Below are 52,182 nucleotides of genomic sequence, written 5' to 3' on the forward strand. Positions count from 1 at the left end.
GCTGGTCTCGATGTTCCAGCTGTCGGTCTGGATCAGCACGTAGCCCTGATGGCCTGCCAGCAGCGGGCCAAGCACAACGCCTGCCAGCAACAGCAGGAACAGCAATAATACTTTGAGCATCCTTATTCTCCCTGCTGCGGCTGGGGCGCCTGAGAATGCGCGGGCACGCCGGGTTGAGCGAGCAGATTACGCACCCGGGTCTCCATCAGCTTGTCCAGCAGCGGCTGGCTTTGCAGAGTATCGGGGACATCCACCGAAATATTTTCCTGGCTGAGCTCATCAAGCTGCGTCAGAAACGCCTTCACCGCCGGGTTTTTGACGTCATACCAGGCGCGTACCCAGCTCGACACGGTGTCGAGGGATTGCTTATATATTTCATCCTGATGACGCGGCACCGCCTGGGCTGCGATCAGCAGGCGAGAACGAATGTTTTCACGCAGGTAAATCTCCTGGTCCGGCGCCAGAAGCGGCTGCGCCGTATTGTCGCGGCGGCGGATGGTAATAAAATCATCCATAAAGTTATGCCAGCTTTTCACCAGATTCTGGCGCCACTGATGAATAGACGAGGAGAGCTCGCTGCTGTCTGCATCCATTGGCTCATCGTTGTCATTATTATCAGCCAGCGGCAGATTATCGATGTTATTGGAAAGCTGGTTCAGCTTCAGAATGATGCCATCGTAGTCAACCTGACTGACGGCGGATAGGTTGCTGATATCCTGAGTTATCGCCCGGCGCACGTCTATTACGCTGGGATCGTTCATATCAGCCAGCGTCTCATCGGCGCTCTTAAGCAGGGCCGCAGCGGTGGTGACATCCTGATCGCTCCACAGCTTGCGTCCGGCCAGTTTGACCAGATAATCGGCCTGAGAAATCATCCAGGTCCGGGCATCGCTGCCGGTAATGCTGGCCACTTTCTGCCGTAATTCATCAAGCTCTTTCGCGCTGGTGGTTTGCTGCTGGCGAACGTTTTGTAATGCGCCGTCAGCGCTGGTTAGCTGCTGAGTTAGCGTTTGTTTTTCGCTTTGCGTTTGCTGTTGCAGGCTGTCGAGTCTGTCACGCAGCGCCTGGTTTTCCGCAGCCTGCTGCTGTGCAAGCTGGTGCTGGTAAAAATAAAGTCCGCCGCTTAACGCCAGGGCGATAACGATCGCCAGCGCTCCGAGGGCCGTGCCTTTACCGCTTTTTTCTTTACCCGTTTTACCCGTTGCTGATGGGACCTCTTGCGCGGAGGTTGTTTCATCAACGATGGCGGAGTTTTCTTTTTGTTCCGTCATTGTGGCTTATCCCATTGTAAAGTTTATTGTAACGCCCGCAATAACGCGTCGTTATCGGCTCCATCGGCTACTGTAATATCGCTCCAGCCTGATTCCCTGGCCAGAGTAGCCAAACGCGCACTGGCGACAATCAACCGACAGTGCAGCAGCCATTCATCCCGATCCACATCGGGAAACAGCTGATAAAGCTGTTGCAGCATTTCTCCGCTGGTCACCACCAGGGTCGTTACCTGCCGGTCCCGCCAGCGCTTACCCTCAATCGCGCCGTTATAAATCTTTGCGCAGCGTTGATAACATTCAACAATTTTTACCGTGGCCCCACGTTCGGCAAGCGTGGTCGCCAACAGCTCGCGCCCGCCGTTGCCGCGTAGAATCAATGCCTGCTTGCCCGCAACACTCTTTAGCGCCGGCAGCTGGATCAAAATCTCACTGGTCGAACGTTCTTCAGGCCAGACTACAGGGCGGGCGCTGACGGTGTGAAGCGCCAGCGCCGTTTTGCGCCCTATAGCATAATAGTCTACCGAAGCCGGCCAGCGTACGTTTGTTTCGTCTAAAACCGGCTGGGCATAGCTGACCGCGTGCTGCGACAGGGCAAATACCAGATCGCCGGCGTGTAGATCGGCGACCAGGCGAGGCAGTCTGGCAAGGTCATGTCCGGGGGTAAATTCAATCAGTGGCAGCGCCCAGGCGGCTTTACCCATGGAACGCAGGCGGGTAACCAGTTCGTCACCCGCAGGCGAGGGTCGGGTCACCAGGATGGTCATTCGGGCTTACTCTGCTGATAAACTTCCGCCAGGATTGCACGCGCGCCGCGCGCCAGCAGCTCGTCGGCCAGTGAAATGCCCATCTGTTCTGCCTGTTCGCGCGGGCCGCGACGCTCGCCATAGACCATTTCCCGGCCGTCGGGCGAACCCACTAACGCCCGTAGCCAGAGCTCATTGCCCTGCAGCACGGCATAGCTGCCAATCGGCACCTGGCAGCCGCCCTCCAGTCGGATATTCATCGCGCGTTCAGCACGCACCCGCACTTCCGTGTCGTCATGATTCAGCGCACGGAGTAACCGACGGGTATTATCATCGTCCAGTCGGCACTCAATGCCGACGGCGCCCTGGCCCACGGCGGGCAGCGATATTTCCGCCGGTATAATCTGGCGGATGCGCGAATCCAGCTCGAGTCGTTTTAAACCGGCTACCGCCAGAATAATGGCGTCATATTCGCCGGCATCAAGCTTACTCAGGCGCGTGCCGACGTTACCCCGCAGCGAGCGAATAACCAGGTCCGGACGTCGGGCGCTTAGCTGGCACTGACGGCGCAGGCTGGAGGTGCCGACTATCGCGCCCTGCGGCAGGGCGTCAATATCGTCATAATGTGGCGAAACAAAGGCATCATGCGGATCTTCGCGCTCACAAATAGCCACTAATCCCAGCCCTTCAGGAAATGCCACCGGCACGTCTTTCATTGAGTGAACGGCAATATCGGCGCGATCCTCAAACAGCGCCAGCTCAAGCTCTTTAACAAACAGCCCCTTGCCGCCGACCTTCGACAGCGGTGAATCCAGCAGGACGTCGCCCCGCGTCACCATCGGCACCAGCTCGACCTGCAAGCCCGGATGACAGGCCATCAGCCCTTGCTGAACATAACGTGCCTGCCAGAGAGCAAGTGGACTTTGTCTTGTAGCAATTCTTAAAATTTTGTCTAACATGCTTGTAACCGTTTTGATCGTTCATTGATTATCCTATCATTGATATGGGAATCCTGTCAGTTTCCCACGGTCTGCTGGAATGGATTTACGGCTACGTTATCAGGGAACAGATATCCATCTGCGAACAGATCGTAAATTCATGCTAGACTGTTAGCTAGCTTAACTTTCTTTACGGTCAACCTGTCAGGTGTTAGATTGATCACGTTTCCAGCAATAATCTGTCCATTTTTTTTAAAATTAAGTGATGGATTTCGGAAGCACGGCTTTTTACAGCACTGGGACAAATCAGGCGAAACGTCTTGTACCTCTATATAGAGACATTGAAACAGAGACTGGATGCCATAAACCAGCTGCGCGTTGACCGCGCACTGGCTGCTATGGGACCTGCTTTCAGGCAGGTGTACAGTTTGCTGCCAATCTTATTACATCATCATCATCCGCAGCTGCCGGGCTACCTCGACGGTAACGTCCCCCATGGCATCAGCTTCTTTGCGCCTGATGAAACCCAGAAATCCTGGCTTAAACGTCTGGGCGGTGAAGTTCCGCCGGTTGACGGGCCGGGTGAAATGCCGATCACCGGCGTTTACTCAATGGGTAGCACTTCTTCTGTTGGTCAGAATATCACCTCCGATCTTGATATCTGGGTTTGCCATCAATCCTGGCTGGACAACGCCGAGCGCCTTTGCTTACAGAAGAAGTGCCATCTATTACAAAAATGGTGCCTGTCGCTGGGTGTCGAGGTCAGCTTTTTCCTGATCGACGAAAACCGTTTCCGCCACAATGAAAGCGGTAGCCTGGGCGGTGAGGACTGCGGTTCAACCCAACATATTTTGCTGCTTGACGAGTTCTACCGCACCGCGGTGCGCCTGGCCGGTAAGCGTATTCTGTGGAATATGGTGCCGGGCGAAGAAGAAGAGCACTACGACGACTATGTGATGTCACTCTATGCGCGTGGTGTACTGACGCCGAACGAGTGGCTTGACCTGGGCGGATTAGGCACGCTTTCCGCCGAAGAGTACTTTGGCGCCAGCCTCTGGCAGCTGTATAAAAGCATCGACTCCCCCTATAAAGCGGTATTGAAAACTCTGCTGCTGGAAGCGTACTCGTGGGAATATCCTAACAGCCGCTTGCTGGCAATGGACATCAAGCAGCGCCTGCATGACGGGGAAATCGTCTCTTTTGGCCTCGATCCCTACTGCATGATGCTGGAGCGCGTCACGCGCTACCTGATTAGCATTGACGATCACGCCCGCCTTGATTTAGTACGCCGATGTTTTTATTTGAAGGTATGTGAACGCCTGTCCGTCGAAGAGGAAAAATCGGGCTGGCGGCGTGAGATCCTCAGCCAGCTAGTCAAAGAGTGGGGCTGGGATGAAGCCCGCATTGCGATGCTCGATAGCCGGGCCGAATGGAAAATTGGCCGGGTACGCGAAGCCCATAACGAACTCCTTGATGCGATGATGCAAAGCTATCGTAACCTGATTCGCTTTGCTCGCCGTAATAATCTGAGCGTCAGCGCCAGTCCGCAGGATATCGGCGTTTTGACCCGCAAGCTGTATGCCGCGTTTGAAGCGCTGCCTGGTAAGGTGACGCTGCTTAACCCGCAGATTTCGCCCGACCTGTCTGAAACTAACCTGACCTTTATTCACGTGCCCGATGGCCGCGCTAATCGCGCAGGCTGGTATTTGTATAATCAGGCGCCGGATATGCAGTCGATAGTCAGCCATCAACCGCTGGAATATAACCGCTACCTTAATAAGCTGGTGGCATGGGCGTGGTTTAACGGCCTGCTGACTGAAAAAACCCGGCTGCATATTAAAGGCAACGGCGTATGCGATCTGGCTAAGCTTCAGGAGATGGTCGCCGACGTTTCGCGCCACTTCCCGCTGCGCCTGCCTGCGCCAACGCCGCGTGCGCTCTACAGCCCTTGTGAAATCCGCCATATGGCGATTATCGTTAATTTTGAGCACGACCCCACCGCGGCCTTCCGCAACCAGGTGGTGCATTTTGATTTCCGCAAGCTGGATGTCTTTAGCTTTGGCCAGCAGCAACAGTGCCTGATCGGCAGTATCGATCTGTTATATCGCAACTCATGGAACGAAGTGCGTACGCTGCATTTCAACGGCGAGCAGTCGATGATCGAGGCATTAAAAACCATTCTTGGTAAAATGCACCAGGACGCCTCGCCGCCGGATAACGTTGAGGTTTTCTGCTACAGCCAGCATCTGCGCGGATTGATTCGGACCCGCGTACAGCAGCTGGTTTCTGAATGCATTGAGCTGCGGCTTTCCAGTACGCGCCAGGAGCCAGGCCGTTTCAAAGCGGTTCGCGTGGCGGGCCAAACCTGGGGGCTGTTCTTTGAACGCATGAGCGTGTCGGTGCAGAAGCTGGAAAATGCCGTTGAGTTTTACGGCGCCATCTCCAATAACAAACTGCACGGCCTGTCGATTAAAGTAGAGGCAAACCATACGCCGCTGCCGACGGTGGTGAACGGCTATGCCAGTGAAGGGATTATTCAGTTCTTTTTCGAAGAAACCACCAACGATCGCGGTTTTAATATCTATATTCTTGATGAGACCAATCGCGTTGAGGTTTATCACCATTGCGAAGGCAGCAAAGAGGAGCTGGTGCGCGACGTTAGCCGCTTTTATTCGTCTTCACACGACCGGTTCACCTTCGGCTCCAGCTTTATCAATTTTAACCTGCCGCAGTTCTATCAGATAACCCAGGTCGACGGGCGGGCGCAGGTTATTCCCTTCAGAAGCCAGACGCTGACGCAGCTATGTGCCGTCGATCTGGCAAATAGCAACCTGGAGCAGGGCTCGCAGGCTGCGCGCTATCAGATACATTAAAAGGAAGTGGCGGGCCACTTCCTTCATGCACTGGCGCTTAGCGTAATTTCAGGGTATCGCCGGCCTGCTCGCTGCACGCCTGCGACAGCATCTGCCAGAACTCTCCGCCGCTGCGGTTGCAAATCCAGCGATCGCCTTGTAGATCATAATGATAGCCACCCGCTTTGGTCGCTAGCCACACCTGATGCAGCGGTTCCTGCTTGTTAATGATAATTTTGCTGCCGTTGGCGAAGCTTAGCGTCATCACCCCGGCGTGAATTTGATAGTCGATGTCGGCATCACCCTGATAGCTATCTAACTGTTCCTCAACCGAAAGCATCAGGTCATCGGCGCGCTGGTGAAACTCGCTGTCATTCATTTTCTGTGTCCGCCCAATTTTTTCCTCAGTATATCGCGCAGTAGCGCTTTGCCCAAGCGTGCTGGCCTGCGCTGTGATGGATTACCGCAGCGGCAGATTGCCTTTAACTATTGCTTTTCAACGTTCACCTGCGATGATAGATAACCAGTATGGATTAACCACGAGCAAAACCTGCATGAAGACGATAATTTGCCGGGCGGCAATGGCGGCAGCGCTGCTTAGCCTGGTGGGCTGTGGATTGAAAGGCCCGCTCTATTTCCCGCCGGAAAAACAGCCAGCGCAGCCTCAGCCGCAAGCGGAACAAAAACCAGCGCAGCAGCATAATGCCACCACCACGACTCGCAGTGGGGCGGGGGTCCAGACCAGCCAGTAATACGGTCACGGACCGACGGAGCAGAACATGCAGTTTTCGAAAATGCACGGCCTTGGCAATGATTTTATGGTCGTTGATGCCGTTACTCAGAACGTTTATTTTTCGCCGGAGCTGATTCGTCGTCTGGCCGATCGCCATTGCGGGGTCGGTTTTGATCAATTACTGATCGTCGAACCCCCTTACGATCCTGAGCTGGACTTTCATTACCGCATATTTAATGCTGACGGCAGTGAAGTCGCCCAGTGCGGTAACGGCGCGCGCTGTTTTGCCCGTTTCGTTCGCCTGAAGGGGCTGACCAATAAAAGCGATATTCGCGTTAGTACCCAGACCGGTCGCATGGTGCTGAGCGTCACGGAAAACGAGCTGGTAAAGGTTAATATGGGGGAACCTAACTTTGAACCGCAGCAGATACCGTTTCGCGCCAACAAAGCGGAAAGCCTTTATTTGATGCGGGCTCTGGAGCAAACGGTGATGGCGGGTGCCGTTTCCATGGGTAATCCCCATTGCGTTATTCAGGTTGATAGCGTGAAAACGGCGCAAGTTGAAACCCTTGGGCCGGTTCTGGAGAGCCACGAGCGGTTTCCGGAACGGGTTAACGTCGGCTTTATGGAAGTGGTGAACCGCGAATTTATCCGGCTGCGGGTATACGAACGCGGCGCGGGTGAGACCCAGGCCTGCGGCAGTGGAGCCTGTGCGGCCGTAGCGGTGGGTATCCAGCAGACGCTGCTGGCGGAAAAAGTACGTGTCGATTTGCCTGGCGGTACGCTGCATATCGCCTGGAAAGGGCCCGGCCATCCGTTATATATGACCGGGCCAGCCACTCACGTTTATGACGGATTTATTCATCTATGAAAAACCCCGGAGAACAGACGGCCAGCGAACTTCAGCCTGACGACCAGGCTGTGAGCGACTATCTGCTACGCAACCCGGATTTCTTTATTCGCAATGCACGTCAGACTGAGCAGATGAGGGTGCCTCATCCGGTGCGGGGCACGGTATCGCTGGTTGAATGGCAGTTGAGCCGCCAGCGCAAGCATATTGCCGAGCTGGAGGAAGAGATCACTTTGCTGATGGAACAGGCCCATGCCAACCAGCAGCTGTTTGATCGTCTCCTGTCGCTGCAAGGGCGTCTGGCTTCCGCTCCCAGCCTGCAGGAAATGCTTAACCGGCTGCACCGCTGGGCGCGGGAACTGGGACTGGCGGGAGCGAATGTCCGCCTGTTCAGCGATCGCTGGCGGATAGGCGCACCGTCGGATTTCACTCAGCTGGCGCTGTCGCCCCAGGCCTTTGAGCCAGTGCGTATTCAGCGCTTTGGCAAGCAGCCGCACTATCTGGGCAGCCTTAATGGCCCGGAACTGCTGCAGCTGCTGCCGCAGGCCAAAGCTATCGGCTCGGTGGCGATGTCTCTGATGGGCGATCGCGGTGAACTGGGCGTGCTGATTTTTAGCAGCCGTGACGCGCAGCATTACCAGACCGGCATGGGAACGGTGCTGTTGCAGCACCTGAGCGCCATGATGCCAGATTTGCTGCAGCGCTGGGTTGAGCGTGCATGAACAGCGATTCGCCGCTGTTGCCCGCCGTTGAGGGATTTCTGCGCTACCTTAAGGTTGAGCGTCAGCTTAGCCCTCTGACGCAGAAAAACTACCGGCGCCAGCTGCTGACGGTCATCGCCATTGCTGCAGAGATGGGCGTTGCAAAATGGGTGGATCTTGATGCCGCTCGCGTGCGCGCGCTGGCCGCGCGCAGCCGGCGCGATGGCTTACAGGCCTCCAGCCTGGCATTGCGTCTTTCAGCGCTGCGCAGCTTCCTCGACTGGTTAGTGCGGCAGGGCGAACTAAAAGCGAATCCGGCGAAAAGCGTTTCGACACCGAAAACGGCGCGCCATCTACCGAAGAATATGGATGTTGATGAGGTTAATCAGCTACTGAATATCGATCTTAACGATCCGCTTTCAGTGCGTGACCGGACGATGCTGGAGGTGATGTACGGCGCGGGATTGCGTCTCTCCGAGCTGGTGGGTCTTGACACCCGCCACCTCGACCTCGACAGCGGTGAAGTCTGGGTTATGGGTAAAGGCAGCAAAGAGCGCCGCCTGCCCGTTGGCGCCACGGCCGTAAGCTGGCTGCAGCGCTGGCTGGAAATGCGCGAGCTGCTGGAGCCGGAAGATAACGCGCTGTTTATATCAAAAAACGGCGGACGCCTTTCCGCGCGCAGCGTACAGAAGCGCTTTGCGCAATGGGGCGTCAGGCAGCAAGTTAGCAGTCATATTCATCCCCACAAACTACGCCACTCATTTGCTACCCATATGCTGGAATCGAGCGGAGATTTGCGCGCCGTTCAGGAGCTGCTGGGGCATGCAAATCTTACCACCACCCAGATATACACTCACTTAGACTTTCAACACCTGGCATCGGTGTATGATGCTGCCCATCCGAGGGCAAAACGAGGGAAATCCTGATGCACTTCTATCGCCCACTGCGTCCCGTAGCCGCTATCACTTTCGACCTTGACGATACGCTGTACGACAATGGGCCGGTGATCCGCAAAACCACGGCGGAATCACACGCTGCGCTGCAGGCCTGGCATCCAAATATGCAGGATTTCAGCGTTGCGGCTTATCAGGAGATACGTGACCAGCTGCTGACGGAGGAGCCGGAGATCTACCACGACGTGACCGAATGGCGTCGGCGCGCGGTGGCGCGTGCAATGGAGACGATGGGCTTGACGCCGGCGCAGGCGCAGTCCGGGGCGGCGGAAGTGATGTCAGTATTTGCCCGCTGGCGCAGCGAAGTTCAGGTGCCGGCGGAAACCCATACCACGCTGGCGGCCCTGTCGCAGCGCTTTCCTCTGGTGGCGATCACCAACGGCAACGCCGAGCCTGCGCGCTTTGGCCTTGAATCATATTTCCAGTTTGTACTGCGTGCCGGCCCGGATGGGCGGGCTAAACCTTATGAAGATATGTACCGCATTGCGGCGCAGCGTCTCGGGCTGGAAGCGCAGCAGATCCTGCACGTTGGCGACGATCTGACCACTGACGTTGCGGGCGCGGTGCGCTTTGGCATGCAGGCCTGCTGGATCAATCTGCGCGACGGCAATCTGATGAAGATCGCCGATTCACGCCTGCTTCCCACGCTGGAAATCACCCAGTTGGCATCGCTGACTGCGTTGATATAATTCAGGCCACATCACGTAATTGACGTGACACGAGCGCGCTTGCGGGATAAAGTTTAGTGGATAAATATCCAGTAATGCAGCTGGCGCTGCACAACTCTGATGGTGCTTATGGACGTTTCTGACCTGCTCAACAGCCTTAACGATAAACAACGTGAAGCCGTCGCGGCGCCGCGCGGCAATATGCTGGTACTGGCCGGAGCAGGCAGTGGTAAGACCCGCGTGCTGGTGCATCGTATTGCCTGGCTGCTGGGCGTGGAGAATTGCTCACCTTATTCGGTTATGGCGGTGACGTTCACCAATAAAGCCGCGGCGGAGATGCGCCATCGTATCGAACAGCTGATCGGCACCAGCCAGGGCGGGATGTGGATCGGCACCTTCCACGGCCTTGCGCATCGTCTTCTGCGCGCCCACCATCTTGATGCCCGGCTGCCGCAGGATTTTCAGATCCTGGACAGTGAAGACCAGTTGCGCTTATTAAAGCGCCTGATTAAGGCGATGAATCTTGATGAGAAACAGTGGCCGGCACGTCAGGCGATGTGGTACATCAACGGTAAGAAAGACGAAGGCCTGCGTCCAAACCATATTGAATCCTACGGCAATCCGATCGAGCAAACCTGGCTGCGCATCTACCAGGCGTATCAGGAGGCGTGCGATCGCGCCGGGCTGGTGGATTTTGCCGAGCTGCTGCTGCGCGCCCACGAGCTATGGCTGACAAAGCCCCATATTCTTAACCATTACCGTGAACGCTTTACCAACGTGTTGGTGGATGAATTTCAGGATACCAACAGTATTCAGTACGCCTGGATTCGGCTGCTGGCTGGCGATAGCGGTAAAGTCACTATCGTTGGCGATGATGACCAGTCAATTTATGGCTGGCGCGGCGCACAGGTGGAAAATATTCAGCGCTTTCTCAGCGATTTCCCCGGCGCGCAAACTATTCGTCTTGAGCAAAACTATCGCTCAACCAGCAATATCCTTACCGCCGCTAACGCGCTGATTGCCAATAATAATGGTCGGCTTGGTAAGGAGCTGTGGACCGACGGCAGCGATGGCGAGCCAATATCCCTTTACTGTGCCTTTAACGAATTGGATGAAGCTCGCTTTGTAGTGAATCGCATCAAGGTGTGGATGGAAAACGGCGGCGCGCTCAGCGACTGCGCCATTCTTTATCGCAGCAACGCCCAGTCGCGCGTGCTGGAAGAGGCGCTGCTGCAGACCAGCATGCCTTACCGTATCTATGGCGGCATGCGCTTCTTCGAGCGTCAGGAAATTAAAGACGCGCTGGCGTATCTGCGCCTGATTTCTAACCGTAATGACGACGCGGCTTTCGAACGCGTGGTCAACACGCCGACGCGAGGTATCGGCGATCGCACGCTGGATGTTGTGCGTCAGACTTCGCGCGATCGCGGCGTGACGCTGTGGCAGGCTACTCGCGCTTTACTGCAAGAGAAAGCGCTGGCCGGTCGTGCCGCATCGGCGCTGCAGCGCTTTACCGAGCTGGTGGACGCGCTGGCCCATGACACCGCAGAGCTGCCGCTGTACGTACAAACCGATCGGGTGATTAAAGACTCCGGGCTGTGGTTGATGTATGAAGAGGAAAAGGGCGAAAAGGGCCAGGCGCGCATCGAAAACTTAGAAGAACTGGTCAACGCCACGCGCCAGTTCAGCTATCAGGATGAAGATCAGGATCTGATGCCGCTGCAGGCGTTTCTCTCTCATGCCGCACTTGAGGCGGGGGAAGGCCAGGCTGACAAATGGCAGGACTCCGTGCAATTGATGACCATGCATGCAGCCAAAGGGCTGGAGTTTCAGCAGGTATTTATCGTCGGTATGGAAGAGGGAATGTTCCCCAGCCAGATGTCGCTGGAAGAGGGCGGGCGTCTGGAAGAGGAGCGCCGCCTTGCCTACGTCGGCGTTACCCGCGCGATGCAGAAGCTCACGCTTACCTACGCGGAAACCCGTCGCCTGTATGGCAAAGAGGTTTATCATCGTCCCTCGCGGTTTATCGGCGAGCTGCCGGAAACCTGCGTTGAAGAGGTACGCCTGCGCGCCAGCGTCAGCCGTCCGGTCAGCCACCAGCGCATGGGAACGCCAGTAGCGAAAAATGACAGTGGCTTTGCGCTCGGTCAGCGGGTGCGCCACGCCAAGTTCGGCGAGGGCACCATTATCAACCTGGAAGGCAGCGGCGATCACAGCCGATTACAGGTGGCATTCCAGGGGCAGGGCATTAAATGGCTGGTCGCCGCCTACGCCCGGCTGGAAACGATGTGAGCAGCGTCAGGCGTTCGGTTGTTGGCTGAATTGCTCGCCGACGCCGGCGCTACGGTACCAGGCCATCACCTGGCCGCATTCCGCCTCGCCTTCGCGTGGGGCCCATTGCTGGCAATGCTCTTCGCTTAGCGCCAGGTAAGGCCCCTGTTTTACTTCAAAAATAACGCCGCCGTTATCCAGTGAAAGCACTGCGTGCCAGGCCCCGGCGGGAATTTCAATCAGCGTTGTCTCTTCGCCGAGTAGCGTGCGTTGCAAAACGCTGCCAGCGTCATTAAACAGTAGCACCACGAAGCGTCCTGTAAGCGGCGTAAGCACTTCCCAGGTTTGCAGATGACGATGCGGGCGGATGTAGGTTCCCGGCTCCATGGCGATAGCCAGTCGTTGTACCGGATCGCTCAGCTCGGCATGCAGGTTGAGATTGCTGCGCAAACGCGCGGCGCCGGCGGCCTGCTGGCTCAGCGTGGCTAAATCATTAGGGGTAATCTGTTTCATGTCTGGTTCCCTGGTATAATCATCGTCAGAAAGAGCGTTAACATAGCAGAATTTTGCCAGCGGCGGATCGCTGCGCACGGAGTAAACGCCAGCCCGCGTCCGGCCTGAATGGGATATGCTAAACTGTAAAAAGTTCGGGAATACGGCAGGTTAATGAATAATCAGCCTTTCTCCGCCGCCGCGGTTGACGATGATTTCATCCCGGCGTAACATGCGCGCACCATTATCCTGAGAGGACAATTGCCTTGGACACACCCAGTAGATGCTGGCTCAACCACCTGGCCAACAGGTGCAACTTCTAAGGCTATCCCTCTGCGCTGATAGCCTTAGTGGTTGTTGGCGACCACATATCCGTCGCTCTGAGTCAGTACCGCAAGCTGACCGAAACGTAAGTTTCCACCGTGTTCAAGCGTAATGTCCCGTCTGTGACCATGAGCTGGGAGTACTGCTATGCTGAGCGCTTTTAAACTGGATGACAACCGTCTGACGCGCCTGGAACTTGATGAACAGCCAGGCGATCTGCAACTTTCTCTCTGGGTCGATTTGATTGAACCTCAGGAAGACGAACGAAATCTGGTGCAAAGCCAGCTGGGTCAGAGCCTGGCAACCCGTATTGAACTGGAAGACATTGAGGCCTCCGCCCGCTTCTTTGAAGATGAAGACGGTCTGCACATCCACTCCTTTTTCTTTTATGAAGATGCCGAAGACCACGCGGGCAACAGCACCGTGGCGTTTACCCTGCGCGAAGGGCGACTGTACACCCTGCGCGAGCGCGAGCTGCCGGCCTTCCGCCTTTACCGCATGCGCGCGCGCGGCCAGACGCTGATTGACGGCAATGCTTTTGAGCTGCTGCTGGATCTGTTTGAAACCAAAATTGAACAGCTGGCAGATGAAATAGAGAGCATTTACACCTCGCTGGAGAAACTCAGTCGGGTGCTGATGGAAGGCCATCAGGGCGATGAGTTTGATGAAGCGCTGGCCCGCCTTGCCGGACTGGAAGATATTGGCTGGAAAGTACGCCTCTGCCTGATGGATACCCAGCGCGCGCTTAACTTTCTGATACGTAAGGCGCGATTGCCGACCAATCAGCTGGAACAAGCGCGTGAAGTGCTGCGCGATATCGAATCGCTGCTGCCGCACAATGAATCACTGTTCCAGAAGGTAAACTTCCTGATGCAGGCGGCGATGGGGTTCATCAGCATTGAACAGAACCGCATCATTAAAATCTTCTCGGTGGTCTCGGTGGTTTTCCTGCCGCCAACCTTAGTCGCATCCAGCTATGGGATGAACTTCGACTTTATGCCGGAGCTGCACTGGAGCTTTGGCTACCCCGGCGCCATCTCGCTGATGATCCTGGCCGGTCTGGCTCCCTATCTGTATTTTAAACGGCGCAACTGGCTGTAAGGCGTTACGCGCTGCTTATACCGCCGCCGGGACTTAACCTGCTTATCATTTAATAAAACCAGCGGCCGTCTGGCCGCTGGTTTATTGCTGATATATCGGTACTTAAATGCGGGTGTCAGGCGGTTTTCTGCGCCGCATTACGCCGCATTGCCAGCAGGGCATCAAAGATAAACAGTGCCAGAGCGCCCCAGATAAAGGCGAAGGTTACGGCTTTGTCCCGGCTTAGCGTCTCACCATAAAACATCACCGCCAGCAGAAACATTAGCGTCGGGCCGAGGTACTGAAAAAAGCCGACGGTGGATAGACGCAAGCGGGCGCAGGCGGCGGTAAACAGGAGCAGGGGGATAGTGGTCACAATGCCAGCCGCGATGAGCAGCAGATTCAGCGACAGCGTATTGTTAGCCAGGTGGCTGGTTGGGCTGTCGGCGATACAGAACAGATAAATCGCGGAGGGGATCAGCAGCCAGCTGGTTTCCAGCAGCATTCCCGTCTGGGCATCGACCGCCAGTTTTTTTCTGATTAAACCGTAGCAGGAGAAGCTTAGCGCGAGGCCGAGGGAGATCCAGGGGACGGAACCAAACCTCCACAGCTGAATAAACACACCGCAGGCCGCCAGCGCCACGGCAAGCCATTGTAAACGCCGGAAGCGCTCTCCCAAAAACAGCATCCCCATTAGCACGTTGACCAGTGGGTTGATAAAGTAGCCGAGGCTGGATTCAAGCATATGGTGGTTGTTCACTGCCCAGATAAATAGCAGCCAGTTGCCGCCGATGGTGACGGCGGTTACTGCCAGCAGCAGCACTTTACGCGGATGACGCAGGGTGGCGCGGACGTTAGGCCAGCTGCGGCTGATGCTCAGCAGGATCAGCATAAAGAAAAACGACCAGATAACCCGGTGCGTCATAATTTCATCGGGAGCGACCTGCTGAATGGTTTTAAAATAAGCTGGAGCGATACCCCAGATAAAATAGGCGCCGAGAGCAAACAGAATGCCCTGACGCGTTTGTTGAGTGTCCATGAGAAAAGCTCTTTTAAATCAGTCCTGAAGTCTAACCATAGTTGGCGTTTTCAAACAATAGTTAAACGGATAATACGCATCAATTGCCCGGCCTGGTGGTGCTGGCAGGTTAGCCAACCATGTAAGTCGCGGTTGCGCTGGCGATGTGCACGCCGGCGTCGTTGTGAAGCTCCACCCGTGCGACCGATATTTTATTTCCGGCGCGCAGCAGGCTGCTGCTGGCGGTGAAATGCTCGCCGCGTCCGGGACGCAGATAGTCGACGCGCAGGTCGATGGTGCCCATGCGCGCCAGGCGCTGTTTTAACTCATTTTCTTCGATATGTTCGTGGCGGGTCAGTGCCGCAGTGACGCAAACCAGCCCGGCAGCAACGTCAAGTACCGCAGCAATGGCGCCGCCGTGTAAAATTTTTTGCGCAACGTTGCCGACCAGCATCTGCTGATTAGTGATTTGCAGTTCGGCGAAATGAGATTCGAGGCGCAGTAACTTCATGCCAAGCGCCTGATTAAAGGGCATGTGATAAACAAATATATCGCCAATCAGCTGGCGGGCTTGCTGAGAACTGAGCAGATTGCCTGACATTGCAGCCTTTCCTTGCAGGATTAAATGTAATCAGTATGTTAATGACTAAAGCATTTTAAGCTTGTGATGGCGTGCTTTCCACTTTCAGAAATCAGCGCTGATGAAACGTGCAGTTTCTGTGTAGAATAGCCTGCCTTTTTACGGCCCTTATTTATTATTTTTGCGCTCATCATATTACTCTGGAGAGATCTATGCGGATGTTCAAAGGATTGCTGATGGCAGCCCTCCTGCTGCCCGTAATAGCCAATGCCGAAGAAGCAACGCTCAAAGACGTGCATGATAAACCGGCAGTGAAGGGGAGTATCATCGCTAACTTGCTGGAAAAGCACGATAATCCATTTTTGCTTTACCCTTACGAAAGCAACTACGTGCTTTATACCTACTCCAGTAATATGAATAAAGAAGCGATAAGCTCTTATAACTGGTCGGATAAAGCGAAAAACGATGAAGTTAAGTTCCAGCTAAGTCTGGCGTTTCCGCTGTGGCGCGGCATTCTTGGCGATAATTCGGTGCTGGCAGCGTCATATACTCAGCGCTCATGGTGGCAATTCTCTAACCGCAGCGCCTCTTCACCGTTCAGAGAAACCGACTATGAGCCGCAAATTTTTCTCGGCTGGGCCACCGATTATAGCTTTGCCGGGTGGACGCTACGCGATGTTGAAGTCGGGCTTAACCATCAGTCCAACGGGCGTTCAGAGCCTACTTCACGCAGCTGGAACCGGGTTTATGCGCGTTTGATGGCGCAAAACGGTAACTGGCTGGCGGAAGTGAAGCCCTGGTACCGTATTCCGGAAAGTGAAAATAACGACGATAACCGGGATATCACCAAATACATGGGGTATTATCGCCTGAAGCTGGGTTATCAGTGGGGCGAAAGTATTTTCAGCGTTCAGGGTAACTACAACTGGAACAGCGGCTATGGTGGTGCGGAGCTGGGCTGGAGCTATCCTGTCAGCGAGCATGTTCGTTTCTATACCCAGCTGTTCAGCGGCTACGGTGAATCACTTATCGATTATAATCATCGCCAGACGCGCGTTGGCGTTGGCGTGATGCTAAACGATCTGTTTTAATTGTCAGGCGGGCGTTCCGACGCTCGCCTGTTAGGTTTTATACACGTCATATTGGGGAGCATGTGTCTACGGCTGCCGTTCTAAGTCAGGAAATGCTGGCACAACAGGTATTACGCGATACCTTCGGCTATCAGCATTTTCGTCCAGGTCAGGAAACGATCATTCAGGCGGCGCTGAGCGGCCGCGATTGCCTGGTCGTTATGCCAACTGGCGGAGGAAAATCTCTCTGCTATCAGATACCGGCGCTAGTGCGCGATGGGTTGACGCTGGTGGTATCGCCGCTTATCTCTCTGATGAAAGATCAGGTCGATCAGCTGCTGGCTAACGGCGTGGCAGCCGCCTGCCTTAACTCCACGCAGAGCCGCGAGCAGCAGCAGGACGTTATGTCTGGCTGCCGCAGCGGACAGATAAAGCTACTGTATATCGCCCCTGAACGACTGATGATGGATAACTTTGTTGACCATCTCTCTCACTGGAACCCCGGCATGCTGGCGGTTGATGAGGCCCATTGCATTTCACAATGGGGACATGACTTCCGCCCTGAATACGGCGCACTTGGCCAGCTGCGCCAGCACTTCCCGGCGCTGCCGGTGATGGCGCTGACCGCTACCGCCGATGAAACCACGCGCCAGGATATCGCTCGCCTGCTGAAGCTGCAGGATCCGCTGATTCAGATCAGCAGCTTCGACCGACCGAACATTCGCTATACGCTGGTGGAGAAGTTTAAACCTACCGATCAGCTGATGCGTTATGTACAGGAACAGCGCGGCAAGTGCGGCATCATCTATTGCAACAGTCGGGCGAAGGTGGAGGACACCGCCGCACGCCTGCAAAGCCGCGGGCTAAGCGTCGGCGCTTATCATGCCGGGCTGGATAACGATCACCGTGCCAGGGTGCAGGAAGCATTCCAGCGCGATAATTTGCAAATCGTTGTAGCCACGGTGGCATTTGGCATGGGAATTAATAAGCCAAACGTACGTTTCGTGGTGCACTTCGATATTCCGCGCAATATTGAGTCTTATTATCAGGAAACCGGCCGTGCCGGACGCGATGGTCTGCCTGCCGAAGCGCTGCTGTTTTACGATCCTGCCGATATGGCCTGGCTGCGTCGCTGCCTCGAAGAGAAAGCGCCCGGTCCGCTGCTGGACATTGAGCGTCACAAGCTGAATGCCATGGGGGCTTTCGCCGAAGCGCAAACCTGCCGACGACTGGTCTTGTTAAACTATTTCGGTGAAAATCGACAAAAATCCTGTGAAAACTGCGATATCTGCCTCGATCCGCCTCGGCGCTACGATGGCTTAGTTGAAGCGCAAAAAGCCCTGTCGACTATCTATCGCGTCGGGCAGCGTTTTGGTCTTGGCTATGTGGTCGAGGTCTTGCGTGGGGCCAATAATCAGCGGATTCGCGACCTTCAGCATGACAAACTGCCGGTTTATGGTATCGGGCGCGAATGTAGCCAGGAGCACTGGACCAGCGTGATCCGCCAGCTGATTCATCTGGGGCTGGTAATGCAAAACATTACTCAGCATTCAGCGTTACAGCTGACCGAGGCCGCCCGTCCGGTGCTGCGAGGCGAATCCCCGCTGCTGCTGGCGGTGCCGCGAATTAGCAGTGTTCGCCCACGCAGTAGCCAGGCGCGCAGCTATGGCGGCAGCTACGATCGCAAGCTGTTTGCCAAGCTACGCAAACTGCGTAAGGCCATCGCTGATGAAGAGAATATTCCGCCTTACGTGGTCTTTAATGATGCGACGCTGATTGAAATGTCTGAACAGATGCCGCTCACCGCCTCCGAGATGCTCAGCGTCAATGGCGTCGGGCAGCGCAAGCTGGAGCGCTTTGGCAAGCCATTTATGATTATGATCCGCGAGCACGTGGATGGTGATGAATAAAAGCGCCGTCGCCGCTTGCCATTTTTTGCTGGCAGGCACAAAGTGAATGACTTGTTAGCAGAACAACCGGAAATAACGCCATGCTTACCCTGTTTTTAACCGTTGCTACCGTCCATTTATTTGCGCTGATGAGCCCCGGCCCGGACTTTTTCTTTGTGTCGCAGACTGCCGCCAGTCGTTCGCGCAAAGAAGCCATGCTGGGGGTGCTGGGCATTACGCTTGGCGTGTTGGTATGGGCGGCAGTGGCACTATTGGGGCTAAACCTCGTGCTGCAACGTATGGCATGGCTGCATCAGATAATCATGGTCGCCGGCGGTCTTTATTTACTGTGGATGGGTTGGCAACTGCTGTGCGCGGCGCGCCAGCAGCATAAACAGGGCGTTCAGCAAAGTACCGCGCCGGTAGTTAAGCCCCAGGGCCGCAGCTTTCTCAAAGGGTTGCTGACTAACCTCTCTAATCCCAAAGCGGTAATCTATTTTGGTAGCGTGTTTTCTCTGTTCGTCGGCAACGATGTCGGCGCCAGCGCGCGCTGGGGGTTGTTTGCGCTGATTGGCTGTGAAACCTTTGCCTGGTTTACCCTGGTGGCGCTAATTTTTGCTCTGCCAAAAATGCGCCAGGGCTATCAGCGCATCGCTAAATGGATTGACGGATTTGCCGGTGCCCTGTTCGCCGGCTTTGGTATTCATCTTATCCTGTCCCGTTGATTGCGGCACCCGCCCCGTCTCAGCGGGCGGATTTCTGGCGTTGGCTCAGACGATGCGCCTGGCCGATGCCAGCAGCAGGCCGACGGCCATAAATAAACTGCCGAAAATTCGATTCAGTAACCGCATCTGATGTGGCCCCTTAATCCAGCGCGCAATGCGGCTCGCAAGGATCGCATAACCAATCATGACGACGATATCAATGCCAATGGTCGTGATGCCTAATACCAGGTACTGCAGCGACTGCGGCCTGTCAGGCTGGATAAATTGTGGAAAAAGCGCGGCCAGAAACACAATGCTTTTCGGATTGGTGACGTTCACCAGAAAGGCGCGTTTAAACAGTTTGCGGCGCGGCAGCGAGCGGGATACCGCCGTCAGGTCGATTGCCCCTGCCGTTCGCCACTGCTTTATTCCCAGCCAGAAAAGGTAGGCGGCACCTGCCCATTTCAGCACTTCGAAGGCCAGCAGCGATTGTGAAAAAATTGCCCCGAGGCCGATACCCACCAGTGCGATCAGCAGCATCAGTCCGGTTTGCAGGCCGGCGATAGCGATCCATGCCCCACGGTAGCCGTGGCTGATACCGGTACTCATGGTTGTAATGGCGCCGGAACCCGGTGAAAGGCTGAGGATGGTTGTTGTTAAAAGGTAAGCCAGCCACCACTGGAGGGTCATGGTAAAGTTCCCGGTATGTGCCAAATTGTGACACAATACGCCATTGTTGAACGGCATGCTACGGACTCTGGTGAGTTGTTCAATCGGGGGAACAGTTGAGGATGTGCCTTCCAATGACCAATCATAAGCAAGCCTGGCAGGCGCGTGAAAAAGCGTTTGCGGCCTTTGTGACCGGACCGCTGCTGGATTTCTGGCAGCGTCGTGAAGAGAAGTATTTCAGTGGCGTTGGCGGAGTGCCAATTCACTACGTTCGCTTCATCTGTGAGCAACATAAGCGGGTTATTCTGCTTTGTCCTGGCCGCAATGAAACTTACGTCAAATATCCGGAGCTGGCTTACGATCTGTTTCACTGCGGATATGACGTGGTCATCATCGATCATCGCGGACAGGGGCGCTCAGGCCGGATGCTGGACGATACGCAGCGCGGCCACGTCGAGTCTTTTTCCGATTATGTCGATGATCTGGAATCGCTCTGGCAACTGGAGATTGCCAGCCCGCGCTACCAGCGGCGTTTTACCCTGGCGCACTCGATGGGCGGCGCCATTACCACTTTGCTGATGGTGCGGCGTCCGGATGCGTTTGACGCTGCGGCGCTGAGCGCGCCGATGTTCGGCATTTTTTTACCGCTGCCGCGCTGGTTAGCTATCCGTATCCTGGCCTGGGCGGAAAAACATCCGCTGCTTAGCCAGACCTATGCGCTGGGAACCGGACGTTGGCGGCCGCGGCCGTTTGGCCTGAATGATTTGACTCACAGCCGCGAGCGCTATCGCCGTAGTTTGCGCTTCTATTCCGACGACCCTGAGCTACGCATCGGTGGTCCGACCCATCACTGGGTTCGTGAGGGAATCCAGGCGGGAGAAGAGGTGCTGCGCAATGTCTCAGCGCTGAAAACCCCGCTGCTGCTGCTGCAAGCCGAGGATGACAAAGTCGTTGATAACCAGGCGCAGGATCGGTTTTGTCAGTTACTGAGCGAGATGGGTAATCCCTGTGCTGGCGGCTCGCCGCTGATTATTCGCGGTGCGCGCCATGAGATTTTGTTTGAAAGTGATGTGATGCGCGCTGAAGTGCTGAATGCCGTCACCACTTTTTTTGACCAGTTCGATTAATAATTTCCAGACCTTGTGACGGCGGTCTGAGAAGGAGAAACCAGAGGAATGATGTATCCGATAGTCGCATCTGATTTAGATGGTACTTTGCTGACCCCCGACCACCGTTTAGCCCCTTTTGCCCGTGAAACGCTGCAGCTGCTGGTGCAAAAAGGTGTTCACTTTATTTTCGCCACTGGCCGGCATTACGTTGACGTTGGGCAAATGCGCGACAGCCTTGGTATTAACGCTTATATGATTACCTCTAACGGTGCCAGGGTACATAATACTGATGGTGAGCTGATATTCAGCCATAACCTTGCAGAAGATATTGCCGATGAGCTGTTTGCCATGCAGTACCATCATCCGCAGGTGTTTACCAACGTATATCGCGATGAAATGTGGTTTTTAAACCGCGAACGCCCTGAAGAAGAAGACTTTTTCCGCGAGTCCAATTTTAATTACCAGGTCTATCAGCCAGGCGAGCTGCCCACCGACGGCATCAGCAAAGTCTTTTTCACCTGCAGCGATCCCAGTCAGCTGGAGCCCGTTGAGCAGGCGCTGTTGGCGCGCTGGGGCGACCGGATCAATATCAGTTTTTCTCTGCCAACCTGTCTGGAGGTTATGGCGGGCGGCGTTTCGAAAGGTCACGCGCTGGACGCGGTCGCCAAACGATTGGGTTATTCGCTGAAAGAGTGCATCACCTTTGGCGATGGAATGAATGATGTGGAAATGCTGTCGATGTCAGGCAAAGGCTGCATCATGCAAAACGGCGCGCCAAAGCTGAAAGCCCGACTGCCGGAGCTGGAAATTATTGGTAGCAATGCCGATGAAGCGGTGCCGCACTATCTGCGCAAGATGTTTGCCGTGTAATAACCAGCCCTGCCCGTTGCCGGCCAGGGCTGGTTTGAGGTTATGGCTGGCGCTGTAAAAATGAGACGGCTTTATCCGGGAAGTCGGTAAACAAGCCTTCTACTTTGGCCTGATTGTAAAGCGCATCGTAGACGTCGTTCACGTTGCCGGCCCAGTCAGGTAGCTGATCGGCCCGTACGGTATAGGGGTGAACCTGTAGCTTGCTGTCGTGGGCCGCCTGCGCCATCGACGTCAATTGCAGGTGGCCGGGTTTGCTATGGCTGGCATCAACCAGCATGTGGTAATCAGGGCCGATGCCATCGACATATTGTGCCAGCTTCGCCATCGCTCCTGGCTGGAACATCCAGTCATAGCTGTAGTTCACCCATTTACCGTTTTTCAGCTCCTGGGTTTCATCCCAATTGGTATAAGCGATCAGCTGTACCAGCTTTAGGTTGATTCCCAGTTCAGGCTCCAGCCGGGTTTTAATGCGCTTAAGCTCATTGTAATCAAAGCATTGCAGCCAGACGTTATCCTGCTTGCCGCGATAGCCGTACTTGCTTAGCGTTTTCAGCACCAGAGCGGAGATGTCTTTTCCCTCTTTGCGATGAAACCAGGGCGCTTTAATTTCCACATACAGGCCCATATTTTTGCCGGTTGAGTGGTTCAGTCCCTGCACAAATTCGATCTCGTCTTCGAAGGTGTGAACATGAAAGTCGGATTTCTCCATGGGAAAGCGCCCGGCAAAAGTTTGCACTTTTTTGCCATTTTTAACCTTGAAGCCTTCGGTGAATTTCAGGCTCTTAATCTCGGCCAGCGTGAAATCAATGGCATAAAAGCGGCCATCTTTACGCGCTCGGCCGGGAAAACGCTCGGCGACGTTGGTCACGCGGTCGAGATAGTGATCGTGCAGGACCACCAGCCGATCGTCTTTGGTCATCACCAGGTCTTGTTCAAGGTAGTCGGCACCCTGAGCGTAGGCCATCGCCTTGGCCGCCAGGGTATGTTCGGGCAGATAGCCGCTGGCGCCGCGATGAGCAATGACAATTTTACCGTTGGTTTCTGCGCCGGCAGCAAAGGTCGCTGCCAGCAGAGTAAGGGTAATCAGAGGTTTAATCATGCAGTTCTCCCGGGCTTACTCAAGCCTGATTCAGTTCGCGCTTGTGTTTGCTTTCGTTGAGCATGGTGATAAACAGAAGTACCACTGCCAGCACGCCACCAGCAATCATGACCATAAAGCCGCCATCCCAGCCGAAATAATCGACGGTATAGCCGACGATAGCGCTGGCTGCAACTGAACCACCGAGATAGCCGAACAGACCGGTAAAGCCTGCGGCCGTCCCCGCCGCTTTCTTCGGCGCCAGCTCAAGGGCATGTAAGCCAATCAGCATCACCGGGCCGTAAATCAAAAAGCCAATAATGATCATGCAGGCCATATCCACGCCGGGATTACCCGCCGGATTAAGCCAGTAGATTACGGTGGCGATAGTAACCAGCGCCATAAACAGCACGCCCGTTGCGCCACGGTTACCTTTGAATACCTTATCTGACATCCATCCGCACAGCAGGGTGCCGGGGATCCCCGCATATTCATAAAAGAAGTAGGCCCAGGATGAGGTATCTAAGGTGAAATGCTTCACTTCTTTCAGGTAAGTTGGCGACCAGTCAAGAATGCCGTAGCGCAGCAAATAGACGAAAACGTTAGCCAGAGCGATGTACCACAGTAGCTTATTGGGCAAAACGTACTGCATGAAGATTTGTTTGGTGGTGAATTCCTGCTCATGCTTTTCGTCATAATCCACCGGGTAGTCGTTTTTGTATTCCTCAATCGGCGGCAGGCCGCAGGATTGCGGGGTATCGCGCATTAAGGCAAAAGCGATCAGGGCAATCAGGATCGCACCAAAAGCGGGCATGTAGAGCGCGGCTTTCCAGTCGTTAAACCAGGCCATGCCAAGCAGGAACAGTAGCGGTGGAATGCCGCCGCCAACGTTGTGGGCGCAGTTCCAGATGGAAACAATGCCGCCGCGTTCCTTTTGTGACCACCAGTGGACCATGGTACGCCCACAAGGGGGCCATCCCATCCCCTGAAACCAGCCGCAGAGGAATAGCAGGACAAACATCACTGCAATGCTGGAGGTCGCCCAGGGCACAAAACCCATGAACAGCATTACCGCGGCCGCCATTATCAGCCCGGCGGGGAGAAAGATGCGCGGATTTGAGCGGTCGGACACCGACCCCATAATGAATTTAGAAAATCCGTAGGCGATGGAGATACCCGACAGCGCAAGGCCCAGGTCGCCACGGGAAAAACCTTGTTCAACCAGATAAGGCATTGCCAGGGCGAAGTTTTTACGTACCAGGTAATAGGCTGCGTAGCCGAAAAAAATGCCGATGAAGATTTGCCAGCGCAGGCGGCGATAAAGAGGGTCTACGCGATCCGCTGCGACGCGCGGCCGGTGTGCGGCGGGTTTGAATATGCTGAGCATTCGGGGGCCTCCAATGGCATGTATTGTTTCTTGCGATGCTTTCCTGTTACCAGGATGGTTGGAATGTTACAGTTTTATGAACATAAAACTACAGCGCCCGGCAGGTTTGTGATAATTCGCGCATTTAATAATGTTTTTATGTGATGATGATCACTAATTAATTTTCGTTTTAGCGCGAAATGTTCGTTTTATGGATTTATATGCTCCAATAAGCGTTATTTTTTTGTGGATTATTAGTAGCCAGATGTAAACAAAATATCGACGCGAAATAATTAAGCATCAGTTAAAGTAAGCGTCCGTGATGATGTAAGGTCGTTTGCCGTGGCGCTGCTTATTGTTACTACCGTGTTGTGGGCTTTTTCATTCAGTCTGATAGGGGAATATCTGGCTGGTCAGGTTGATAGCTGGTTTTCGGTGTTCTTCCGGCTGGCGCTGGCCGCACTGGTTTTTCTGCCGTTTCTGCGCTGGCGTGGCTATCGTGCCTCTACGTTGATGTTGTATATGGCCGTCGGCGCGCTGCAGCTGGGGATTATGTATCTCATCAGTTTCCAGGCCTACCTCTACCTGAGCGTCACCGAATTTTTGCTGTTTACGGTTATGACGCCGCTGTACGTGACGCTGATTTACGATCTGCTGAGCGGCAGGGGAGTGCGGCCTGGCTACGTTTTCAGCGCGCTGCTGGCGGTGGTGGGCGCGGCGATTATTCGCTATGACAAAGTCAGCGATCACTTCTGGTTCGGGCTGCTGCTGGTACAGCTGGCAAATATTATTTTCGCTATCGGCATGGTGGGCTATAAGCGCTTGCAGGAAGTACGTCCAATGCCGCAGCATACCGCCTTTTCATGGTTCTACGTTGGCGCCGTGCTGGTAGCGGCCCTGGCCTTTGCCCTGTGGGGTAATCCTCACAAGCTGCCGACCACCGATTTTCAGTGGGGCATTTTAATCTGGCTGGGCGTTGCCGCTTCCGGCTTAGGTTATTTCATGTGGAACTACGGTGCGACTCAGGTCGATGCCGGTACGCTGGGTATCATGAATAATATGCACGTACCCGCCGGGCTGCTGGTCAATCTGGCTATCTGGCAGCAGCAGCCACACTGGCCCAGCTTTTTGCTCGGTGCGGCGGTAATCTTTGCCTCCCTGTGGGCGCATAAACGCTGGATAGTCGCCGGCGGCGAAAGAACATAATCAGTGTTATGCGCTGCCGTCGCGCTGCGGCAGCGGCATTCCGGGATGCGAGGCATCGCGGACAAAAGGCAGGTGATCGCAGGCATGCTGGCGCGCGGAACGAATAAACGCTTCCGTTACCGGCTGACGCTGCTCGCCATCGCGCACCGCAGCATACAGGCGGCTCCACAGGCCTTCGCCGAGGGTTTTTGTCACCACCAGGCCCTGGCGTTCAAAACTCTCCACCACCCAGTGCGGCAGTGCGGCAATCCCCATGCGCGCCGCGACCATCTGTATTAGCAGCAGGGTATTATCGACGCTTTTCAGCGGCGGGCTGATACCCGCAGGCTGCAGGAAATGGCGCCAGATATCGAGGCGCTGACGCTGTACCGGATAAATCATCAGCGTTTCATCGACCAGGTCTTCCGGGAGAATTCGCGGGCTTTGTGCCAGCGGATGGTCGGGCGCCAGTACCAGCCGCACCTCAAAATCAAACATCGGCGAGTAGTGTAAACCGCTGCGTGGCAGGATATCAGAGGTGAGAACCACATCCAGTTCGCCCTGCTGCAGGGCTGGTTGGGGATCGAAGGTCACGCCAGATTTAAAATCCATCACCACCTGCGGCCAGCTGCGGCGAAAATTATCCAGTGCCGGCGTCAGCCACTGAATACAGCTATGACACTCAATCGCAATGCGCAATGCTGACTGATGAGGCTCATGGCAGGCTTGCAGCGCCTGCTGGATTTGCGGCAGCACCTGCTCGGCTAGCTGTAGCAAAATGTCCCCCTGCGCGGTAAAGCGCAGCGGTTGACTCTTTCTGACAAACAGGCGAAAGCCCAGACGCTGCTCCAGATCGCTGAACTGGTGCGATAGCGCCGACTGCGTCTGATGGAGCTGTGCGGCAGCCGCAGCCAGCGAACCCGTATTACGCAGCGCTTGCAGCGTCCGCAGGTGTTTAAGTTCAATCATGAGAGTCCTTCACATCGGGCATGAATAATTTGCGCTTGAGGATTAAACAATACCTGCAGAATATAGCGGTGTAAACATCTGGATGGCTAAATGGACCGGCAGCTTCAAAACAGCGACCCCGGCCTGCATCGTTAAAGAGGATAGCGTAATGACAATTCTTAACCATACCCTCGGATTTCCTCGTGTCGGTTTACGTCGCGAACTGAAAAAAGCGCAGGAAAGCTACTGGGCGGGTAAATCGACTCAGGAAGAGCTGTTAGCAACCGGCCGCGAACTCCGCGCGCGTCACTGGCAGCAGCAGCAGGAAGCCGGTGTTGACCTGGTGCCCGTGGGCGACTTTGCCTGGTACGATCACGTACTGACAACCAGCCTGTTGCTGGGCAACGTGCCAGCGCGCCACCAGAATAAAGACGGCTCTGTCGATCTTGATACGCTGTTTCGCATTGGCCGCGGTCGTGCGCCGACCGGCGAACCCGCGGCGGCGGCAGAGATGACCAAATGGTTCAATACCAACTATCACTACATGGTGCCGGAGTTTAGCGAAGGCCAGACCTTCAAACTGAGCTGGACGCAATTGTTAGATGAGGTTGACGAGGCGCTGGCGTTGGGCCACAAGGTGAAACCCGTCCTGCTGGGCCCGGTAACCTACCTGTGGCTGGGCAAAGTGAAGGGCGCTCAGTTCGATCGTCTGACGCTACTTAACGCCGTTTTGCCGGTTTATCAGCAGGTACTGGGCGAGCTGGCGAAACGCGGAATCGAGTGGGTGCAGATTGATGAGCCTGCGCTGGCGCTGGAACTGCCGCAGGCGTGGCAGGAGGCGTTCAAACCCGCCTACGACGCACTGCAGGGGCAAACGAAGCTGCTGCTGACGACCTATTTTGACAGCGTAGGACAGAATCTGAACGTTATCCGTCGCTTGCCGGTGCAGGGTTTGCACGTTGATCTGGTGCACGGTAAAGATCAGCTGGAGAAGCTGAATGAAGACGTTCCGGCCGACTGGCTGCTGTCGCTGGGGGTGATTAATGGCCGTAACGTCTGGCGCGCCGATCTGAGTAGCTGGTTTGAGCGTCTGAAGCCGGTGATCGGTAAACGTCAGCAGCTGTGGATTGGCAGCTCTTGTTCGCTGCTGCACAGCCCGATCGATCTGAGTGTTGAAACCCGCCTTGATGATGAAGTAAAGAGCTGGTTTGCTTTTGCGCTGCAAAAATGCGGCGAGCTGGCGTTATTGAGCCGCGCTCTGAACAATAACGACCCCACATCGCTGGAAGCCTGGAGCGCACCGATCCGCGCTCGTCGCGATTCCAGCCGGGTGCACAATGCCGCCGTTGCCAAACGCCTGGCGGCGATCACCGCCAAAGACAGCCAGCGTGACAGCATCTATCCGCTACGTGCTGATGCCCAGCGTGCGCGTTTCCAGCTGCCGGCCTGGCCGACCACCACGATCGGTTCATTCCCGCAAACCACTGAGATTCGCGGCCTGCGTCTGGATTTTAAGCAGGGGCGCATTGACGGCGGTAACTATCGCACCGGCATTGCTCAGCATATCAAGCAGGCTATCGTTGAGCAGGAGCGCCTGGGACTGGATGTACTGGTCCATGGTGAGGCTGAGCGCAACGACATGGTTGAATATTTCGGCGAACATCTGGACGGTTTTGTCTTTACGCAAAACGGCTGGGTGCAAAGCTACGGATCGCGCTGCGTAAAACCACCGGTAATTATTGGTGATATCAGCCGTCCTGAGCCGATCACTGTCGAGTGGGCGAAGTATGCGCAATCCCTGACTGACAAGCCGGTGAAAGGGATGCTGACCGGCCCGGTAACCATCCTTTGCTGGTCCTTCCCGCGTGAAGATGTGACGCGGGAAACCATCGCTAAGCAGATTGCGCTGGCGCTGCGTGATGAAGTCGCTGATCTGGAAGGTGCCGGTATTGGCATTATTCAGATTGATGAGCCGGCGCTGCGTGAAGGCCTGCCGCTGCATCGTTCTGACTGGGCGGCTTATCTGGAGTGGGCGGTGGAAGCGTTCCGTCTTAACGCCGCGGTGGCCAAAGACGACACGCAGATCCATACCCATATGTGTTATTGCGAATTCAACGACATCATGGATTCGATTGCCGCACTGGATGCTGACGTGATTACCATTGAAACGTCGCGTTCCGATATGGAGCTGCTGGAGTCGTTTGAAGAGTTTGAATACCCCAATGAAATCGGTCCTGGCGTATATGATATCCATTCTCCTAACGTGCCGGATGTTGCCTGGATGGAAGATTTGCTGAAGAAAGCCGCCCAGCGCATCCCGGTTGAGCGTCTGTGGGTCAACCCGGATTGCGGCCTGAAAACCCGTGGCTGGACGGAAACCCGTCAGGCGCTGGCAAACATGGTAAAAGCTGCGCAAAACCTGCGTGCTTCCGTTAGCTGAGTTGTGTTGTTGACGTAGTGTGTTACAGCTTGGGGCATCTAAGGATGCCCCTTTTTTTATTCGTTTTTTAGCTTGAGCGCGCTAAGTCGTGGCACCGCGCTTTGCGCCATCTGATAGAAGTCAGCATCAATCTCTACGCCGACGCTGCGATAACCCACCGCGTTGGCTGCTGCCAGCGTGGAACCCGCGCCCATGAAAGGATCAAGTACCTCACCTTGTGCCAGCGGCAGCACGGCGCGCACCAGCTGGCGCATAAAACCCTGAGGCTTTAGCGACGGATGGGGAGCGATGCGTTTTTCACCGGCAGGGGTAGGGTGCGAGCGAATAAGATCGCCGAACGGTTTATCAGCTGCGGGGCGGCGAAACCCTCCCGTATGCCAACGCCGCAGATTATCCTGCGCTCTCCCTTCCAGCGGTTTACGCAGCAATACCCACGGCTCCCACTGCGAGCGCGGCATGACGGACACCATATTAAATTCATTATGGGCATTTTTCGGCCGGTCACCGCCGCGCATCGTCATCACCTGGCGCGCCAGATAGCCTCGTAGCTCCAGGCCTGAGCTGGACATCGCAGATGCCACCAGATGGCAGAGCAGCGGGTTTGAAGCCACCACAACGTTGGCTCCCGGAACGATAACGCGATGCAGGCTGGCCGCCAGCCTGGCGAAAAACTGCCACAGTTTTTCGCGGTCGTCATCGCTAAGTACGGTAAAACGAGGAAGCGGGCCGCGCTGACGACCATCAAAAGCAGGGGGCAGACGCCAGATGCCGCCCTTCCCGGCGCGCAGCTTTGCGGTGTGCGCCGGGCTGTACTCCAGCAGGCTATATGGCGGATCGGTCACGACCGCCTGGAAGCGGTTCTCTTGCTGCTGCGCCAGCCATTGAAAGCAGTCAGCATGAACCAGCCGGGCACTGCCCGCGTGCGCCAGCGGGAAATCGCCGCCGAGCGCCGTTTCGCCGGCTAACGTTAAACGATAATGACCGCGCGCTACCCGGCTAAACAGGCCGGGCGTATTCAGATTCAAATAGGAGCGCACCGACGATGAGGCCACAGGCCCAATCAGGCGACTGACGGCGAGCGTGATTTCACTGGTTGACGCTTCACGCTGATGCTGGGTCAGAAAGGTGATGATGGCATCGCGTACGATGCCGGCGGCGTAAGCCATGATGATGGTCCCCTCTAAGTGCGGGAACGATGTTAGAGCTTAGACGTCGTTGGGTCAACGTCAGCATCAATGACATGCAGCCACTGGCTGGCAAAATGCACCTGGTCGGAGAGAGCAGCAGGACGCGCGACTTATCAATAAACTCGCCGCCTGCCCGCGTCGGTTTAAATCCCGGACGGACCTCAGGCGCCGGAGCTGACGTTCCGGCGCGATCGCTTTGACGCTCTGGATTATATCGGGCGACGACGTCCGTTTAGCTTTGCGGATTCACGCCATGCAGCTTGAACCAATCCAGCATTCTCTGCCAGCCATCCAGCGCCGAGGACTGGTGGTAGCTGGGACGATAATCCGCGTTAAACGCATGTCCGGCATCAGGGTAAACGATGATTTCTGCTTTAGCGTTGGCTGCACGCAGCGCCTGACGCATGGTTTCAATGCTATCCTGGGGAATGCTGTCATCCTTGCCGCCATACAGGCCAAGAACCGGCGCGTTGAGGTTAACGGCAATATCAACCGGATGCTCGGGCTGCTTCATGGACTTTTCGCCAACCAGCTTACCGTACCAGGCTACGCCCGCTTTTAGCTGCGGATTATGTGCGGCGTACAGCCAGGCAATGCGCCCGCCCCAGCAAAATCCGGTAACGGCCATTTTACGCATATCACCATCGTGGCGTGATGCCCAGTTGGCAACATGGTCAAGGTCGGCCAGCACCTGAGCATCGGGGACTTTGCTGACCAGTTCCTGAAGTATTTTGCTGACATCGTTATAGTCGGCCGGGTCGCCCTGGCGAAAATAGAGTTCAGGGGCGATGGCAAGGTATCCTTCACCCGCAAGGCGGCGGCAGATATCGCGAATATGCTCATGGATGCCGAAAATTTCCTGAATAACCAACACCACGGGCAGCGCTTTGTCTGCCGTTGCTTTCGGGCGGGCGTAAAAGGCGGGCATATTTTCGCCCTGGGTCGGTATTGAGGTTTCTCCCGACTGTATCGCCGGACTATCGGTAATAATAGTTGTAGAGGCGACAGGTGATACGGCCGGAGTAAACCCGCTATGACCTGGTTTTTGCGTAACGTTGTCGTCGGTTTTCATCGGTCTCTCCATGTGTCTTGAGCGCAATTGGTAACTATAGTCTGTCTGCTGCGAATGCATTATCAGTCAACCTGCTCTGTTATCATCAGACGCCTTCGCTGTGAGCACATCTTGTGTCAAACCTGACGGGAAGAGTGGTTATATGTGACATTAATCACTAATTAATTTTTTGCTTGCATTAGTTGTCTTCACTACCAGTGATTGTCGTCACGTTTAACCCTTATCAGATCGCGTAAAGTACGCCGTCTGTACCCTTTATCAGTGTAGACAGGAGTTTGAAATGGCACAGTCTGATGTTTTCCATCTGGGTCTTACCAAAGCGGATATGCAGGGAGCGACCCTGGCTATCGTCCCAGGCGACCCTGAGCGAGTAAAAAAGATCGCTGGGCTGATGGATAATCCGGTACACCTTGCTTCTCATCGTGAGTTTACTTCCTGGCGCGCGCAGCTGGGCGGGAAGTCGGTAATTGTTTGTTCTACCGGTATTGGCGGACCTTCTACTTCAATCGCGGTGGAGGAGCTGGCGCAGCTGGGAATCCGCACTTTCCTGCGGGTTGGCACTACCGGCGCGATTCAACCGCATATTAACGTTGGCGATGTGCTGGTAACCACCGGCTCAGTTCGTCTGGACGGCGCCAGCCTGCACTTTGCCCCGATGGCGTTCCCGGCAGTTGCTGACTTTGACTGCACCACGGCCCTGGTCGCCGCGGCGCGTGAAATGGGGGCGTCTCCTCACGTGGGCATTACCGCCTCGTCTGATACCTTCTATCCGGGTCAGGAGCGCTATGATACTTTCTCCGGCCGCGTGGTGAGCCGCTTTCAACATTCAATGGAAGAGTGGCAGCAGATGGGCGTAATGAACTACGAAATGGAGTCTGCCACGCTGCTGACAATGTGCGCCAGCCAGGGGCTGCGTGCAGGCATGGTGGCCGGGGTAATTGTTAACCGTACCCAGCAGGAAATCCCCAACGCGGAAACGATGAAGCAGACTGAGAGCGATGCGGTAAAAATCGTGGTTGAGGCTGCCCGCCGCCTGGTCTGAATCCACAGTATGGCACGCATTGTCACGACGCCTTTTCCTGCTTAGTTTATTGAGATTGCTACAGTGAGGTTAATTTCAGTAAAAGGAACGGGTTATGGCTATCTCTTCAGCGTTAAGTCCGCAGCAGGGTATTAACTTTCGCGACCTGGGCGGCCTGCCTGCCCAGGACGGGCGTCTGGTCCGCTCCGGCTGTTTGTTTCGCTCCGGGGCGCTTGACGCGCTAAGTGATGACGATCTGGCTCAGCTTGCCGGGCTGCCGTTAATACACGTCGTAGACTATCGCGATGCCGATGAAAGCAGACTACACCCGGATCGACTCTGGTCGGGGGCCGTTTACCATGCAGTGCCGGCGAATCCGCTTAGCGCCAAAGTCAGCGCCAGCCTGGATACCCTGGTTGGCGAGGCGATCCACGACTTTGACGCTGAAGCTTTTATGCTGGAATTGTATCGCCTGCTGCCATTCAATAATCCGGCGTATCACCACCTCTGCGCGCTGCTACGCGACTCAAACACCACTTCATTAGTACAGCACTGTGCGGTAGGTAAAGACCGTACCGGTATCGGCAGTGCGCTGGTGCTCTTTGCCCTCGGCGCCAGCAAAGAAACTGTGATGCAGGACTATTTACTGACGCAAAAAACGCTGGCGCCGTTTCGCGACCGCATGCTGTCTCTTTTCGCCTCCAGGCTGGATAGCCACGGCCTCGATAAGCTCAACTATGTGCTGTCAGCCCATGAAACCTGTCTGCAGGCTGCATTTGACGAAATAGAACGGCAATACGGTTCAATCGATCGCTGGCTGGCGCGCGAATATCAGCTGGATGATGTGGCCCGCGCCGCGCTACAGCAGCGTTTTTTACTGCCCTGATTCTTCCCCCCGTTAAATTATCTGGACATTCATACAGTGCCGCTCTACCTTTTCCCGTTAGCAGGGGATCGGGAGAGCGAAATGGATATAACGATAGTTTATTTTGTTGCCGCAGGGCTGACAGGCTTGGTGATTGGCGCACTGGCGATGCATTTGCGCCATCAGCAGGTGCAGGGCGAGCTACGTCTGCTGACGCACAGCGCTCAGCAGTCAGAAGCCGAGCGTCAGCGCCTGCAGCTGCAATATGACGCACAGCTGCAGGAGCTGCGTCAGATGCAGGGTTCCCTTAGCGCCGCGCAGGAGAAACTCCATCACTTTGACCACTGGCGTAACGAGTGTGAACAGCTCGGCCGCGAGTTGCGTAATCAGCTGGAGGTCAACAGCGCCCAGGAAGCTGAGCTGCGTGAGGTTTCCATTCGGCTTGAGGAAACCCGTCTGGCCGCTGAAGAGAAGCAGCGGCTGCTGGTCAATAGCGAACAGCGTCTTAATGCGCAGTTTGAAAATTTGGCAAACCGTATTTTTGAAAACAGTGGCCGACGGGTCGATGAGCAAAACCGCCAGAGCATGAATGCGCTCATTACTCCGCTGCGCGAGCAGCTGGAGGGTTTTCGTCGTCAGGTGCAGGAGGGATTCGGCCAGGAAGCCCGCGAGCGCCATACGCTGACTCATGAAATTCGTAATCTGCAACAGCTGAATGCGCAAATGGCGCAGGAAGCAATCAACCTGACCCGCGCATTAAAAGGCGATAACAAAACGCAGGGCAACTGGGGAGAGGTTATTCTTAGTCGGGTGCTGGAAGCGTCGGGCCTGCGTGAAGGCTACGAATATGATACGCAGGTGGCTATTCAACTGGAAAACCAGGGCAGAATGCAACCGGATGTTATCGTTCATCTACCGCAAAATAAAGATGTGGTTATTGATGCCAAGATGACGCTAATCGCCTATGAACGCTACTTTAATGCCCAGGATGAGGCTTCCCGCGAGCTGGCCATTAGCGAGCATATCGGCGCTATTCGCAGCCATTTACGCCAGCTCAGCCGCAAAGATTATCAACAGTTACCTGGTTTACGCTCCCTGGATTACGTGCTGATGTTTATTCCGGTTGAGCCGGCGTTCCTGTTGGCGATCGACCGCCAGCCCGAGCTAATCAGTGAAGCGCTGCAGCAAAACATTATGCTGGTTAGCCCCACCACGCTGCTGGTGGCTTTACGCACTATCAGTAATCTCTGGCGCTATGAGCATCAAAGCCGCAACGCGCAGCTGATCGCCGAACGGGCGTCAAAGCTCTACGACAAGATGCGGCTGTTTGTCGATGATATGAGCGCCATCGGGCAGAACCTGGATCGCGCCGGCGAAAGCTACCGCCAGGCGATGAAAAAGCTCAGCGAAGGACGCGGCAACCTGATTGCACAAAGCGAGCGTTTCCGCCAGCTGGGCGTCGATATCAAACGCCCGATTAATCCGCAGCTGGCGCAGCAGGCGATGCCGGAAGAGGCGGAGGACGATGCGGAAGGCGACGACCAGCAGGACGACACCGCGTTGCAGCTTGAAACCGTGCGGCGGCTTCAGCAATAGACCGCACTCAGGGTGCCAGGGTAGATGGACTCTGGTACACTGTGGCGATACGTGAATTTAAGATAATCCAGCAGGCAAAACGCATGGCAGATAATAACGAGGAAACGACACATTTCGGATTTCGCACGGTGGCGAAAGAGGAAAAAGCCGGAATGGTGGCCGATGTTTTCCACTCTGTAGCGGCAAAATACGATCTGATGAACGACCTGATGTCGCTGGGAATTCATCGCATCTGGAAACGTTTCACTATTGATTGCAGCGGCGTGCGGCGCGGTCAGAAAGTGTTGGATTTGGCGGGAGGAACCGGCGACCTGACGGCTAAGTTTTCGCGCATTGTTGGTGAAACCGGCGAGGTTGTGCTGGCGGATATCAATAGCTCAATGCTGAAAATGGGGCGCGAGAAGCTGCGTAATAAGGGCGTACTGGGCAATGTTAGCTATGTGCAGGCCAATGCCGAGGCGTTGCCCTTTCCGGATAATACGTTTGATTGCATCACCATTTCGTTTGGCTTGCGTAACGTGACGGATAAAGATAAAGCGCTGGCTTCGATGTTTCGGGTGCTGAAGCCCGGCGGGCGGCTGTTGATTCTGGAGTTCTCTCGTCCGCTATTCGAACCGCTCAGCAAAGCCTATGATGCCTATTCGTTTCACGTCTTGCCGCGCATTGGCGAGCTGGTGGCGAAAGATGCTGAAAGCTACCGTTATCTGGCGGAATCAATTCGTATGCACCCGGATCAGGAAACGCTGAAACAGATGATGATGACGGTTGGGTTTGAAAATATCAGCTATCACAATCTGACCGGCGGCATCGTCGCTTTGCATCGTGGATTTAAGTTCTGAGCAGGAAGGCTTATGACAATTATGCCGCTGTTGACCGCGGGACTGGAAACGGTGCTCAACTCTGTTTTATATCGCGATCGCGGGCTGAAAGCTGCGCGTCAGCGCCTGGCCGGTCGCAGCCTGTCGCTTGAGCTACAGGGCTTTTCTCATCCGCTGATTTTACTGTTCAGCGAACAGCAGGTTGATGTTATCAGCGCCTGGGAAGACCAGGCTGACTGTCGCGTACGCACCCGCATTTCCACACTCAGTAAGCTGCGCGATCGCCAGCAGCTGTCGGCTTTGATTCGCAGCGGCGAGCTGGAAGTCGATGGCGATCTGCAGGTGATCCAGCAGTTCTCCGCACTTATTGATCTGGCTGAATTTGATCCGGCGGAATACCTTGCTCCCTGGCTGGGCGACGTTGCTGCTCACGGAGTGGGGGCGATGCTAAAAAAGAATCTGGCGTTCATTCAACGGGATGCAGCACGCAAGCAGCGTTATTTATCTGAAGCGATAACCGAAGAGTGGCGGCTGGCGCCAGGTGCGCTGGAAGCGGCCTGGTTTGCGGAGGAAGTTGACGCTCTCGATCGCCATCTGACAGAGCTGGAAGTCCGACTCAACAAGCTGGAGGCGAAATGACGCCAGGCGAAATCCGACGTCTTTATTACATTATTAGCGTGTTTCTCAGCTATGGTCTGGATGAGCTAATCCCCAAAACTCGGCTTGCTCTGCCGCTGCGCTTATGGCGTAAGTGCTTGTTCTGGATGCCGAACAAGCATGCCGGTCAGCCGCTAGGAGAACGCCTGCGCCTGGCGCTGGAACAGCTGGGGCCAGTCTGGATAAAGTTTGGTCAAATGATGTCTACCCGCCGCGATCTGTTTCCGCCCCATATCGCCGACCAGCTGGCGATGCTGCAGGATCGGGTTGCGCCTTTTGACGGGCACAAAGCGCAACAGCAGATTGAGCTGTCACTGGGCCAGCCGGTCAGCGTTTTTTTCGATGATTTCGAGGTGAAACCGCTGGCATCCGCGTCCATTGCCCAGGTGCATACGGCGACGCTGCGGGAAAACGGTCGCGAAGTGGTGATCAAGGTTATCCGTCCCGATATTGTCCCGGTGATCAAGGCGGATATGAAGTTGATTTACCGCCTGGCGCGCTGGGTGCCCCGCCTGCTACCTGACGGTCGCCGACTGCGGCCGCTAGAAGTGGTCGCCGATTATGAAAAAACGCTGTTGGATGAGTTGAATTTGCTACGCGAAGCCGCTAACGGCATACAGCTGCGGCGCAATTTTGAAGACAGCAAAATGCTGTATGTTCCTGAAGTATTCTCGGATTACTGCAGCGAAAATATGCTCGTCATGGAGCGCATTTATGGAATCCCCATCTCCGATGTCGTCACGCTGGAGCAGCACGGCGTAAACCTGAAGCTGCTCGCCGAACGCGGCGTGCAGGTGTTTTTTACCCAGGTGTTTCGCGACAGCTTTTTCCATGCGGATATGCATCCGGGCAATATCTTTGTGAGCTACGAGCATCCGGAGGATCCCCAATACATCGGTATTGATTGCGGTATTGTCGGCTCGCTGAACAAAGAAGATAAACGCTATCTGGCCGAGAACTTTATCGCCTTTTTTAATCGCGATTACCGTAAGGTAGCTGAGCTTCATGTTGACTCCGGCTGGGTGCCGCCTGATACCAACGTGGAAGATTTCGAATTTGCCATTCGTACCGTATGCGAGCCTATTTTTGAAAAGCCGCTGGCTGAAATCTCGTTTGGTCACGTGCTGCTTAACTTGTTCAATACTGCCCGCCGCTTCAATATGGAAGTGCAGCCGCAGCTGGTTCTGCTGCAGAAAACCCTGCTGTATGTGGAAGGGGTTGGACGTCAGCTTTATCCGCAGCTGGACTTATGGAAAACGGCCAAACCTTTTCTTGAAGACTGGATTAAAGATCAGATTGGCCTGCCGGCGGTGCTGCGCGCTCTGAAAGAGAAGGCGCCGTTCTGGGCGGAGAAGCTCCCTGAGCTACCGGAGCTATTTTATGATAGCCTGCGGCAGCATAAGCTGTTACAACATAGCGTTGATAAATTAACCACCGACCTGAGGGTCGAACGCACGCGCCACAACCAGTCACGCTATCTGTTTGGCATTGGTGCGACGCTGCTGCTTAGCGGCTCGGCAATACTGCTGCAACGGCCCGGCTGGGATGTCTTCCCGGCCTTGTTAATAGCCGGCGGGATCGTTTCCTGGCTAGTGGGTTGGCGTCGAATTGAATAATTGTCATGAAGCGTAAAAAAACCGCATGAATCCCTTCTGAACGTGTTGATGCCATCGTCAGCGAGGTTTGAGCTGTTATATACTATAAAGAGCATCCTTTATACATAGGGGAAAATAATGTTAGGTGGTTTAAGTTTTGGTCATTTACTGGTTGTCGCGGTAATCGTGGTCCTGCTATTTGGTACCAAAAAGCTGCGCACCCTCGGCTCCGATCTTGGCGCTTCACTCAAAGGCTTTAAGAAAGCGATGAATGATGACGATGACACAGAGAAAAAGTCAGGTCAGGATGCGGATTTCAACGCGCGAGTGACCCACAATCACCCGCAGGAAACTGAAGTTAAAGACGAGACTAAAAAAGATAAAGAGCAGGTATAAACCGTGTTCGACATTGGTTTCAGCGAGCTGCTACTGGTCTTTATCATTGGCCTGGTCGTATTGGGGCCGAAGAGACTGCCCATTGCGGTAAAAACCGTTATGGGTTGGATCCGCGCGATGCGATCGCTGGCGGCAAACGTTCAGAACGAACTGGCGCAGGAGCTGAAGCTGCAGGAGTTGCAGGACAGCCTGAAGAAAGTTGAACAGGCGAGCAAAGACAGTCTCTCCCCTGAGCTTAAGGCGTCAATGGACGAGCTTAAACAGTCCGCAGATTCGCTTAAGCGTAGCTACCTGAACGATCCGGAAAAAGAGTTCGACGAGCAGGCGCATACCATTCATAACCCGCTGGTAAAAGATCCAGCGGAGTTCCACGAGGGTGCGACGCCAGCTAGAGCCGACCATCAGGCGAGCGCTCCCCAGCAGTCGCCTGAAGTCATGGCGCCGCCGGTGGTGGAGGCTGAAGCCACTGCAAAAAACGCCGCTTCGCGCAGTACCTCGTCTCCTTCAGAAGTAAGTGATGAACGTTAAACATGGCCGTTGAAGATACCCAACCGCTCATCAGTCATCTGATTGAGCTGCGTAAACGTCTACTTAACTGCATCATTGCGGTGGTAGTGATATTTTTCTGCCTGCTTTATTTTTCCAACGATATTTACCACTTGGTTGCCTCACCGCTTATCCGTCAGATGCCGCATGGCGCAAGTATGATAGCAACCGGCGTGGCGTCGCCTTTTTTAACGCCGATCAAGCTTACGGTTATTGTTTCGGTGTTTATCGCCGTACCCATAATTCTCTATCAGGTTTGGGCATTTGTCGCACCTGCGCTGTATCGTCATGAACGTAAGCTGATTATGCCGCTGCTGTTCTCCAGCACCCTGCTGTTCTACATCGGCGTGGCGTTTGCGTACTTTGTGGTTTTCCCCATCGCCTTTGGTTTTTTTTCCAAAACCGCGCCGCAAGGCGTCACTATCGCAACCGATATCAGCAACTATCTTGATTTTGTCATGACGTTGTTCATGGCGTTTGGGGTGTCGTTTGAGGTGCCGATAGCGATTGTTTTACTGTGCTGGACCGGGATAACCTCACCGGAAGATCTGAAACGAAAACGTCCTTATGTGCTGGTAGGCGCCTTCGTTGTCGGAATGTTCCTGACGCCACCAGACGTATTTTCACAGACACTACTGGCAATACCCATGTATCTGCTGTTTGAAGTAGGCGTTTTCTTCTCGCGCTTCTATGTGGGTAAAGGTCGTCGGGACGACGAAGAGCCGGAACAGGAATTGTAACGCTGACGACCTTTTCGCCGGTCCCTGCAAGCTGGTGACCACATGTGTTAAATAACCGCCCGCCAGGGCGGTTAATGTTTGGAAAGCTTATGTTTGATATCGGTGTAAACCTGACCAGTACGCAGTTCGCTAAGGATCGCCGCCAGGTGGTAAAACGGGCTCGCGACGCGGGCGTCACTGGCATACTGATTACGGGGACCAACGCGCTTGAGAGCCAGCAGGCACAGGTTCTGGCCGGTGAAAACGAGGGGTTTTGCTGGTCTACGGCCGGCGTTCATCCCCATCATGCCAGCGAGTGGTCAGCAGAGACGGAAGCCACGCTGCGCCGTCTGGCCAGCCAGCCGCAGGTCGTGGCGATCGGCGAGTGCGGGCTTGATTTTAACCGTAATATCTCTGCTCCCGAACAGCAGGCTTATGCGTTTGACGCTCAGCTGGCGCTGGCAGCGGAACTGCAATTCCCGGTTTTTCTGCACTGCCGCGATGCTCACTCGCGCTTTATGGCTATCTTAAAGCCCAGAATGGCGCAGCTGAAGGGGGGGGTTATTCATTGTTTTACTGGCACCCTTGAAGAGCTGAACGACTGCCTTGCTGCGGGGCTTTATATCGGCATTACCGGCTGGGTGTGTGACGAACGTCGTGGCCTTGAGCTGCGCGCGCTGTTGCCGCACATTCCGCTGGACAGACTGCTGCTGGAGACCGATGCGCCGTATCTGCTGCCGAGAGATATGCGCCCACGGCCGGTTTCCCGCCGTAATGAACCCTGTTTTCTGCCCCATATTGTTCAGCAGGTTGCCAGCTGGCGTGGTGAAGAGACTGAAATGCTGGCGCAGAAAACCGCTGAAAATACACGCCGACTTTTTCAACTTTGATAAGGCCGGGCCTTTTGTAATCCGGAGAAAAGAAAATGAGTTATGTGTTTCCAGGGATCTTTCCCGGACGTCGCCTGCGTCGCATCCGCCGTCATGATTTTAGCCGCCGTCTCGCAGCGGAAAACCAGCTTAGCGTCAATGATCTGATCTACCCGGTGTTCGTGATGGAAGGGCAGAATAAGAAGCAGGAAGTGCCTTCAATGCCCGGCGTATATCGCATGACCATCGACCTGTTGTTAAAAGAGGCAGAGGAGGTCGCCCGGCTTGGCGTGCCGGTTCTGTCACTGTTCCCGGTCATTGAGTCAGATAAGAAATCGCTACAGGCTGATGAAGCTTTTAATCCTGATGGACTGGTGCAGCGCAGCGTGCGCGCGTTAAAAGACAGAGTGCCGGAGTTGGGGCTGCTCACCGACGTTGCGCTCGATCCCTATACGACCCACGGTCAGGATGGCGTAATTGATGAACATGGCTACGTCATCAATGACATCACGAAAGAAATTCTGGTGCGCCAGGCGCTGTCTCATGCCGAGGCGGGCGCCGAGATCGTTGCGCCAAGCGATATGATGGATGGACGTATTGCGGCTATTCGTGAACGACTGGAGTCGCAACAGCAGGTGAATACCCAGATCATGGCCTATTCGGCAAAATATGCATCCTGCTACTACGGCCCGTTTCGCGATGCCATCGGCTCGGCGGGCAATCTGAAAGGCGGCCATAAAATGACCTATCAGATGGACCCGGCCAACAGCGATGAAGCTTTGCAGGAAATTGCTCAGGATCTGCAGGAAGGGGCTGACATGGTTATGGTTAAGCCGGGAATGCCTTATCTGGACGTTATCCGTCGGGTTAAAGATACCTTTGGCGTGCCGACTTTTGCGTATCAGGTATCCGGCGAGTATGCCATGCACATGGCGGCCATTCAGAACGGTTGGCTGGCGGAAAAGCCAGCGGTAATGGAGTCGCTACTCTGCTTTAAACGCGCTGGCGCAAACGGCATTCTTACCTATTTTTCCAAACGCGTAGCGCAGTGGCTCCATGATGAAAGGATGCAGCCGCGTTAAGCATACCGGGCCGGATCGCCGGCCCGCTTTCTGAAACTGACCGTTCGGTTGCTCATGGCGCAGCGCTATTAGCGCTCCACCTTCTGAAACTGATTGTTTTCCATGCTGCGCGTGACTTGCTTATTGAGCAGGTTAAGCAGCAGCATCGATCGTGCTTCACCTTCCGGTTCGGTAAAAATAGCGCGCAGTCCTTCAAACGCGCCCGCGGTAATAATCACCTCATCACCCGGCTGTGGCAGTGCAGGGTCGACGCCGGTTTTGGGCGCGTCGTTTTGTAATGCCTTAATAACGTCCAGCGGCACGGTGGCAGGATGGTTGCCAAAGCGAACAAAATGGCTGACGCCGCGGGTGGCGCTGATGGTTGTGGTATGAATGGTTTCCGGATCGAATTCAATAAACAGGTAGTTAGGAAACAGCGGTTCGTTAACCTGGGTGCGCTTTCCCCGCACCAGCTTGTCCATAGCAATCATTGGGCTAAGGCAATTCACCGCCTGGCGCTCAAGATGTTCTTTAGCGCGCATAAGCTGACCACGTTTGCAGTACAGAAGATACCAGGATTCCATATATGTCGCTTTCCACCTGTCGGGCAGCTAAGAATAGCAAACTCGCAATGATAGTTATAGCCGGGCCAGCTGGCAACTGCCACTGAGCGGCGGCTCAGACGGCGGCTTGCAAAGGCGCATGTTGTCTGATTGAGCCGTTAACTGCGGCTAAGGTATCGCGACAGGAAATTGGCCCCTATAATGATCGCTCCACTGATGGTTAAAAGAGAAGTCATGAAATACCACGACTTACGCGATTTTATTGCCCTGCTTGAGCAGCGCGGGGAGCTGAAAAGAGTAAAACAGTCTGTCGATCCCTACCTCGAAATGACTGAGATTGCCGATCGTACTCTGCGCGCCGGTGGCCCGGCCCTGTTGTTTGAGAACCCGAAAGGATACAACATGCCGGTGCTGTGCAATTTATTTGGCACGCCCGGACGCGTTGCGCTTGGTATGGGACAGGAAGATGTCAGCGCGTTACGTGACGTCGGCAGGCTGCTGGCTTTTCTGAAAGAGCCGGAGCCACCGCGCGGTTTCCGTGATTTTTTCGATAAAATTCCGCAGTGGAAACAGGTACTGAATATGCCAACCAGGCGGCTGCGCAGCGCGCCTTGCCAGCAGCAAGTATGGCAAGGGGATGATGTCGATCTGCAGCGTATTCCGGTAATGCAGTGCTGGCCGGATGACGCTGCGCCGCTGATCACCTGGGGACTAACCGTTACGCGCGGACCGGCTAAAGAGCGTCAGAATTTGGGAATATATCGTCAGCAGGTTATCGGCAAGAATAAGCTGATCATGCGCTGGTTGTCCCATCGCGGCGGCGCGTTGGACTTTCAGGAATGGTGCCAGCAGCATCCCGGCGAACGTTTTCCGGTAGCCGTTGCGCTGGGGGCCGATCCGGCAACCATCCTCGGCGCGGTAACGCCGGTACCGGATACGCTTTCTGAATATGCTTTTGCCGGACTGCTGCGCGGGACAAAAACCGAAGTGGTCAAATGTATTTCCAGTGAGCTTGAGGTTCCGGCCAGCGCTGAAATCGTACTTGAAGGATACATCGAACCCGGCGAGACGGCGGCGGAAGGCCCTTATGGCGACCACACTGGCTACTATAATGAAGTAGACAACTTTCCCGTCTTTACCGTTACCCACATTACCCAGCGCAGCGATGCTATTTATCATTCAACTTACACCGGTCGCCCGCCGGACGAACCTGCTGTTTTGGGGGTGGCGCTGAATGAAGTTTTTGTCCCGATTTTGCAAAAGCAGTTTCCGGAAATTGTCGATTTTTACTTACCGCCTGAAGGCTGCTCGTACCGGCTGGCGGTCGTTACCATGAAAAAACAGTATGCCGGCCATGCAAAACGCGTAATGATGGGCGTCTGGTCGTTCCTGCGGCAGTTTATGTACACTAAGTTCGTTATTGTCTGCGACGATGACGTCAACGCCCGCGACTGGAACGATGTCATCTGGGCAATTACAACCCGCATGGATCCGGCGCGCGATACGGTTTTGGTGGAAAACACGCCAATTGATTATCTGGATTTTGCCTCGCCGGTTTCCGGTTTAGGTTCCAAAATGGGCATGGATGCGACCAATAAGTGGCCGGGCGAAACGACGCGTGAATGGGGACGACCAATCCGCAAAGATCCTGACGTTACCGCGCGTATTGATGCTATCTGGGACGAACTGGCGATTATGGATACGCCCGCCGCGAAAACGGATAAACTGATTTAATTACCACCCTGCAGAGCGAACGCATGACAATATTGAGCTGTAAAGTAACCTCCGTTGAGGCGATTACGGATACCGTTTACCGGGTGCGCCTGGTACCCGCCGCAGATTTTAGCTTTCATGCTGGCCAGTATCTGATGGTGGTGATGGATGAGCGGGACAAACGTCCTTTCTCGCTGGCGTCGACGCCGATGGAAAAAGATATTATCGAGCTGCATATTGGCGCCTCTGAGCTCAATCTTTACGCCATGGCGGTAATGGATCGTATCAAAGAGGATCGTGAAATTACGGTCGATATTCCTCATGGCGATGCCTGGCTGCGCGAGGAAAGCGATCGACCGCTTATCCTGATTGCCGGCGGCACCGGCTTTTCCTATGCACGCTCCATTCTTCTGACCGCGCTGGCGCAGCAGCCCAACCGTAATATTGCGCTTTACTGGGGCGGCCGCGAGCTGAAGCATCTCTATGATCTTGAAGAGCTTAATGCGCTAGCCGTGCGCCATGCCAATCTCAACGTGGTGCCGGTTGTCGAGCAGCCGGAAGACGGCTGGCAGGGGCGTCATGGTACCGTCCTGACGGCGGTAATGCAGGATTATCCCTCACTGGCTGGTCATGATATCTACATTGCTGGTCGCTTCGAGATGGCAAAAATCGCCCGTGAACGCTTTTGTGCCGAACGCGGCGCTGAAGAGGCGACGATGTATGGCGATGCGTTTGCCTTTATCTGATGTAAAAAAAGCCGCCGGGTAAACCCCGGCGGAAATCATCAGCAATCATACAGCCACTTCAACGTATTCTGTCTTACTGGCCGATCACACGCGTTCGAACACCGTTGCGATGCCCTGACCGAGCCCAATACACATAGCCGCCACGCCAAACTGCACATCCCGACGTTCCATCAGGTTGAGCAGGGTGGTGCTGATGCGCGCGCCGGAGCAGCCAAGTGGGTGGCCGAGCGCGATCGCACCGCCATTCAGGTTGACCTTCTCGTCCAACTGCGCCATCAACCCAAGATCTTTAATACAGGGTAGAGCCTGAGCGGCGAACGCCTCATTGAGTTCAAAAAGCCCGATGTCACTCAGGTTCAGACCGGCGCGCTTTAAGGCAAGCTGCGTCGCCGGTACCGGACCATAGCCCATGATTGAGGGATCGCAGCCGACGACGGCCATTGCCCGGATGCGCGCGCGTGCTTTTAGTCCCAGCTCTTCGGCACGCTGCTCGCCCATTATCAGCATCGCCGCTGCGCCGTCGGAGAGCGCGGAAGAGCTTCCTGCGGTTACCGTACCGTTGACCGGGTCGAATGCCGGCTTAAGAGCAGCGAGGCTTTCTGCGCTGGTCTCCGGGCGGATGACTTCGTCGCTGGCATAGCGCACCAGCACACCTTCGGCGTCATGGCCGCTGGTTGGTATGATTTCTGCGGCAAAATGTCCGGCCTGGGTTGCGGCCCAGGCGCGCTGATGTGAACGCGCGGCAAAGCTGTCTTGCATCTCGCGGCTGATGCCATGCATCCGGGCGAGCATTTCAGCGGTCAGCCCCATCATTCCGGCAGCTTTTGCGACGGTGCGGCTAAGGCCAGGGTGGAAATCCACCCCGTGATTCATCGGCACATGTCCCATATGTTCAACGCCGCCGATCAGGCACTGGCGAGCATCGCCAACCATAATTGCCCTGGCCGCATCATGCAGTGCCTGCATCGATGAACCACAGAGCCGGTTGACGGTGGTTGCCGGAACGCGGTGCGGTATCTCCGCCAGCAAGGCGGCGTTGCGCGCTACGTTAAATCCTTGTTCGAGGGTTTGCTGTACGCAGCCCCAATAAATATCATCAAGTTCTGCCGCCTCAAGCTGCGGGTTGCGGCTTAGCAACGAACGCATCAGGTGGGCGGAAAGATCTTCTGCGCGTACCTGGCGAAAGGCGCCTCCCTTTGAACGGCCCATCGGGGTGCGGATAGCGTCAACGATTACTACCTTTTCCATGCTGTTTTCCTCAGGCCGTTTTTAACATGTCGTCGTGAATAGCCGCAGGCCGTGGATACCACTGGCTGGCATTACGGGCTTTTTCACGTAGCGCTTCAGGCGCCTGGTAGAGCGGTCCTAACCCGGCGAAATGCTCTGTCAGCGCCAGCGCTTTTTCACCGCCAAGAGAGTCCAGGTAGCGGAATGCGCCGCCGTGGAATGGCGGGAAGCCCAGTCCGTAGACCAGCGCCATATCCGCTTCCGCCGGGCTGGCGATAATCTTCTCTTCCAGACAGCGAATAACCTCATTAAGCATGGGTATCATCATGCGGCTGATTATCTCTTCATCGGTGAATACCCGCCGTGGCTGGCAGACGCTTTCCAGCAGGTCGTCGACCGCAGGGTCGCTTAGCTTTTGCTGTTTACCCTTTTTATCGGTTTCCCAAAGATAGAAACCGCGCTGATTTTTCTGACCGTAACGCTTGGCGTCAAACAAGACGTCAATAGCATCGCGATAATCTTTTTGCATGCGCTGAGGAAAGCCCTGCGCCATAACCTGCTGGGCATGATGTGCGGTATCAATGCCGACTACATCCAGCAGGCGTGCCGGGCCCATTGGCCAGCCAAACTGCCTTTCCATTACCTTATCTATCTGACGGAAGTCTGCCCCGTCACGCAGTAGCAGGCTGAACGCCGCGAAGTAAGGGAACAGTACGCGGTTAACAAAGAACCCCGGGCAGTCATTAACCACGATCGGCGTTTTTCCCATTTTGCTGGCCCAGGCAACCACTTTAGCGATGGTGCTGTCAGCCGTTTTCTCACCGCGGATAACCTCAACCAGTGGCATACGTGGCACCGGGTTGAAAAAATGCATCCCGCAGAACTGCGCCGGACGCTTCAGCGCCTGCGCTAGCTGGCTGATCGGTATCGTTGAGGTATTGGAAGCAAGAATCGCATCCTGCGGCAGGTTATCTTCTGTTTCAGCCAGTACCTTCATTTTTACCGTCGGGTTTTCAACCACCGCTTCCACTACGATATCCGCCCGCTCAAACTCGCTGTAGCTCAGGGTTGGTCGAATATCCCCCATGATTTTTGCCAGCTTAAGACCATCAATTTTCCCGCGCTCAAGCTGCTTGTTGAGCAGCTTTGCCACTTCGTTGCTGCCCAACGTCAGCGCCTCCGGATTGATATCTTTCATCAGCACCGGGACGCCTTTCCACGCCGACTGCCAGGCAATGCCGCCGCCCATGATGCCGGCGCCCAGTACCGCGGCCTGGCGGGGCAGGGCGACATCCTGGGTTAGCTTTTTCGCTTTGCCCTTTACATATTGATCGTTAAGGAAAATACCCACCAAAGCGCGCGCCTGGTTGCTACGTGCCAGCGCCACGAAGCTTTCAGTTTCCAGCTTCAGCGCTTCATCGCGGCCAAGGCGCGCCGCCGCTTCTATGGTCTCAACCGCTTTGACTGGCGCCGGATAATGTTTGCCCGCCGTTTGCATCACCAGCCCTTTCGCCATGGTAAAACTCATCGCTGCCTCAACTTTACTGAGACGCAGCGGCGCCAGCTTCGGCGCCCGGCGGGCCTGCCAGTCAAGTTCACCGCTAACGGCAGCTTTCAGCATTTTCAACGCGGCGTCGCGCAGGTTATCCGTGGTGACGACCGCGTCGACCAGCCCAAGTCTGAGCGCTTCATCTGCGGCAACGTCTTTGCCGGCGGCGATGATTTCCAGCGCGCTGTCAGCGCCCAGCAGGCGCGGCAGACGGACCGAACCGCCAAAACCAGGCATGATCCCAAGCTTTGTTTCCGGCAGGCCAATGCGTGCATCCTGCGTAGCCAGCCGGAAATCGGTGGCAAGAATACATTCGCAGCCGCCGCCGAGCGCGTAGCCGTTAATCGCCGAGATAGTCGGCACGGGTAAATCTTCCAGACGCGAAAAGATGTCGTTGGCGTAAACCAGCCATTGCGTCAGCTTTTCGGCTGGCGCATCAAACAGCGCGAGAAACTCAGTAATATCGGCGCCAACAATAAACGCCGCTTTGCGCGAGCTGAGCAATACCCCTTTTAGCTGAGTCTGCTTTTCAAGCACCTTAACTGCTTCGTGCAGGCAGCTCACGGTTTGGGTGTCCAGCTTATTAACCGAACCGGGAGCGTTAAAGACTAACTCCGCAATGCCCTCATCAATCCATTCCAGAGAGAGGGTGTCGCTTTGATAGAGCATGGTGTTCTCCTGAAGCTACAGAAAGTATCTGGTCTTACCAGTTAGATTGAGTGTGAGATCGATGTTAAAAAAATGCAAACAAACATGTGGAAATTGCTGTCACGATCACAACGGCTGGGTAAAGCCATTGTTTGGCCTGCTATGGTAAGATGCTGGCAAATGACAGAACGGGAGGTGTGGGATGGATTCACTGGTTGCGCTGTATCAGGAGCATCTGAAAATTTTACAGGGCAGAGCGCAGCAGGCACTGGCGCGAATGAAACTGGATGCAATGTTGATTCATTCTGGCGAACTGCTAACGGTTTTTCTCGACGATCATGACTACCCATTCAAAGTAAATCCGCAGTTTAAGCACTGGGTTCCGGTAACGGACGTGGCTAACTGCTGGTTATGGGTTGATGGCGTTAATAAGCCGAAGCTATGGTTTTATTCGCCGGTTGATTACTGGCATAACGTCAAGCCGCTGCCGCAAAGTTTCTGGAGTGATGAAATCGATATCGTGGTATTGCGTAATGCTGATGATATCGCCCGGCTACTGCCGGCTCAGCGCGAAAATGTTGCCTATATCGGCCCGGCCGTTCAGCGCGCCTCCCAGCTGGGGTTTAGCGCCGATAATATTAATCCGCAGGGGCTGATTAATTATCTTCACTATTATCGTGCCTATAAAACGAACTATGAACTTGCCTGCATGCGTCAGGCGCAGAAAATTGCCGTGCTGGGGCATCGTGCTGCGAAAGACGCTTTTCTAGCCGAATTGAGCGAGTTCGATATTAACGTTGCCTATCTCAGTGCCACAGGACATCGTGATATTGATGTGCCCTACGGTAATATCGTGGCGTTAAATGAGCATGCCGCCGTGCTGCATTACACCCAGCTTGAACAGCAGGCGCCGCCGCAGCTACATAGTTTTCTGCTGGATGCTGGCGCCGAATATAACGGTTACGCAGCAGACATTACGCGTAGCTACGCCGCACAACCTGACAGCGAGTTTGCCGCGCTGCTGGCGGATATGGATCGCGAACAGCAGGCATTGATTGCCGATCTGAACATCGGGGGGCGTTATAGCGATTATCATTTGCAAATGCATCAACGTATCGCCAGGCTGCTGATAAAGCACGATCTGCTGAAAGGACTGAGCGAAGAGGCTCTGGTGGCGGAAGATATTACCGGGCCGTTTATGCCGCACGGACTTGGCCATCCGCTCGGATTGCAGGTGCATGATGTCGCCGGTTTTATGCAGGATGATAGCGGAACGCACATGGCCGCACCGCAGCAGTATCCCTTTCTGCGCTGTACCCGCATGCTTGAGCCCGGCATGGTGCTGACTATCGAACCCGGGATTTATTTTATCGACTCTTTGCTCGCCCCCTGGCGTGAAAGTCGTTTCAGCCAGCATTTCAACTGGTCGCGCATTGAGGCGTTTAAAGCTTATGGCGGTATCCGCATTGAAGATAACGTGGTGTTCCACGATAACAATCGTATTGAAAATATGACCCGCGATCTTAACCTGAATTGATGGATGCCTATGATATTCCCGCTGAGGCAGCCAGCTTCAGCGAGGAGATAAAAAAGAGCCGCTTTATTACGTTACTGCAGCATACTGAAGGGGTAGATGCGGCGCGCAATTTTGTCCAGCTCATTCGTCAGCAGCATCCTGATGCCCGTCATCATTGCTGGGCATGGGTTGCTGGCGCGCCGACGGATTCACAGCAGTTAGGTTTTTCAGATGACGGTGAGCCTTCAGGCACTGCGGGCAAGCCTATGCTGGCCCAGCTGATGGGCAGCGGCGTGGGTGAAATTACCGCCGTCGTCATACGCTATTATGGCGGGATACAGTTAGGAACGGGTGGCCTGGTGAAGGCCTATGGCAACGGTGTTCAGCAAGCGTTAAAGCTGCTTCAACGCCAGCTCAAAGTGCCGATGCTGTCCTTTCGTTTGTGCTGTGACTATTCACAGCTGGCTGATATTGAAAGATTAATTCAGTGGGCTTCCGGCACGCTGGTCAGCTCGGATTTTACCGAGCAGGTTACACTGCGGCTGGCGCTGCCCTACAGCCAGGTCGATGGCTTTCAATCGCGTTTGACCGATCTCAGCCGTGGTGCGCTCAGCCTTGAGCCGTTAGATTAATGAGTTAAGGAACTCTCATGCATTTTCGTGCCATCACCCGTATCGTGGGTCTGCTGGTGATTCTTTTTTCTGGAACCATGATCGTACCGGGATTGGTGGCGCTTATTTATCGTGATGGTGCCGGGCGAGCATTTACCCAGACTTTTTTTATGGCCCTGGCGATTGGCCTGCTATTGTGGTGGCCCAACCGTAAACAGCGCAGCGAGCTGAAATCCCGCGAGGGATTTTTAATTGTTGTTTTGTTCTGGACGGTGCTTGGCAGCGTGGGGGCGATGCCCTTTATTTTTTCTGAACATCCGAACCTTTCAATCACCGATGCTTTTTTCGAATCTTTTTCCGGATTAACCACGACTGGCGCAACAACGTTAGTCGGGCTGGATTCGCTACCTAAAGCTATTTTGTTTTATCGCCAGATGTTGCAGTGGTTTGGCGGTATGGGAATCATCGTGCTGGCAGTGGCCATTCTGCCCATTCTCGGCGTAGGGGGCATGCAGCTGTATCGTGCAGAAATGCCTGGGCCGTTGAAAGATAACAAAATGCGACCGCGTATCGCTGAAACGGCGAAAACACTGTGGCTTATCTATGTTCTTCTTACCGTTGCCTGCGCGATTTCCCTCTGGCTGGCGGGAATGCCGCTGTTTGATGCGATAAGCCACAGCTTTTCCACCATTGCGATTGGGGGCTTTTCTACCCATGATGCCAGCATTGGCTATTTCCATAGCCCTACGATCAATACCATCATTGCCATCTTTTTACTGATTTCAGGCTGTAATTACGGGCTTCATTTTGCCTTGCTGAGCGGGCGCAGCCTGAGAGTCTATTGGCGCGACCCTGAATTTCGTATGTTTATTGGCGTGCAGTTGACGCTGGTGGTGGTGTGTACGCTGGTGCTTTATTTCCATAACGTTTATGCCAGCCTTGGTCAGACGCTTAATCAGGCTTTTTTTCAGGTTGTCTCAATGGCCACCACCGCGGGCTTTACTACCGATAGTATTGCTCGCTGGCCGCTGTTTTTGCCGGTGTTACTGCTGTGTTCGGCTTTTATTGGCGGCTGCGCCGGTTCAACCGGCGGCGGCTTGAAAGTCATTCGTATTCTACTGTTATTTAAGCAGGGCTATCGTGAGCTGAAGCGATTGGTTCATCCTAATGCGGTATACACCATTAAACTGGGAAATCGCGCGCTGGGAGAGCGGATTCTCGAAGCGGTCTGGGGGTTTTTCTCCGCTTATGCGCTGGTGTTTATCCTGAGCATGCTGGCTATTATTGCGACTGGCGTGGATGATTTCTCAGCATTTGCCGCTGTAGCCGCTACGCTGAATAATCTGGGGCCCGGACTCGGGGTCGTCGCGGATAATTTCACCTCAATGAATGATGTTGCAAAATGGATCCTTATTTTAACCATGCTGTTTGGACGACTGGAGGTTTTCACGCTGCTGGTGCTGTTTACCCCTACCTTCTGGCGTGAATGACAGGGAGTAATGATATTGAAAACACTAATTATATTTTCCAGTCGGGATGGGCAAACCCGTGAGATATCTGCGGCAATCGCTTCGGAAATTAAGCATATCCAGCACTGCGATGTCGTGAATATCTTGCACGCCGGCCACGTTGACTGGGAAAATTATGATCGGGTGCTGATTGGCGCCTCTATCCGTTACGGCCATTTTCATCCGGCGTTGGCTAAATTTGTTGCGGCTAATTTGCCGGCCTTACGTGAACGCGTTAGCGGCTTTTTCTCCGTCAATCTGACGGCGCGCAAGCCGGAGAAGCGGACCCCGCAAACCAATGCTTATACCCGTAAGTTCCTGCTTAGCACGCCCTGGGAGCCTGACTGCTGCGCAGTCTTTGCCGGTGCATTACGCTACCCCCGCTATAGCTGGTTTGACCGTATCATGATCCAATTTATTATGCGCATGACCGGTGGGGAAACTAATGCCAGTAAAGAAGTGGAATATACAGACTGGCAGCAGGTAAGGCGCTTTGCGCAGGATTTTTCGGCATTACCCGGTAAAACGCACTGAAAATAAACATGCTGGTGAAAATTGATACGGTCAGATTTTTTTTTGCAAATAACGCTTGTCAGCGCATCTGAAGCGCCTATAATGCGCCTCCACTGACACGGCACAGCGGCAACGCGGACGGGGTCAGCAGGACGATGAAGCGATTCAGAATCCTGGCGGAGGAAAGGAAAAAATCCTTGACTCTTCAGCGGCAAAGCGTAATATACGCAGCCCGCGCCACGAGATAAAGTGGCACTGCTCTTTAACAATTTATCAGACAATCTGTGTGGGCACTCGCAGGATTGATATCGCAAAACTATTTGATGTATCAAGTCTTGAAGAGTGAACACGTAAATTCATTACGTAACCGTCAGGTTTTAATTA

At 54.8% G+C, this 52,182-nt stretch carries 50 protein-coding genes (1 of these 50 cut by a window edge); 33 read left to right on the forward strand and 17 right to left on the reverse strand.

Features of this window, described 5'->3' with window-relative positions; all coding sequences use genetic code 11:
- The 4 genes in view from hemY to hemC are tightly spaced (at most 23 nt apart) and all read right to left on the reverse strand, a layout consistent with a single transcriptional unit that may run on beyond the window.
- On the reverse strand, positions 1–120 hold the 5' portion of the coding sequence (hemY, locus tag BTJ39_RS18035; RefSeq protein WP_078004074.1) for a protoheme IX biogenesis protein HemY. The gene continues 1,071 nt to the left of window position 1, outside the view; only the first 120 of its 1,191 coding nucleotides appear in the window; its start codon is at positions 118–120; its stop codon lies off the left edge, out of view.
- 2 nt (positions 121–122) lie between these two features.
- Positions 123–1,271 carry a uroporphyrinogen-III C-methyltransferase gene (gene hemX, locus BTJ39_RS18040; RefSeq protein WP_078004075.1) on the reverse strand — a complete coding sequence of 383 codons (1,149 nt, stop codon included), beginning with the start codon at positions 1,269–1,271 and terminating at the stop codon, positions 123–125.
- A gap of 23 nt (positions 1,272–1,294) precedes the next feature.
- Positions 1,295–2,035, reverse strand: coding sequence for a uroporphyrinogen-III synthase (hemD, locus tag BTJ39_RS18045; protein ID WP_078004076.1), 741 nt, complete (start codon positions 2,033–2,035; stop codon positions 1,295–1,297).
- On the reverse strand, positions 2,032–2,973 hold the full coding sequence (hemC, locus tag BTJ39_RS18050) for a hydroxymethylbilane synthase (protein WP_078004077.1): 942 nt from the start codon (positions 2,971–2,973) through the stop codon (positions 2,032–2,034). Before hemC ends, hemD begins: the two co-directional genes overlap by 4 nt.
- A 299-nt stretch (positions 2,974–3,272) precedes the next feature.
- On the opposite strand from hemC, the gene BTJ39_RS18055 reads away from it, so the two are divergent.
- On the forward strand, positions 3,273–5,825 hold the full coding sequence (locus BTJ39_RS18055) for a class I adenylate cyclase (RefSeq protein WP_078004078.1): 2,553 nt from the start codon (positions 3,273–3,275) through the stop codon (positions 5,823–5,825).
- Positions 5,826–5,862: 37 nt separating this feature from the next.
- On the opposite strand, the gene cyaY is transcribed toward BTJ39_RS18055, so the two are convergent.
- Positions 5,863–6,183, reverse strand: a complete 321-nt coding sequence (gene cyaY, locus BTJ39_RS18060) for an iron donor protein CyaY (RefSeq protein WP_078004079.1) — start codon at positions 6,181–6,183, stop codon at positions 5,863–5,865.
- Between the two features lie 175 nt (positions 6,184–6,358).
- On the opposite strand from cyaY, the gene lptM reads away from it, so the two are divergent.
- The 6 genes from lptM (at position 6,359) to uvrD (ending at position 12,001) form a co-directional block, all read left to right on the forward strand.
- The gene (gene lptM, locus BTJ39_RS18065) at positions 6,359–6,556 is read left to right on the forward strand and encodes an LPS translocon maturation chaperone LptM (RefSeq protein WP_078004120.1); all 198 of its coding nucleotides are present in this window, start codon (positions 6,359–6,361) and stop codon (positions 6,554–6,556) included.
- A 27-nt stretch (positions 6,557–6,583) separates the two neighbouring features.
- Entirely contained in the window at positions 6,584–7,408 is an 825-nt protein-coding gene (gene dapF / locus BTJ39_RS18070; protein ID WP_078004080.1) for a diaminopimelate epimerase, read from the forward strand.
- Positions 7,405–8,109: a DUF484 domain-containing protein gene (locus BTJ39_RS18075; protein ID WP_078004081.1), complete on the forward strand. Its 705-nt coding sequence runs from the start codon at positions 7,405–7,407 to the stop codon at positions 8,107–8,109. Before dapF ends, BTJ39_RS18075 begins: the two co-directional genes overlap by 4 nt.
- Positions 8,106–9,014: a tyrosine recombinase XerC gene (gene xerC, locus BTJ39_RS18080; RefSeq protein ID WP_078004082.1), complete on the forward strand. Its 909-nt coding sequence runs from the start codon at positions 8,106–8,108 to the stop codon at positions 9,012–9,014. Before BTJ39_RS18075 ends, xerC begins: the two co-directional genes overlap by 4 nt.
- On the forward strand, positions 9,014–9,730 hold the full coding sequence (yigB, locus tag BTJ39_RS18085) for a 5-amino-6-(5-phospho-D-ribitylamino)uracil phosphatase YigB (RefSeq protein ID WP_078004083.1): 717 nt from the start codon (positions 9,014–9,016) through the stop codon (positions 9,728–9,730). Before xerC ends, yigB begins: the two co-directional genes overlap by 1 nt.
- A gap of 108 nt (positions 9,731–9,838) precedes the next feature.
- The gene (gene uvrD / locus BTJ39_RS18090) at positions 9,839–12,001 is read left to right on the forward strand and encodes a DNA helicase II (RefSeq protein ID WP_078004121.1); all 2,163 of its coding nucleotides are present in this window, start codon (positions 9,839–9,841) and stop codon (positions 11,999–12,001) included.
- 6 nt (positions 12,002–12,007) lie between these two features.
- Here uvrD and BTJ39_RS18095 read toward each other — a convergent pair whose 3' ends face one another.
- Positions 12,008–12,493: a WbuC family cupin fold metalloprotein gene (locus BTJ39_RS18095; RefSeq protein WP_078004122.1), complete on the reverse strand. Its 486-nt coding sequence runs from the start codon at positions 12,491–12,493 to the stop codon at positions 12,008–12,010.
- A 245-nt stretch (positions 12,494–12,738) separates the two neighbouring features.
- On the opposite strand from BTJ39_RS18095, the gene ysgD reads away from it, so the two are divergent.
- Together ysgD and corA are read left to right on the forward strand one after the other, a co-directional pair.
- Positions 12,739–12,795 (forward strand): YsgD/CorL family protein, encoded by a 57-nt coding sequence (gene ysgD, locus BTJ39_RS25450; RefSeq protein ID WP_422386050.1) that lies wholly within the window; start codon positions 12,739–12,741, stop codon positions 12,793–12,795.
- Between the two features lie 148 nt (positions 12,796–12,943).
- Positions 12,944–13,897 carry a magnesium/cobalt transporter CorA gene (gene corA / locus BTJ39_RS18100; RefSeq protein ID WP_078004084.1) on the forward strand — a complete coding sequence of 318 codons (954 nt, stop codon included), beginning with the start codon at positions 12,944–12,946 and terminating at the stop codon, positions 13,895–13,897.
- Between the two features lie 115 nt (positions 13,898–14,012).
- On the opposite strand, the gene rarD is transcribed toward corA, so the two are convergent.
- Positions 14,013–14,915, reverse strand: a complete 903-nt coding sequence (rarD, locus tag BTJ39_RS18105) for an EamA family transporter RarD (protein ID WP_078004085.1) — start codon at positions 14,913–14,915, stop codon at positions 14,013–14,015.
- A 109-nt stretch (positions 14,916–15,024) separates the two neighbouring features.
- Positions 15,025–15,495 (reverse strand): thioesterase family protein, encoded by a 471-nt coding sequence (locus BTJ39_RS18110; protein WP_078004086.1) that lies wholly within the window; start codon positions 15,493–15,495, stop codon positions 15,025–15,027.
- A 191-nt stretch (positions 15,496–15,686) separates the two neighbouring features.
- Here BTJ39_RS18110 and pldA point away from each other — a divergent pair, with 191 nt between their 5' ends.
- The 3 genes from pldA (at position 15,687) to rhtC (ending at position 19,158) form a co-directional block, all read left to right on the forward strand.
- Positions 15,687–16,565: a phospholipase A gene (gene pldA, locus BTJ39_RS18115; protein ID WP_078004087.1), complete on the forward strand. Its 879-nt coding sequence runs from the start codon at positions 15,687–15,689 to the stop codon at positions 16,563–16,565.
- Positions 16,566–16,627: 62 nt separating this feature from the next.
- The gene (gene recQ / locus BTJ39_RS18120) at positions 16,628–18,454 is read left to right on the forward strand and encodes an ATP-dependent DNA helicase RecQ (RefSeq protein ID WP_078004088.1); all 1,827 of its coding nucleotides are present in this window, start codon (positions 16,628–16,630) and stop codon (positions 18,452–18,454) included.
- A gap of 80 nt (positions 18,455–18,534) precedes the next feature.
- Positions 18,535–19,158: a threonine export protein RhtC gene (rhtC, locus tag BTJ39_RS18125; protein ID WP_078004089.1), complete on the forward strand. Its 624-nt coding sequence runs from the start codon at positions 18,535–18,537 to the stop codon at positions 19,156–19,158.
- A gap of 45 nt (positions 19,159–19,203) precedes the next feature.
- Here the strand turns inward: rhtC and rhtB are convergent, their stop codons facing one another.
- Entirely contained in the window at positions 19,204–19,827 is a 624-nt protein-coding gene (gene rhtB, locus BTJ39_RS18130; protein WP_078004090.1) for a homoserine/homoserine lactone efflux protein, read from the reverse strand.
- 113 nt (positions 19,828–19,940) lie between these two features.
- Here rhtB and pldB point away from each other — a divergent pair, with 113 nt between their 5' ends.
- Together pldB and yigL are read left to right on the forward strand one after the other, a co-directional pair.
- Positions 19,941–20,933, forward strand: coding sequence for a lysophospholipase L2 (gene pldB, locus BTJ39_RS18135; protein ID WP_078004091.1), 993 nt, complete (start codon positions 19,941–19,943; stop codon positions 20,931–20,933).
- A 51-nt stretch (positions 20,934–20,984) separates the two neighbouring features.
- Complete coding sequence (gene yigL, locus BTJ39_RS18140) at positions 20,985–21,785, forward strand: sugar/pyridoxal phosphate phosphatase YigL (protein WP_078004123.1); 801 nt, start codon at positions 20,985–20,987, stop codon at positions 21,783–21,785.
- 40 nt (positions 21,786–21,825) lie between these two features.
- On the opposite strand, the gene glpQ is transcribed toward yigL, so the two are convergent.
- Both glpQ and glpT read right to left on the reverse strand, forming a co-directional pair.
- On the reverse strand, positions 21,826–22,884 hold the full coding sequence (gene glpQ, locus BTJ39_RS18145) for a glycerophosphodiester phosphodiesterase (RefSeq protein WP_078004092.1): 1,059 nt from the start codon (positions 22,882–22,884) through the stop codon (positions 21,826–21,828).
- 19 nt (positions 22,885–22,903) lie between these two features.
- Positions 22,904–24,250: a glycerol-3-phosphate transporter gene (gene glpT, locus BTJ39_RS18150; RefSeq protein WP_078004093.1), complete on the reverse strand. Its 1,347-nt coding sequence runs from the start codon at positions 24,248–24,250 to the stop codon at positions 22,904–22,906.
- 321 nt (positions 24,251–24,571) lie between these two features.
- Here glpT and BTJ39_RS18155 point away from each other — a divergent pair, with 321 nt between their 5' ends.
- On the forward strand, positions 24,572–25,435 hold the full coding sequence (locus tag BTJ39_RS18155) for a carboxylate/amino acid/amine transporter (protein ID WP_078004094.1): 864 nt from the start codon (positions 24,572–24,574) through the stop codon (positions 25,433–25,435).
- A 6-nt stretch (positions 25,436–25,441) separates the two neighbouring features.
- Here the strand turns inward: BTJ39_RS18155 and metR are convergent, their stop codons facing one another.
- The gene (gene metR, locus BTJ39_RS18160) at positions 25,442–26,383 is read right to left on the reverse strand and encodes an HTH-type transcriptional regulator MetR (RefSeq protein ID WP_078004095.1); all 942 of its coding nucleotides are present in this window, start codon (positions 26,381–26,383) and stop codon (positions 25,442–25,444) included.
- Positions 26,384–26,531: 148 nt separating this feature from the next.
- Between metR and metE the strand changes: the two genes are divergently transcribed.
- Positions 26,532–28,802, forward strand: a complete 2,271-nt coding sequence (metE, locus tag BTJ39_RS18165) for a 5-methyltetrahydropteroyltriglutamate--homocysteine S-methyltransferase (RefSeq protein WP_078004124.1) — start codon at positions 26,532–26,534, stop codon at positions 28,800–28,802.
- A 56-nt stretch (positions 28,803–28,858) separates the two neighbouring features.
- Here the strand turns inward: metE and BTJ39_RS18170 are convergent, their stop codons facing one another.
- A complete protein-coding gene (locus tag BTJ39_RS18170; RefSeq protein WP_078004096.1) occupies positions 28,859–29,968 on the reverse strand; it encodes a DNA-methyltransferase in 1,110 nt (369 codons plus the stop codon).
- Between the two features lie 253 nt (positions 29,969–30,221).
- The gene (locus BTJ39_RS18175) at positions 30,222–31,061 is read right to left on the reverse strand and encodes a dienelactone hydrolase family protein (protein ID WP_078004097.1); all 840 of its coding nucleotides are present in this window, start codon (positions 31,059–31,061) and stop codon (positions 30,222–30,224) included.
- A gap of 280 nt (positions 31,062–31,341) precedes the next feature.
- Between BTJ39_RS18175 and udp the strand changes: the two genes are divergently transcribed.
- The 11 genes from udp (at position 31,342) to hemB (ending at position 41,225) form a co-directional block, all read left to right on the forward strand.
- On the forward strand, positions 31,342–32,103 hold the full coding sequence (gene udp / locus BTJ39_RS18180) for a uridine phosphorylase (protein WP_078004098.1): 762 nt from the start codon (positions 31,342–31,344) through the stop codon (positions 32,101–32,103).
- A gap of 94 nt (positions 32,104–32,197) precedes the next feature.
- Positions 32,198–32,968: a tyrosine-protein phosphatase gene (locus tag BTJ39_RS18185; protein WP_078004099.1), complete on the forward strand. Its 771-nt coding sequence runs from the start codon at positions 32,198–32,200 to the stop codon at positions 32,966–32,968.
- 81 nt (positions 32,969–33,049) lie between these two features.
- Complete coding sequence (gene rmuC, locus BTJ39_RS18190; protein ID WP_078004100.1) at positions 33,050–34,543, forward strand: DNA recombination protein RmuC; 1,494 nt, start codon at positions 33,050–33,052, stop codon at positions 34,541–34,543.
- Positions 34,544–34,626: 83 nt separating this feature from the next.
- On the forward strand, positions 34,627–35,382 hold the full coding sequence (ubiE, locus tag BTJ39_RS18195; RefSeq protein ID WP_078004101.1) for a bifunctional demethylmenaquinone methyltransferase/2-methoxy-6-polyprenyl-1,4-benzoquinol methylase UbiE: 756 nt from the start codon (positions 34,627–34,629) through the stop codon (positions 35,380–35,382).
- A 12-nt stretch (positions 35,383–35,394) separates the two neighbouring features.
- Entirely contained in the window at positions 35,395–36,000 is a 606-nt protein-coding gene (gene ubiJ, locus BTJ39_RS18200) for a ubiquinone biosynthesis protein UbiJ (protein ID WP_078004102.1), read from the forward strand.
- Entirely contained in the window at positions 35,997–37,634 is a 1,638-nt protein-coding gene (gene ubiB / locus BTJ39_RS18205) for a ubiquinone biosynthesis regulatory protein kinase UbiB (RefSeq protein ID WP_078004103.1), read from the forward strand. The genes ubiJ and ubiB overlap by 4 nt, the downstream gene beginning before the upstream one ends.
- A gap of 117 nt (positions 37,635–37,751) precedes the next feature.
- Positions 37,752–38,009, forward strand: coding sequence for a twin-arginine translocase subunit TatE (gene tatE / locus BTJ39_RS18210; RefSeq protein ID WP_078004104.1), 258 nt, complete (start codon positions 37,752–37,754; stop codon positions 38,007–38,009).
- A 3-nt stretch (positions 38,010–38,012) separates the two neighbouring features.
- Positions 38,013–38,537 (forward strand): Sec-independent protein translocase protein TatB, encoded by a 525-nt coding sequence (gene tatB / locus BTJ39_RS18215; RefSeq protein ID WP_078004105.1) that lies wholly within the window; start codon positions 38,013–38,015, stop codon positions 38,535–38,537.
- Between the two features lie 2 nt (positions 38,538–38,539).
- Complete coding sequence (gene tatC, locus BTJ39_RS18220) at positions 38,540–39,295, forward strand: Sec-independent protein translocase subunit TatC (protein ID WP_078004106.1); 756 nt, start codon at positions 38,540–38,542, stop codon at positions 39,293–39,295.
- 89 nt (positions 39,296–39,384) lie between these two features.
- On the forward strand, positions 39,385–40,164 hold the full coding sequence (gene tatD, locus BTJ39_RS18225; RefSeq protein WP_078004125.1) for a 3'-5' ssDNA/RNA exonuclease TatD: 780 nt from the start codon (positions 39,385–39,387) through the stop codon (positions 40,162–40,164).
- 35 nt (positions 40,165–40,199) lie between these two features.
- Entirely contained in the window at positions 40,200–41,225 is a 1,026-nt protein-coding gene (gene hemB, locus BTJ39_RS18230; RefSeq protein WP_078004107.1) for a porphobilinogen synthase, read from the forward strand.
- Positions 41,226–41,293: 68 nt separating this feature from the next.
- On the opposite strand, the gene rfaH is transcribed toward hemB, so the two are convergent.
- Positions 41,294–41,788, reverse strand: coding sequence for a transcription/translation regulatory transformer protein RfaH (gene rfaH / locus BTJ39_RS18235; protein ID WP_078004108.1), 495 nt, complete (start codon positions 41,786–41,788; stop codon positions 41,294–41,296).
- 213 nt (positions 41,789–42,001) lie between these two features.
- Between rfaH and ubiD the strand changes: the two genes are divergently transcribed.
- On the forward strand, positions 42,002–43,501 hold the full coding sequence (gene ubiD / locus BTJ39_RS18240) for a 4-hydroxy-3-polyprenylbenzoate decarboxylase (RefSeq protein ID WP_078004126.1): 1,500 nt from the start codon (positions 42,002–42,004) through the stop codon (positions 43,499–43,501).
- 23 nt (positions 43,502–43,524) lie between these two features.
- Positions 43,525–44,226 carry an NAD(P)H-flavin reductase gene (fre, locus tag BTJ39_RS18245; protein ID WP_078004109.1) on the forward strand — a complete coding sequence of 234 codons (702 nt, stop codon included), beginning with the start codon at positions 43,525–43,527 and terminating at the stop codon, positions 44,224–44,226.
- An 84-nt stretch (positions 44,227–44,310) separates the two neighbouring features.
- On the opposite strand, the gene fadA is transcribed toward fre, so the two are convergent.
- Both fadA and fadB read right to left on the reverse strand, forming a co-directional pair.
- Positions 44,311–45,474, reverse strand: a complete 1,164-nt coding sequence (gene fadA, locus BTJ39_RS18250; protein WP_078004110.1) for an acetyl-CoA C-acyltransferase FadA — start codon at positions 45,472–45,474, stop codon at positions 44,311–44,313.
- A 10-nt stretch (positions 45,475–45,484) separates the two neighbouring features.
- Positions 45,485–47,671: a fatty acid oxidation complex subunit alpha FadB gene (fadB, locus tag BTJ39_RS18255; protein ID WP_078004111.1), complete on the reverse strand. Its 2,187-nt coding sequence runs from the start codon at positions 47,669–47,671 to the stop codon at positions 45,485–45,487.
- Positions 47,672–47,852: 181 nt separating this feature from the next.
- Here fadB and pepQ point away from each other — a divergent pair, with 181 nt between their 5' ends.
- The 4 genes from pepQ to hemG are packed head-to-tail and all read left to right on the forward strand — an operon-like array spanning position 47,853 to position 51,819.
- Complete coding sequence (pepQ, locus tag BTJ39_RS18260; protein WP_078004112.1) at positions 47,853–49,187, forward strand: Xaa-Pro dipeptidase; 1,335 nt, start codon at positions 47,853–47,855, stop codon at positions 49,185–49,187.
- Complete coding sequence (locus BTJ39_RS18265) at positions 49,187–49,798, forward strand: IMPACT family protein (RefSeq protein ID WP_078004113.1); 612 nt, start codon at positions 49,187–49,189, stop codon at positions 49,796–49,798. The genes pepQ and BTJ39_RS18265 overlap by 1 nt, the downstream gene beginning before the upstream one ends.
- 17 nt (positions 49,799–49,815) lie before the next feature.
- On the forward strand, positions 49,816–51,267 hold the full coding sequence (gene trkH / locus BTJ39_RS18270) for a Trk system potassium transporter TrkH (protein WP_078004114.1): 1,452 nt from the start codon (positions 49,816–49,818) through the stop codon (positions 51,265–51,267).
- A gap of 15 nt (positions 51,268–51,282) precedes the next feature.
- Entirely contained in the window at positions 51,283–51,819 is a 537-nt protein-coding gene (gene hemG / locus BTJ39_RS18275) for a menaquinone-dependent protoporphyrinogen IX dehydrogenase (RefSeq protein WP_078004127.1), read from the forward strand.
- The last annotated feature ends 363 nt before the right edge of the window (positions 51,820–52,182 follow it).

This window comes from Izhakiella australiensis (assembly GCF_002006995.1).
GTDB classification, from domain to species: Bacteria; Pseudomonadota; Gammaproteobacteria; order Enterobacterales; family Enterobacteriaceae; genus Izhakiella; species Izhakiella australiensis.

Bases quoted from the DNA above. Each gene is read 5' to 3' on its own strand.
- hemX (WP_078004075.1), bottom strand. From the start codon at position 1,271: ATGACGGAACAAAAAGAAAACTCCGCCATCGTTGATGAAACAACCTCC.
- hemD (WP_078004076.1), bottom strand. From the start codon at position 2,035: ATGACCATCCTGGTGACCCGACCCTCGCCTGCGGGTGACGAACTGGTT.
- hemC (WP_078004077.1), bottom strand. From the start codon at position 2,973: ATGTTAGACAAAATTTTAAGAATTGCTACAAGACAAAGTCCACTTGCT.
- cyaY (WP_078004079.1), bottom strand. From the start codon at position 6,183: ATGAATGACAGCGAGTTTCACCAGCGCGCCGATGACCTGATGCTTTCG.
- lptM (WP_078004120.1), top strand. From the start codon at position 6,359: ATGAAGACGATAATTTGCCGGGCGGCAATGGCGGCAGCGCTGCTTAGC.
- dapF (WP_078004080.1), top strand. From the start codon at position 6,584: ATGCAGTTTTCGAAAATGCACGGCCTTGGCAATGATTTTATGGTCGTT.
- BTJ39_RS18075 (WP_078004081.1), top strand. From the start codon at position 7,405: ATGAAAAACCCCGGAGAACAGACGGCCAGCGAACTTCAGCCTGACGAC.
- xerC (WP_078004082.1), top strand. From the start codon at position 8,106: ATGAACAGCGATTCGCCGCTGTTGCCCGCCGTTGAGGGATTTCTGCGC.
- yigB (WP_078004083.1), top strand. From the start codon at position 9,014: ATGCACTTCTATCGCCCACTGCGTCCCGTAGCCGCTATCACTTTCGAC.
- uvrD (WP_078004121.1), top strand. From the start codon at position 9,839: ATGGACGTTTCTGACCTGCTCAACAGCCTTAACGATAAACAACGTGAA.
- BTJ39_RS18095 (WP_078004122.1), bottom strand. From the start codon at position 12,493: ATGAAACAGATTACCCCTAATGATTTAGCCACGCTGAGCCAGCAGGCC.
- corA (WP_078004084.1), top strand. From the start codon at position 12,944: ATGCTGAGCGCTTTTAAACTGGATGACAACCGTCTGACGCGCCTGGAA.
- rarD (WP_078004085.1), bottom strand. From the start codon at position 14,915: ATGGACACTCAACAAACGCGTCAGGGCATTCTGTTTGCTCTCGGCGCC.
- BTJ39_RS18110 (WP_078004086.1), bottom strand. From the start codon at position 15,495: ATGTCAGGCAATCTGCTCAGTTCTCAGCAAGCCCGCCAGCTGATTGGC.
- pldA (WP_078004087.1), top strand. From the start codon at position 15,687: ATGCGGATGTTCAAAGGATTGCTGATGGCAGCCCTCCTGCTGCCCGTA.
- rhtC (WP_078004089.1), top strand. From the start codon at position 18,535: ATGCTTACCCTGTTTTTAACCGTTGCTACCGTCCATTTATTTGCGCTG.
- rhtB (WP_078004090.1), bottom strand. From the start codon at position 19,827: ATGACCCTCCAGTGGTGGCTGGCTTACCTTTTAACAACAACCATCCTC.
- pldB (WP_078004091.1), top strand. From the start codon at position 19,941: ATGACCAATCATAAGCAAGCCTGGCAGGCGCGTGAAAAAGCGTTTGCG.
- yigL (WP_078004123.1), top strand. From the start codon at position 20,985: ATGTATCCGATAGTCGCATCTGATTTAGATGGTACTTTGCTGACCCCC.
- glpQ (WP_078004092.1), bottom strand. From the start codon at position 22,884: ATGATTAAACCTCTGATTACCCTTACTCTGCTGGCAGCGACCTTTGCT.
- glpT (WP_078004093.1), bottom strand. From the start codon at position 24,250: ATGCTCAGCATATTCAAACCCGCCGCACACCGGCCGCGCGTCGCAGCG.
- metR (WP_078004095.1), bottom strand. From the start codon at position 26,383: ATGATTGAACTTAAACACCTGCGGACGCTGCAAGCGCTGCGTAATACG.
- metE (WP_078004124.1), top strand. From the start codon at position 26,532: ATGACAATTCTTAACCATACCCTCGGATTTCCTCGTGTCGGTTTACGT.
- BTJ39_RS18170 (WP_078004096.1), bottom strand. From the start codon at position 29,968: ATGGCTTACGCCGCCGGCATCGTACGCGATGCCATCATCACCTTTCTG.
- BTJ39_RS18175 (WP_078004097.1), bottom strand. From the start codon at position 31,061: ATGAAAACCGACGACAACGTTACGCAAAAACCAGGTCATAGCGGGTTT.
- udp (WP_078004098.1), top strand. From the start codon at position 31,342: ATGGCACAGTCTGATGTTTTCCATCTGGGTCTTACCAAAGCGGATATG.
- BTJ39_RS18185 (WP_078004099.1), top strand. From the start codon at position 32,198: ATGGCTATCTCTTCAGCGTTAAGTCCGCAGCAGGGTATTAACTTTCGC.
- rmuC (WP_078004100.1), top strand. From the start codon at position 33,050: ATGGATATAACGATAGTTTATTTTGTTGCCGCAGGGCTGACAGGCTTG.
- ubiE (WP_078004101.1), top strand. From the start codon at position 34,627: ATGGCAGATAATAACGAGGAAACGACACATTTCGGATTTCGCACGGTG.
- ubiJ (WP_078004102.1), top strand. From the start codon at position 35,395: ATGACAATTATGCCGCTGTTGACCGCGGGACTGGAAACGGTGCTCAAC.
- ubiB (WP_078004103.1), top strand. From the start codon at position 35,997: ATGACGCCAGGCGAAATCCGACGTCTTTATTACATTATTAGCGTGTTT.
- tatE (WP_078004104.1), top strand. From the start codon at position 37,752: ATGTTAGGTGGTTTAAGTTTTGGTCATTTACTGGTTGTCGCGGTAATC.
- tatC (WP_078004106.1), top strand. From the start codon at position 38,540: ATGGCCGTTGAAGATACCCAACCGCTCATCAGTCATCTGATTGAGCTG.
- tatD (WP_078004125.1), top strand. From the start codon at position 39,385: ATGTTTGATATCGGTGTAAACCTGACCAGTACGCAGTTCGCTAAGGAT.
- hemB (WP_078004107.1), top strand. From the start codon at position 40,200: ATGAGTTATGTGTTTCCAGGGATCTTTCCCGGACGTCGCCTGCGTCGC.
- rfaH (WP_078004108.1), bottom strand. From the start codon at position 41,788: ATGGAATCCTGGTATCTTCTGTACTGCAAACGTGGTCAGCTTATGCGC.
- ubiD (WP_078004126.1), top strand. From the start codon at position 42,002: ATGAAATACCACGACTTACGCGATTTTATTGCCCTGCTTGAGCAGCGC.
- fre (WP_078004109.1), top strand. From the start codon at position 43,525: ATGACAATATTGAGCTGTAAAGTAACCTCCGTTGAGGCGATTACGGAT.
- fadA (WP_078004110.1), bottom strand. From the start codon at position 45,474: ATGGAAAAGGTAGTAATCGTTGACGCTATCCGCACCCCGATGGGCCGT.
- fadB (WP_078004111.1), bottom strand. From the start codon at position 47,671: ATGCTCTATCAAAGCGACACCCTCTCTCTGGAATGGATTGATGAGGGC.
- pepQ (WP_078004112.1), top strand. From the start codon at position 47,853: ATGGATTCACTGGTTGCGCTGTATCAGGAGCATCTGAAAATTTTACAG.
- BTJ39_RS18265 (WP_078004113.1), top strand. From the start codon at position 49,187: ATGGATGCCTATGATATTCCCGCTGAGGCAGCCAGCTTCAGCGAGGAG.
- trkH (WP_078004114.1), top strand. From the start codon at position 49,816: ATGCATTTTCGTGCCATCACCCGTATCGTGGGTCTGCTGGTGATTCTT.